The 47,484-nt window shown below is 62.4% G+C and carries 38 protein-coding genes and 11 tRNA genes (1 of these 49 only partly in view); 43 read left to right on the top strand and 6 right to left on the bottom strand.

Annotation, left to right across the window (positions count from 1 at the left end; all coding sequences use genetic code 11):
* The first annotated feature begins 405 nt into the window (after positions 1-405).
* The 5 genes from A0O30_RS01555 (at position 406) to A0O30_RS01535 (ending at position 3,871) form a co-directional block, all read left to right on the top strand.
* Positions 406-1,041 (top strand): TetR/AcrR family transcriptional regulator, encoded by a 636-nt coding sequence (locus A0O30_RS01555; protein ID WP_003260720.1) that lies wholly within the window; start codon positions 406-408, stop codon positions 1,039-1,041.
* 107 nt (positions 1,042-1,148) lie between these two features.
* Positions 1,149-2,117: a GTP 3',8-cyclase MoaA gene (locus A0O30_RS01550; protein WP_105945344.1), complete on the top strand. Its 969-nt coding sequence runs from the start codon at positions 1,149-1,151 to the stop codon at positions 2,115-2,117.
* A gap of 66 nt (positions 2,118-2,183) precedes the next feature.
* Positions 2,184-2,789, top strand: a complete 606-nt coding sequence (locus A0O30_RS01545) for a DUF4823 domain-containing protein (RefSeq protein WP_019098587.1) — start codon at positions 2,184-2,186, stop codon at positions 2,787-2,789.
* Positions 2,790-2,799: 10 nt separating this feature from the next.
* Positions 2,800-3,360, top strand: coding sequence for a DUF1285 domain-containing protein (locus A0O30_RS01540; protein ID WP_105945343.1), 561 nt, complete (start codon positions 2,800-2,802; stop codon positions 3,358-3,360).
* A gap of 109 nt (positions 3,361-3,469) precedes the next feature.
* Complete coding sequence (locus tag A0O30_RS01535; RefSeq protein ID WP_105945342.1) at positions 3,470-3,871, top strand: cupin domain-containing protein; 402 nt, start codon at positions 3,470-3,472, stop codon at positions 3,869-3,871.
* A gap of 57 nt (positions 3,872-3,928) precedes the next feature.
* Here the strand turns inward: A0O30_RS01535 and A0O30_RS01530 are convergent.
* Both A0O30_RS01530 and A0O30_RS01525 read right to left on the bottom strand, forming a co-directional pair.
* Positions 3,929-4,004: transfer RNA gene (locus tag A0O30_RS01530), tRNA-Asn, on the bottom strand.
* Positions 4,005-4,066: 62 nt separating this feature from the next.
* Positions 4,067-5,263, bottom strand: a complete 1,197-nt coding sequence (locus tag A0O30_RS01525; protein WP_016715151.1) for an amino acid aminotransferase — start codon at positions 5,261-5,263, stop codon at positions 4,067-4,069.
* 287 nt (positions 5,264-5,550) lie between these two features.
* Here A0O30_RS01525 and uvrB point away from each other — a divergent pair, with 287 nt between their 5' ends.
* The gene (uvrB, locus tag A0O30_RS01520) at positions 5,551-7,566 is read left to right on the top strand and encodes an excinuclease ABC subunit UvrB (RefSeq protein ID WP_105945341.1); all 2,016 of its coding nucleotides are present in this window, start codon (positions 5,551-5,553) and stop codon (positions 7,564-7,566) included.
* Positions 7,567-7,725: 159 nt separating this feature from the next.
* On the opposite strand, the gene A0O30_RS01515 is transcribed toward uvrB, so the two are convergent.
* Positions 7,726-9,216, bottom strand: a complete 1,491-nt coding sequence (locus A0O30_RS01515) for an MDR family MFS transporter (RefSeq protein ID WP_177410241.1) — start codon at positions 9,214-9,216, stop codon at positions 7,726-7,728.
* Positions 9,217-9,265: 49 nt separating this feature from the next.
* Positions 9,266-10,321, bottom strand: coding sequence for an HlyD family secretion protein (locus tag A0O30_RS01510; RefSeq protein WP_025754820.1), 1,056 nt, complete (start codon positions 10,319-10,321; stop codon positions 9,266-9,268).
* A 143-nt stretch (positions 10,322-10,464) separates the two neighbouring features.
* Here A0O30_RS01510 and gltX point away from each other — a divergent pair, with 143 nt between their 5' ends.
* The 12 genes from gltX to A0O30_RS01450 all read left to right on the top strand — a co-directional run bounded on the left by gltX (position 10,465) and on the right by A0O30_RS01450 (position 16,647).
* Positions 10,465-11,946 carry a glutamate--tRNA ligase gene (gene gltX, locus A0O30_RS01505; RefSeq protein ID WP_060498767.1) on the top strand — a complete coding sequence of 494 codons (1,482 nt, stop codon included), beginning with the start codon at positions 10,465-10,467 and terminating at the stop codon, positions 11,944-11,946.
* Positions 11,947-12,226: 280 nt separating this feature from the next.
* A tRNA-Ala gene (locus A0O30_RS01500) sits at positions 12,227-12,302 on the top strand.
* Between the two features lie 72 nt (positions 12,303-12,374).
* Positions 12,375-12,450: transfer RNA gene (locus A0O30_RS01495), tRNA-Glu, on the top strand.
* A 53-nt stretch (positions 12,451-12,503) separates the two neighbouring features.
* Positions 12,504-12,579: transfer RNA gene (locus A0O30_RS01490), tRNA-Ala, on the top strand.
* 42 nt (positions 12,580-12,621) lie between these two features.
* Positions 12,622-12,697 (top strand) — tRNA-Glu (locus tag A0O30_RS01485).
* 62 nt (positions 12,698-12,759) lie between these two features.
* A tRNA-Ala gene (locus tag A0O30_RS01480) sits at positions 12,760-12,835 on the top strand.
* A gap of 42 nt (positions 12,836-12,877) precedes the next feature.
* Positions 12,878-12,953: transfer RNA gene (locus A0O30_RS01475), tRNA-Glu, on the top strand.
* 172 nt (positions 12,954-13,125) lie between these two features.
* Positions 13,126-13,665: a TetR/AcrR family transcriptional regulator gene (locus A0O30_RS01470; protein WP_016715158.1), complete on the top strand. Its 540-nt coding sequence runs from the start codon at positions 13,126-13,128 to the stop codon at positions 13,663-13,665.
* Positions 13,666-13,680: 15 nt separating this feature from the next.
* Entirely contained in the window at positions 13,681-14,514 is an 834-nt protein-coding gene (locus tag A0O30_RS01465; protein ID WP_105945339.1) for an alpha/beta hydrolase, read from the top strand.
* Between the two features lie 69 nt (positions 14,515-14,583).
* Positions 14,584-15,018: a thioesterase family protein gene (locus A0O30_RS01460; protein ID WP_015269427.1), complete on the top strand. Its 435-nt coding sequence runs from the start codon at positions 14,584-14,586 to the stop codon at positions 15,016-15,018.
* 51 nt (positions 15,019-15,069) lie between these two features.
* A complete protein-coding gene (locus tag A0O30_RS01455) occupies positions 15,070-16,041 on the top strand; it encodes a tRNA-dihydrouridine synthase (protein WP_105945338.1) in 972 nt (323 codons plus the stop codon).
* A gap of 162 nt (positions 16,042-16,203) precedes the next feature.
* A complete protein-coding gene (locus A0O30_RS01450; RefSeq protein ID WP_051099848.1) occupies positions 16,204-16,647 on the top strand; it encodes an Hsp20 family protein in 444 nt (147 codons plus the stop codon).
* 57 nt (positions 16,648-16,704) lie between these two features.
* Here A0O30_RS01450 and A0O30_RS01445 read toward each other — a convergent pair whose 3' ends face one another.
* A complete protein-coding gene (locus A0O30_RS01445; RefSeq protein WP_105945337.1) occupies positions 16,705-20,001 on the bottom strand; it encodes a PAS domain S-box protein in 3,297 nt (1,098 codons plus the stop codon).
* Positions 20,002-20,063: 62 nt separating this feature from the next.
* On the bottom strand, positions 20,064-20,939 hold the full coding sequence (locus A0O30_RS01440) for a LysR family transcriptional regulator (protein WP_105945351.1): 876 nt from the start codon (positions 20,937-20,939) through the stop codon (positions 20,064-20,066).
* Between the two features lie 130 nt (positions 20,940-21,069).
* Between A0O30_RS01440 and leuC the strand changes: the two genes are divergently transcribed.
* From leuC to A0O30_RS01315, 25 genes are all read left to right on the top strand, one after another.
* Complete coding sequence (leuC, locus tag A0O30_RS01435) at positions 21,070-22,503, top strand: 3-isopropylmalate dehydratase large subunit (protein WP_105945336.1); 1,434 nt, start codon at positions 21,070-21,072, stop codon at positions 22,501-22,503.
* Positions 22,500-23,144, top strand: a complete 645-nt coding sequence (gene leuD / locus A0O30_RS01430) for a 3-isopropylmalate dehydratase small subunit (RefSeq protein ID WP_105945335.1) — start codon at positions 22,500-22,502, stop codon at positions 23,142-23,144. Before leuC ends, leuD begins: the two co-directional genes overlap by 4 nt.
* A 140-nt stretch (positions 23,145-23,284) precedes the next feature.
* The gene (locus A0O30_RS01425) at positions 23,285-24,049 is read left to right on the top strand and encodes a class I SAM-dependent methyltransferase (RefSeq protein WP_105945334.1); all 765 of its coding nucleotides are present in this window, start codon (positions 23,285-23,287) and stop codon (positions 24,047-24,049) included.
* 54 nt (positions 24,050-24,103) lie between these two features.
* Positions 24,104-25,186, top strand: a complete 1,083-nt coding sequence (gene leuB / locus A0O30_RS01420) for a 3-isopropylmalate dehydrogenase (protein ID WP_104835290.1) — start codon at positions 24,104-24,106, stop codon at positions 25,184-25,186.
* A gap of 63 nt (positions 25,187-25,249) precedes the next feature.
* Positions 25,250-26,362, top strand: coding sequence for an aspartate-semialdehyde dehydrogenase (gene asd, locus A0O30_RS01415; protein ID WP_016715168.1), 1,113 nt, complete (start codon positions 25,250-25,252; stop codon positions 26,360-26,362).
* A 178-nt stretch (positions 26,363-26,540) separates the two neighbouring features.
* On the top strand, positions 26,541-27,032 hold the full coding sequence (locus A0O30_RS01410; protein ID WP_105945333.1) for an RNA polymerase sigma factor: 492 nt from the start codon (positions 26,541-26,543) through the stop codon (positions 27,030-27,032).
* 65 nt (positions 27,033-27,097) lie between these two features.
* A complete protein-coding gene (locus tag A0O30_RS01405) occupies positions 27,098-28,096 on the top strand; it encodes a FecR domain-containing protein (RefSeq protein WP_256589576.1) in 999 nt (332 codons plus the stop codon).
* Between the two features lie 109 nt (positions 28,097-28,205).
* Positions 28,206-31,340 carry a TonB-dependent receptor domain-containing protein gene (locus A0O30_RS01400; RefSeq protein ID WP_105945332.1) on the top strand — a complete coding sequence of 1,045 codons (3,135 nt, stop codon included), beginning with the start codon at positions 28,206-28,208 and terminating at the stop codon, positions 31,338-31,340.
* A gap of 82 nt (positions 31,341-31,422) precedes the next feature.
* Positions 31,423-32,181, top strand: coding sequence for a Slam-dependent surface lipoprotein (locus A0O30_RS01395; protein ID WP_105945331.1), 759 nt, complete (start codon positions 31,423-31,425; stop codon positions 32,179-32,181).
* A gap of 92 nt (positions 32,182-32,273) precedes the next feature.
* Positions 32,274-33,746: a surface lipoprotein assembly modifier gene (locus A0O30_RS01390; protein WP_105945330.1), complete on the top strand. Its 1,473-nt coding sequence runs from the start codon at positions 32,274-32,276 to the stop codon at positions 33,744-33,746.
* Positions 33,747-33,829: 83 nt separating this feature from the next.
* Positions 33,830-34,834, top strand: coding sequence for an aspartate-semialdehyde dehydrogenase (locus A0O30_RS01385; RefSeq protein ID WP_105945329.1), 1,005 nt, complete (start codon positions 33,830-33,832; stop codon positions 34,832-34,834).
* A 71-nt stretch (positions 34,835-34,905) separates the two neighbouring features.
* On the top strand, positions 34,906-37,695 hold the full coding sequence (locus tag A0O30_RS01380; RefSeq protein WP_105945328.1) for a FimV/HubP family polar landmark protein: 2,790 nt from the start codon (positions 34,906-34,908) through the stop codon (positions 37,693-37,695).
* Between the two features lie 99 nt (positions 37,696-37,794).
* Positions 37,795-38,649, top strand: a complete 855-nt coding sequence (truA, locus tag A0O30_RS01375; protein WP_105945327.1) for a tRNA pseudouridine(38-40) synthase TruA — start codon at positions 37,795-37,797, stop codon at positions 38,647-38,649.
* Between the two features lie 61 nt (positions 38,650-38,710).
* The gene (locus A0O30_RS01370; RefSeq protein ID WP_105945326.1) at positions 38,711-39,331 is read left to right on the top strand and encodes a phosphoribosylanthranilate isomerase; all 621 of its coding nucleotides are present in this window, start codon (positions 38,711-38,713) and stop codon (positions 39,329-39,331) included.
* Positions 39,332-39,550: 219 nt separating this feature from the next.
* Complete coding sequence (accD, locus tag A0O30_RS01365) at positions 39,551-40,444, top strand: acetyl-CoA carboxylase, carboxyltransferase subunit beta (protein ID WP_105945325.1); 894 nt, start codon at positions 39,551-39,553, stop codon at positions 40,442-40,444.
* On the top strand, positions 40,444-41,751 hold the full coding sequence (gene folC, locus A0O30_RS01360; protein ID WP_105945324.1) for a bifunctional tetrahydrofolate synthase/dihydrofolate synthase: 1,308 nt from the start codon (positions 40,444-40,446) through the stop codon (positions 41,749-41,751). The genes accD and folC overlap by 1 nt, the downstream gene beginning before the upstream one ends.
* Entirely contained in the window at positions 41,735-42,400 is a 666-nt protein-coding gene (locus A0O30_RS01355) for an SPOR domain-containing protein (RefSeq protein ID WP_105945323.1), read from the top strand. Before folC ends, A0O30_RS01355 begins: the two co-directional genes overlap by 17 nt.
* A gap of 244 nt (positions 42,401-42,644) precedes the next feature.
* A complete protein-coding gene (locus A0O30_RS01350) occupies positions 42,645-43,202 on the top strand; it encodes a CvpA family protein (RefSeq protein ID WP_012271205.1) in 558 nt (185 codons plus the stop codon).
* 42 nt (positions 43,203-43,244) lie between these two features.
* Positions 43,245-44,750 carry an amidophosphoribosyltransferase gene (gene purF / locus A0O30_RS01345; RefSeq protein ID WP_016715903.1) on the top strand — a complete coding sequence of 502 codons (1,506 nt, stop codon included), beginning with the start codon at positions 43,245-43,247 and terminating at the stop codon, positions 44,748-44,750.
* 16 nt (positions 44,751-44,766) lie between these two features.
* On the top strand, positions 44,767-45,978 hold the full coding sequence (locus tag A0O30_RS01340) for an O-succinylhomoserine sulfhydrylase (RefSeq protein ID WP_060498788.1): 1,212 nt from the start codon (positions 44,767-44,769) through the stop codon (positions 45,976-45,978).
* The gene (locus A0O30_RS01335) at positions 45,975-46,748 is read left to right on the top strand and encodes an SDR family oxidoreductase (RefSeq protein WP_019096779.1); all 774 of its coding nucleotides are present in this window, start codon (positions 45,975-45,977) and stop codon (positions 46,746-46,748) included. The genes A0O30_RS01340 and A0O30_RS01335 overlap by 4 nt, the downstream gene beginning before the upstream one ends.
* Positions 46,749-46,895: 147 nt before the next feature.
* A tRNA-Val gene (locus A0O30_RS01330) sits at positions 46,896-46,971 on the top strand.
* 66 nt (positions 46,972-47,037) lie between these two features.
* A tRNA-Asp gene (locus A0O30_RS01325) sits at positions 47,038-47,114 on the top strand.
* 99 nt (positions 47,115-47,213) lie between these two features.
* Positions 47,214-47,290: transfer RNA gene (locus tag A0O30_RS01320), tRNA-Asp, on the top strand.
* Between the two features lie 140 nt (positions 47,291-47,430).
* Positions 47,431-47,484 (top strand) — tRNA-Asp (locus A0O30_RS01315) (it continues 23 nt past the right edge of the window).

Here is a 47,484-nt window from a genome sequence, read left to right as displayed (position 1 = left end):
AAAAGCCAGATCAAAAGCTAGATCAAAAGCTAGATCAAAAGCTAGATCAAAAGCTAGATCAAAAGCTAGATCAAAAGCATTGCGCAAAAAAAACCCGGGTTCTGGGGGGGGAATCCGGGTTAAGACCATTAGGAGTAAAACAAAGGTACGCGGTCCCTGAGCACCTTTATCGGCGCGCCACTTGGGGGGGATGCGCCGCGCCAACACTTCAAGTATTGGTCAGGTTTGGCGCAGTGCCAGTGCATATTGGTCGTTTTTTAAACAGATTTGGAATACGCCGAGGTTCCATTCCTCCCGCAGCGCATGGCCATATGCATCGTGAAACACAGACATGCTTGGATGATCCGTGCAATTTCCCGCAAGTTAGGCATAATAAACCGCTTCGATTGTCATCCAGTCCTTCCCATGCAGAAAGAACCTCGTAAGGTCCGTGAGTTTCGCCGTCGCGAACAGGAAATCCTCGACACCGCGCTCAAGCTGTTTCTCGAACAGGGTGAAGACAGCGTCACCGTCGAGATGATCGCCGACGCCGTGGGCATCGGCAAAGGCACGATCTACAAGCACTTCAAGTCCAAGGCGGAGATCTACCTGCGCCTGATGCTCGACTATGAGCGTGACCTGAACGCGCTGTTGCACTCGGCCGACGTCGACCGCGACAAGGAAGCCCTGTCGCGTGCCTACTTCGAGTTCCGCATGCGCGACCCGCAACGTTACCGGCTGTTCGACCGCCTGGAAGAAAAGGTGGTCAAGGGCAATCAGGTGCCGGAAATGGTCGAGCAACTGCACAGCATTCGGGCCTCCAACTTCGACCGCCTGACCCAGCTGATCAAAGGCCGCATCAGCGAAGGCAAGCTTGAAGACGTACCGCCCTATTTCCACTACTGCGCCGCCTGGGCACTGGTGCATGGCGCCGTGGCGCTGTACCACTCGCCGTTCTGGAGCAATGTGCTGGAGGACCAGGAGGGCTTCTTCCAGTTCCTGATGGACATTGGCGTGCGCATGGGTAACAAGCGCAAGCGCGACCCGGAACCCTCGAACTGAAGCGCAGCTTCGTTCGCTGCTGATACCCGGTATGAAGTGGGGGCTTGCAAAAACCTGATTTATGAGTCAGGTTTTGCCAGCCCTCATCATCCATGCCGGAGTCATTCATGATTGTCGATCGTCAAGGCAGGCGTTTTCGCAACCTGCGCGTCAGCCTGACGGCTGCCTGCAATTACGCCTGCACCTACTGCGTACCAGACGGCAAGCGTCTGGTGGCGGCGCATGACGAATTGTCGGCGGATGCCCTGGCCCGTGGCGTGGCCTACCTGATCGAAGCGGCCGGTATCGAGCGGCTGCGCATCACGGGCGGTGAGCCGCTGGTCAGCCCACGCCTGGATGCCTTTCTGGCCGCTGTGGCCAAACTAAGCCTCGATGATATTTCGTTGACCACCAATGGCCAGCTGTTGGCGCGCAAGTTGCCCCAGTTGCAGGTAGCTGGCATCCGCCGCCTGAATGTTTCACTCGACACCCTTGACCCTCAAGCCTTCCGCCGCATTGCGCGGGGTGGTGACCTGGCCAATGTGCTGGCAGGCATGGAGCAGGCCAGTGCGATGGGGATGCGCATCAAGGTGAACATGGTGCCGATGCGCGGGCAGAACCTCGACCAGGTAGTGCCGCTACTGGATTACTGCCTTGAACGCGGCTTTGAGCTTCGCTTCATAGAGCTCATGCGCATGGGCCACCTGGCGCGTGACCGCAATACCTTCCTGCAACAGTTCCTCGGCCTTGACCCACTGCTCACGCTGATTGGCAGCAGGCACACCTATGCCCAGGTCGATGCGCCAGTGGACGCCACGGCTTTGCGTTATGAAATACCTGGACGTGGGCACTTCGGCGTCATTGCCAACGAAAGCCAGCCGTTCTGCCGCACCTGCTCGCGTTTGCGCTTGTCCTCGACAGGCTGGTTGCATGGCTGCCTTTCGTCCAGCAATCGCCACTTCGTCGGCGATCTGCTGGATAAGCCACGCCATCAGGCATTGCCGGCCCTGCAGCGCTTGCTGGTCAAGGCCCTGGCTGACAAGCAAGAGCAAGCGTTTTCCGGGGATGTGATGGTGATGAAAGTGATCGGTGGCTGAAGCTGGCGCAAAAGCTGCATCCGCCGGCTATTCGCCGGTTTTTCGTCACCGGCCACTGGAGGAAAGATGCGTAGCCTGGTCTTGCTGCTGGCGCTGATGGCGCTGGGCGGTTGCATGAATGTCAGCGATATGGGCGAGGGCGTTCGTTATCACATGAGCGATGCCGGTCTGCTGGACCACAGTGATACCCGTCGCACCCTGTCGATCCGTCTGCAGCCCGATTCGTTCATCTTCATCGGCCAAGGCGCGTTCGTGCCACCAGGCAAGGGGCCAGTGCCTCGGCAGAACGTGGTGGCCGAGCAGGCCTTCAAGAGCTTTGTCGAATATTTCCCGCTGGTGCGCCGCGCCCAAGGCCCGCTGGGCCTGGAAGAAGCCGTTGCCCAGGCGCGTTCGGTAGGTGCGGACTACGTGTTGTACACCCGCTTCGCCCGTACCGACGACCGTATCGGCAATGGCGACGAATGGTATGACGAACAGGCGGTCGACCGCTTGGGTTGGGACAGTGGCGTGGTGCAGATGATGCTGATCGAAACCAATACCCGCTACCTGATCGATACCGCACGCATCAAGAGCCGTGGCGGTTTGTTGACGTTCCACGACAATACCCCCGAGGATTTGCTTGGCGCCCCGATGCGCGAGTACGCTCGTAGCCTTCTGGGCATGAGCGAATGAGGCAGGTGTGATGAGCGATTCCGGCAAGGCCAATGATCTTCTGGCGCAGATCCCCAAGGCCAAGGGGTTGCCGCCGGTGCATCTGTGGAACCCGGACTTCTGCGGCGACATCGACATGCGGATCGCTCGCGATGGCACCTGGTACTACCTGGGTACGCCGATCGGGCGCAAACCGATGGTGCGGCTGTTCTCCACCATCATCCGCCGCGATGGCGATGACTACTTCCTGGTTACCCCGGTAGAAAAGGTTGGCATCCGCGTGGATGACGCGCCGTTCGTGGCGGTGGCGCTGGAGGTGCTGGGGGAGGGCGAACAGCAGGTGCTGCGCTTTACCAGCAATGTCGAGGACCAGGTGGATGCCGGGCCGGACAGCCCGCTGCGTGTGGTGATCGACCCGGTGACGCAGGAACCGTCGCCCTATGTGCTGATGCGCAGCAACCTTGAAGCGCTGATTCATCGCAACGTGTTCTACCAGCTGGTGGAACTGGCGGTGCCGTGTGTGATCGAGGGCGAGGAGTGGCTTGGGGTGTGGAGCCAAGGGGCGTTTTACCCGATCGGCCGGAGTAGCTGAGATCGCCGGGGCTGCGAAGCGGCCCCCTGTTTTTCCTGCGGATTGGCCATTTCGCTTCCGTGGGCCTGGGCCTAACCTGCTGGCAACCGCCATCCAGGAGAAGCCCACCATGAAACCCTTAGCCTTCGTTCTTTTTGCGCTGTTCGCCGCCCAAGCCCCTGTCTGGGCGCACGGCAACGTTGCCGATCAGGTCAAGGTCCTGCAACAACAGCAGCCTTCAAATGCCCCCGGCAAAACCGCCGTCATGCTCACTGTGAGCTACGCGCCCGGCGAAGCATCACCCGCGCACCAGCACCCGGGCGCGGTAATGGCCTATGTGCTGGAAGGGAGCGTGGTATCGAAACTTAACAACGAGCAGGAAAAGACCTACAAGGCCGGCGACTACTGGTATGAGGCGCCTGGTACCGTGCACAGCGTGTCCCGCAATGCCAGCAAGACCCAGCCCGCCAAGCTGCTGGTCTGGAGCCTGGTGGACGAGGGCAAGCCGGTGACCGAGGTGCTGGGCCAATAAACCCGGCGCATAGAAAAAGCCCCCGGTTGCTTGCGCACCCGGGGGCTTTTCAGTGTTTGGCTCCGCGACCTGGACTCGAACCAGGGACCCAATGATTAACAGTCATTTGCTCTACCGACTGAGCTATCGCGGAATCTGCGCGTATCTTACTGATTGCCAAGAGGATGTCAAGCTACCCCTTGGCAAAACAATGAGTTACAGCACTTCCACGATGGCCTTGGTGACCACGTGGATGTTGCTCTGGTTCAGCGCGGCCACTGCGATGCGGCCGGTGTCCAGGGCGTAGATGCCAAAGTCGTTCTTCAGGCGGGCAACCTGTTCAACGGTCAGGCCCGAGTAGGAGAACATGCCAACCTGACGGCCAACGAAGCTGAAGTCGCGGTTGGCGCCATATTCGGCCAGCAGCGAAACCATCTGCTTGCGCATGCCGTGGATACGCTCGCGCATTTCGGCCAGTTCGGTTTCCCACATCTGGCGCAGTTCGGCACTGTTCAGCACGGTGGCCACGATGGTGGCGCCGTGGGTTGGCGGGTTGGAGTAGGTGGTGCGGATCACACGCTTGACCTGCGACAGCACGCGGGTGCTCTCGTCCTTGGACGCGGTGACGATCGACAGTGCACCCACGCGCTCGCCGTACAGCGAGAACGACTTGGAGAACGAGCTGGAAACGAAGAACTCCAGGCCCGACTCGGCGAACAGGCGCACGGCGAAGGCGTCTTCGGCGATGCCGTCACCAAAGCCCTGGTAGGCCATGTCGAGGAACGGTACGTGGCCTTTGGCCTTGACCACTTCCAGGACGTTTTTCCAGTCATCCAGGCTCAGGTCGACGCCGGTCGGGTTGTGGCAGCAGGCGTGCAGCACCACGATCGAGCCGGATGGCAGGTTGTTCAGGTCTTCGAGCATGCCGGCGCGGTTGACGTCGTGGGTCGGCGCGTCGTAATAGCGGTAGTTCTGCACCGGGAAGCCGGCCGATTCGAACAGGGCGCGGTGGTTTTCCCAGCTTGGGTCGCTGATGGCAACCACGGCGTTCGGCGAGATACGCTTGAGGAAGTCGGCGCCAATCTTCAGTGCGCCGGTACCGCCGACGGCCTGCACGGTAACCACGCGGCCAGCGGCCAGCAGTGGCGACTCGGCGCCGAAGATCAGTTTTTGCACAGCCTGGTCGTAGGTGGCGATACCGTCGATCGGCAGGTAGCCGCGCGAGGCGTGCTGGGCGGCACGCTGGGTCTCGGCTTCGATCACGGCGCGCAGCAGCGGAATGCGGCCTTCCTCATTGCAGTACACGCCTACGCCCAGGTTGACCTTGTCGGTACGTGGGTCGGCGTTGAATGCTTCGTTGAGGCCCAGAATAGGGTCGCGGGGTGCCAGCTCGACAGCGGAAAACAGGCTCATTGTTACCTTGGCTCTGATTGGAGAGTGATAGGACGTACACGCTCCAGCCGAATGCACTGAAGCGGTGCACAAACGGGGAGTCAGTATAGTGATACCGACCGGTCACTGCGACACTCTGGCACAGCTTTTCCGGCTATTTGCGCAAATATTTTTCGACCATTGGTCGAATTGCCGGGTCCACCGTTACACGCGCTCACAGCTACGCCTTGAAAGCGCCCCCGGGCGGGCGCATTTGGGTATAGACTACTGGCTAAATTTACAGTTGCTGCAGCACCGTGAGGTCCGTCATGTCCGAGTTCCAGCTCGTCACCCGTTTCCAGCCGGCCGGCGACCAGCCCGAGGCCATTCGCCAGATGGTCGAAGGCATCGAGGCGGGGCTGTCGCACCAGACGTTGCTCGGGGTGACCGGGTCGGGCAAGACCTTCAGCATTGCCAATGTCATCCAGCAAGTGCAGCGCCCGACCCTGGTGCTGGCGCCGAACAAGACCCTGGCCGCGCAGCTGTACGGCGAATTCAAGGCGTTTTTCCCCAACAATGCGGTGGAGTATTTCGTTTCCTACTACGACTACTACCAGCCGGAAGCCTACGTGCCGTCTTCGGACACCTTCATCGAGAAGGACGCCTCGATCAACGACCATATCGAGCAGATGCGCCTGTCGGCGACCAAGGCGCTGCTGGAGCGGCGCGATGCGATCATCGTCACCACCGTTTCGTGCATCTATGGTTTGGGTAGCCCCGAGTCCTACCTGAAAATGGTCCTGCATGTAGACCGTGGTGACAAGCTCGACCAGCGCGCATTGCTGCGCCGTCTGGCGGACCTGCAATACACCCGCAACGAAATGGACTTTGCCCGTGCCACGTTCCGCGTGCGCGGTGATGTGATCGACATTTTCCCGGCGGAATCGGACCTTGAAGCCATCCGCATCGAGCTGTTCGATGACGAGGTGGAAAATATCGCCGCCTTCGACCCGCTCACCGGCGAGGTCTTCCGCAAGCTGCCGCGTTTTACCTTCTACCCCAAGAGCCACTACGTGACGCCGCGGGAAACCCTGCTGGAGGCGGTGGAGGGTATCAAGGAAGAGTTGAAGGAGCGGCTGGAGTACCTGCACAAGGCCAACAAGCTGGTGGAGGCGCAGCGTCTGGAGCAGCGCACCCGCTTCGACCTGGAGATGATCCTGGAGCTGGGCTACTGCAATGGCATCGAGAACTACTCGCGCTACCTGTCTGGCCGCCCGGCCGGCGCACCGCCGCCCACCTTGTACGACTATCTGCCGCCGGATGCGTTACTGGTGATCGATGAATCCCACGTGAGTGTTCCGCAGGTCGGCGCCATGTACAAAGGCGACCGCTCGCGTAAGGAAACGCTGGTCGAATATGGCTTCCGCATGCCCTCGGCGCTGGACAACCGCCCCATGCGTTTCGATGAATGGGAGGACGTCAGCCCGCAAACCATCTTTGTGTCCGCTACCCCTGGCCCCTACGAGGCTGAGCACGCCGGGCGCGTGGTGGAGCAGGTGGTGCGCCCGACCGGCCTCGTCGACCCGCAGGTCGAGGTGCGCCCGGCACTGACCCAGGTGGACGACCTGTTGTCGGAAATCCGCAAGCGTGTGGCCCAGGGCGAGCGGGTGCTGGCCACCACGCTGACCAAGCGCATGGCCGAAGACCTGACCGACTACCTGGCCGACCATGACGTGCGGGTGCGCTACCTGCACTCGGACATCGACACCGTGGAGCGGGTGGAAATCATCCGCGACCTGCGGCTGGGTACCTTCGATGTGCTGGTCGGTATCAACCTGCTGCGTGAGGGCCTGGACATGCCGGAGGTGTCGCTGGTGGCGATCCTCGATGCCGACAAGGAAGGGTTCCTGCGTTCCGAGCGCTCACTGATCCAGACCATCGGGCGTGCTGCGCGAAACCTGAATGGCCGGGCAATCCTTTACGCTGATAACGTCACGGGCTCGATGCAGCGAGCGATAGACGAAACCGAGCGCCGCCGCGAGAAGCAGATCGCGTTCAACGAAGCCAACGGCATCGTGCCCAAGGGTGTGGTCAAGGACATTACCGACATCATGGAAGGTGCCACCGTCCCCGGCGCACGCAGCAAGAAACGCAAGGGCATGGCCAAGGCGGCGGAGGAGAGCGCCCGTTACGAGGCCGAACTGCGCACGCCGGGCGAGATCACCAAGCGTATCAAGCAACTGGAAGAGAAGATGATGCAGTTTGCCCGCGATCTGGAATTCGAGGCGGCGGCGCAGTTGCGTGATGAAATTGCCCAACTGCGCGAGCGGTTGATTACCAGCTGAAGCCTGCCGCCGGCTCTGTGGGAGCGGCCTTGTGTCGCGATTGGGCCGCGTAGCGGTCCCCGGATTTCAGCTTTAAAGCAAATAATGCCGGGGCCGCTGTGCGGCCCAATCGCGACACAAGGCCGCTCCCACTGGGGCTGCGCAGAACTTGAAAGTTGTTTAGTGGGCTTCCCCGGCTTTCAAGCCTTCCGGCAACTTCCGGGTCAGCAACACCGCCACCATGCTCACCGCCAACCCGATCCCGACGAAGTGGAAAGCATCGTTGTACGCCATGATCAACGCCTGCTGGTGGGTAATCTCGCTCAGCTTCCCCAACGCAGCATTGTCATTCCCCAGCCTTTCGGCCAGTTGCGCCAGCCGCTCCGCCACCTGCGGGTTGCTCGGCACCACTGCCTCCCGCAGGTAATCGAAGTAGACCTTGGTCCGCGCATCCAGCAGGGTGGCCAGCAAGGCAATACCAATCGCTCCGCCCAGATTACGCAGGATATTGAACAGGCTCGAAGCCGACCCGGCATCCTGCGGCTGGATATAGGCCGTGGCAATCAGCGAAATGGTCACCATGATCATCGGTTGGCCCAAGGCGCGGATGATCTGGATATGGTTGAACTGCGGCCCGGCAAAATCCGGGTTGAGCACCCCCGAGCCGAAACTGGCCGCACCGAACAGGCAGAACCCCAGCGCACACAGCACCTTGGGCGATATCACCTTCATCAATTGCGGCACCAGCGGTATCAGGAACAGCTGCGGAATCCCCATCCACATGATCACCTCGCCGATCTGCAAGGCGTTGTAACCCTGCACCTGCGCCAGGTACAGCGGTAACAGGTAGATCGACCCGTACAGCCCCACGCCCATGCCCAGGCTGGCAATGCTCGACAGGCCGAAATTGCGGTTGCCCAGGATGCGCAGGTTGATCAGCGGGTGTGGCTTGGAAAACTGCAGGATGACGAAGGTGATCAGGCTGACCAGGGCGATGCTGCCCAGGCCCACGATGAGGTGCGATTCCAGCCAGTCCTTGCGGTGGCCTTCCTCCAGAAACACCTGCAGGCAACCCAGCCCCAGGCCCAGGGTGACGATGCCGGCGTAATCGGTGCTTTTCAGCAGTTCCCAGTGCGCTTCCTTCTTTTCCAGCCCGTACAGTAGGCCGGCGATCATCACCAGCCCCGGCGGGATGTTGATGTAGAAGATGTACTCCCAGCCCCAGTTTTCAGTCAGCCAGCCACCCAGCGTGGGGCCGATGGACGGGGCGAAGGTGGCCGTCATGGCAAACATGGCCATGCCTTTGGCGCGGTGGTGCTCAGGCAGTTTGATCAGGGTGAGGGTGAAGGCCAGCGGGATCAGCGCGCCGCCAGTAAAGCCTTGCAGGGCCCGGAACAGGATCATGCTCTCCAGGTTCCAGGCCATCGAGCACAGCAGTGACGACAGCAGGAAGCCTGCCGATACCCACACCGCCAGGCGACGGGCGGACAATAGCTGCACCAGCCAGGCGGTTAGCGGGATCATGATGATTTCCGCTACCAGGTAGGAGGTGGAAATCCATGAACCTTCTTCCAGCGTGGCCGACAGTGCGCCCTGGATGTCCTTGAGCGACGAGTTGGTGATCTGGATGTCCAGCACCGCCATGAAGGCGCCGAGCATCACGCTCATCACTGCGATCCAGTCGCGTCGGGTGGGCTCGGCTGTAGGCCTGAGCAGTTGATCACCGGCCATCGTGGCCTTCGTTTTCGCTGCGCAGGTCGACGGTGGCGGTTACCGACATGCCGGGGCGGATGCGCCCGTGCAGCGGGTTGTCGGCGCGGAAGGTGAGTTTTACCGGGATGCGCTGCACCACCTTGGTGAAGTTGCCGGTGGCGTTGTCGGGCGGCAGCAGGCTGAATTGCGCGCCCGACGCGGCGAACAGGCTGTCGACCCGGCCTTCGATGGGCGTGTCGGGGTAGCTGTCGAACAGCAGTTCAGCGCGCTGGCCGGGCTGCATGTGGCCAATCTGCGTTTCCTTGAAGTTGGCCTGCACCCAGATGTCTTCGTCTGGCACGATCGACAGCAGGTAGGCGCCGGCCTGCACCACCTGGCCATTGCGCGCATTGCGCTGGCCGATGGTGCCGCTGATTGGTGCGCGGATCTCGCAGCGGGTCAGGTTCAGCTCAGCCTGGGCCAGGTCGGCGCGGGCATTGGCGATTTGCGCATCGAGGCGTTTGAGGTCGGCGTTCAGCGCGTTGACTTGCTGGCGCTGGCTTTGCAGGTCGGCGCGGGCCTTGTCGACCTGGGAGCCGGCGACGTGGCTGTCTGCCGACAGGGTGGTGACCCGTTCTTCGGATACAAAGCCAGGCTTGCGCAGCTTCTCGGCGCGGCTCAGGTCCAGCCGTGAGCGGTCGAAAGTGGCCTGGTTGGCCGCCACCTGGGCCTGGCCGGCAGCAATCAGGCTGCCTTGCTGGGTCAGGCGGCTTTGCGCCTGTGCGTACTCGGCTTCGCGGGTGGCGAGGGCGGCGTGGGCGCGCTCAACCGCCAGCTCGAAGTCGGCGGCTTCCAGGCGCACCAGCAGGTCGCCCTTGTTGACGTGCTGGTTGTCCTCGACCGGCACCGTGTCGATGCGGGCGCCCAGCTGGCTGGAAATGCGCGTGATTTCGCCCTGCACGTAGGCGTTGTCGGTGCTCTCGTAGAAGCGGCCTTTGAAGTACCAGTGGGCCAGGAAGGCGAGGGCGATGAGGGCCACGAGGGTGAAAAAGACCAGCAGGCGGCGTTTGAGTTGGGCGGGCATGGGGACTATCGTTCCAGAAATGTAAATAAATTTAACAGCGGCACAGGGCCTGTCGACAAGTGACGTTCGCGCCATTGCTGGAGCCCGGTGCCTGCCTCCTGCTAACATCCCGCCTTTGTTTCATCTTTCGTTCGAGACCTTCCATGACCACCGTACGCACGCGTATCGCGCCATCGCCTACCGGCGACCCCCATGTCGGCACTGCCTACATCGCCCTGTTCAACTACTGCTTTGCCAAGCAGCACGGCGGTGAGTTCATCCTGCGCATCGAAGACACCGACCAGCTGCGCTCCACGCGCGAGTCGGAACAGCAGATCTTCGACGCCCTGCGCTGGCTCGGCATCGAATGGAACGAAGGCCCGGACGTCGGCGGCCCGCACGGCCCTTACCGGCAGAGCGAGCGTGGCGAGATCTACGCCAAGTACGCCAAGGAACTGGTCGACGCCGGCCACGCCTTCTATTGCTTCTGCACCGCTGAAGAGCTGGACCAGATGCGTGCCGAGCAGCAAGCCCGTGGCGAGACCCCGCGCTACGACGGTCGCGCACTGCTGCTGAGCGCCGAGGAAGTAGAGCGCCGCCTGGCCGCTGGCGAGCCGCATGTGATCCGCATGAAGGTGCCGAGCGAAGGCATGTGCGTGGTCCCGGACATGCTGCGCGGCGATGTCGAAATCCCGTGGGACCGCATGGACATGCAGGTGCTGATGAAGAACGACGGCCTGCCGACGTACTTCCTGGCCAACGTGGTCGACGACCACCTGATGGGCATCACCCACGTACTGCGTGGCGAAGAGTGGCTGCCGTCGGCACCCAAGCTGATCAAGCTGTATGAGTACTTCGGCTGGGAACAGCCAAAGCTGTGCTACATGCCGCTGCTGCGTAACCCGGACAAATCCAAGCTGTCCAAGCGCAAGAACCCGACCTCGGTCACCTTCTACGAGCGCATGGGTTTCATGCCCGAGGCGATGCTCAACTACCTGGGCCGCATGGGCTGGTCGATGCCGGACGAGCGCGAGAAGTTCTCGCTGGCTGAAATGGTCGAACACTTCGACCTGTCGCGCATCTCGCTCGGCGGGCCGATCTTCGACATCGAGAAGCTGTCCTGGCTCAACGGCCAGTGGCTGCGCGAGCTGCCGGTCGAGGAATTTGCGGCACGCCTGCAGAAGTGGGCATTCAACAGCGACTACATGATGAAGATCGCCCCGCACGTGCAGGGCCGTGTGGAAACTTTCAGCCAGGTTGCCCCGCTGGGCGGGTTCTTCTTCGAAGGCGCGCTGAAGCTGGATGCCAAGCTGTTCGAAAGCAAGAAACTGTCGGCTGACCAGGTACGTCAGGTGATCCAGCTGATCCTGTGGAAGCTCGAAAGCCTGCGCCAGTGGGAAAAAGAGCGCATCACCGGCTGCATCCAGGCCGTGGTCGAGGCGCTGGAACTGAAGCTGCGTGACGCCATGCCGCTGATGTTCGCCGCCATCACTGGCCAGGCCAGTTCGGTGTCGGTACTGGACGCCATGGAAATCCTTGGCCCGGACCTGACCCGCTACCGCCTGCGCCAGGCCCTGGACTTGCTGGGTGGCGTGTCGAAGAAAGAAAACAAAGAGTGGGAAAAGCTGCTGGCCTCGATCGCCTGATTCAGCTTTACGCCTAACCTGTGGGAGCGGGCGTGCCCGCGAATGCGATGGTAAATTCAATACCGCATTCGCGGGCATGCCCGCTCCCACAGGTCCATGTAAGCCCCAAAAACCGGGGCAGGGCGGTAAGTTATTGTTATCTGTGAAAAAACTTTTGAATATTTTCGAAATTTCGTTTGACAGCCCGGCAATCCGATCTTAATATGCGCCCCGTCCACAGCGATGAACGAAAACGAAACGCCAGCCACCCAGCCAGCGATTCTGTTCAGAGCGACATTGTGGGGCTATAGCTCAGCTGGGAGAGCGCCTGCATGGCATGCAGGAGGTCAGCGGTTCGATCCCGCTTAGCTCCACCAAATTCCGCTTGGCAGCCAAGGCTGTCGAGCAAGACCGGGTCCAGCAACCGGGTCTTGAAGGTAAGAAGGTTCGTCCCCTTCGTCTAGTGGCCTAGGACACCGCCCTTTCACGGCGGTAACAGGGGTTCGAGTCCCCTAGGGGACGCCAGTTTTGCACAAGCGATGTTTCACGATGTCGCTGGGCCGCGAGGCTAAAAATCCGGGGCTATAGCTCAGCTGGGAGAGCGCCTGCATGGCATGCAGGAGGTCAGCGGTTCGATCCCGCTTAGCTCCACCAATTTTGCCGCGGTTCGCACAAGCGGATCGGCACGAAGGTTACGTCCCCTTCGTCTAGTGGCCTAGGACACCGCCCTTTCACGGCGGTAACAGGGGTTCGAGTCCCCTAGGGGACGCCACTTTTTCCTGCGTTTTGCAGGGCTTAAAAAGGCTCGTCGTTTATTGATGAGTCTTTTGTTTCGGGGCTATAGCTCAGCTGGGAGAGCGCCTGCATGGCATGCAGGAGGTCAGCGGTTCGATCCCGCTTAGCTCCACCATTTCTGCCAGGGTTCACGCAAGTGGATCTTCGCGAAGGTTACGTCCCCTTCGTCTAGTGGCCTAGGACACCGCCCTTTCACGGCGGTAACAGGGGTTCGAGTCCCCTAGGGGACGCCATTTTTACCCGCGTTTTGCGGGACCTTTAAGGCTCATTCGATTATTGAATGGGCCTTTTGTTTTTCTCCCTCCCGAAAAATTCGTAACCGACAGGCGGCGAGAAATTCTGCTTGCCAAAAAATATTATGAGAATAATATTTCGATCATCATATTTTGTCCGGCGAATGTTCAGATGAGCGACAAGAAGAGCAAAACCCGCGAACGCATTCTGGAAGCCGCACGCAGTGCGCTGATCCAGCACGGCCCGGCCGAGCCCAGCGTTAGCCAGGTAATGGGCGCCGCAGGCCTGACCGTCGGTGGTTTTTATGCCCACTTCGACAGTAAGGACGAGCTGATGCTAGAGGCGTTCCGCCAGCTGTTGGGTGAGCGCCGCGCCTTGCTCGCCCAGATCGACCCCAGTCTCGATGGTGCGGGGCGGCGTGCGCTGGCCAGTGCCTTCTACCTGTCGCGCAAACACCGGGATGCCGAAGTGCACGCCTGCCCGCTGCCTAATTCGCTGGGCGAGATGCAGCGCTTGCCGGAAGTCTTCCGTGAGGTGTTGGCCGAACACATCGAGCTGATGACCGCTGCCATGGTCGATCGCCCCGAGGATGCCGACAAAGCCTTGGCCGATCTGGCGTTGATGGTCGGTGGCCTGGCCCTGGCCCGCGCCCTGGGTACCAGCGAGTTGTCAGACCGCATTCTGCGCGCCGCCAAATCGGCGGTGCTTTAACCCTGGAGCATGGCAATGACTACCCTGAGCTGGATTCGTGGTGTCAATGGCACCCTGGGCCGCCTGGCCCCCGAGCATGTCGCGGGCAGGATGCGCCGTGCCTTCATGACGCCGCGCAACTTGCCGCCGCGGGATTGGGAGTTGCCCGTGTTGGCCAGTGCCGAGCGCATTACCCTGCGCTTCGGCTTGTCGGCCCTGCGCTGGGGTAATGGGCCGACCGTGCTGCTGATGCACGGTTGGGAAGGGCGCCCGACCCAGTTTGCTGCGTTGATCGAAACCTTGGTCCAGGCCGGGCACACGGTGGTGTCACTGGAGGGGCCGGGGCATGGGCGTTCGCCTGGCGAGCAGGCCAATGTGGTGCTGTTTGCCCGGGCCCTGCTGGAGGCCGCCGCCGAGCTGCCGCCGCTGCGTGCGGTCATTGGCCATTCCATGGGCGGTGCCAGTGTGTTGCTGGCCTTGCAGATGGGGCTGCGTACAGAGGCTGCGGTCAGCATTGCGGCCCCGGCGCGGCTGTTGGGTGTGTTGCGTGGTTTTGCTCATCGCCTGGGGCTTCCGGCACGGGCGCGGGCGGCGTTCATTCGGCAGATTGAGCGGGATGTGGGGATGCAGATAGCCCGGCTGGATGTGACCGGTTATCAGCTGGAGTTGCCGGGGCTGGTGGTGCATGCCGCTGATGACGCCTTGGTGGCCGCCGATGAGGCTCAGGTTATCCATAAAGCGTGGTTCGACAGCCGCCTGATGCTGCTGGAGGCGGGTGGGCATCAGCGTGTACTGTCCGACCCGCGGCTGGGTGAGGCAGTGCTCGAATTGCTCGCCCGCGCTGCTGCACCGGCGCGTCAAAGCGCCTGAGTGGCAGCAGGGCTGGACATTCCCTCACTCGTCACGGCTAAATTCACTTTTTCCGCCAAGGAAGCGAACATGAGCTGGGACCTGGCAACACCCTTCGTCATCGACCTGCGCGTCGGCAGCGAGGACATTGATGGCCTCGGCCACGCCAATAACGCGGTGTACGTCACCTGGCTGGAGCGCTGCGCCTGGCGCCACTCCCAGCGTCTGGGCCTGGACCTGGCCGAATACCGTCGGCTAGACCGCGCCATGGCGGTAGTGCGTCACGAAATCGACTACCTGGCCGCCGCCTACGAGGACGATGAACTGCAACTGGCCACCTGGATCATCGATTGGGACCAGCGCCTGCGCATGACCCGCCGTTTCCAGCTCAAGCGCCCGCGTGACGGCGTGACCCTGCTGCGTGCGCAAACCACCTTCGCCTGCATCGAGCTGTCCAGCGGTAAGCCCAAACGCATGCCGGCAGAATTCCTTGACGGTTACGGCCCGGCGCTGATCGGCGCCTGAAACCCCGGCAATTTTTGTTAGACTGCCAGCTTTTTCCGCCGAGACCCCGACATGCAAATTGCCCTGGCCCCCATGGAGGGGCTGGTCGACAACATCCTGCGCGACGTACTGACCCGCGTGGGCGGCATCGACTGGTGCGTCACCGAGTTCATTCGTGTGTGCGACCGCCTGCTGCCGCCTTCTTCGTTCGACAAGCTGGCGCCCGAGCTGCGCCAGGGCGCGCGCACGGCTGCCGGGGTGCCCATGCGTGTGCAGTTGCTGGGTTCGGACCCGGTATGTCTGGCGGAAAACGCCGCGCTGGCCTGCGAGCTGGGCGCGCCGGTGATCGACCTGAACTTTGGCTGCCCGGCCAAGACCGTGAACAAGTCGCGGGGTGGTGCCGTGCTGCTCAAGGAGCCGGAACTGCTGCACGCCATCGTGCGCGAAGTGCGCCGTGCCGTGCCGGCAGATATCCCGGTGACCTCGAAGATGCGCCTGGGCTTCGACAGCCCTGATGGTGCACTGGAGTGTGCCACGGCGCTGGCCGAAGGCGGCTCGGCGCACCTGGTGGTGCATGCACGGACCAAGGTCGAAGGCTACAAACCGCCGGCGCACTGGGAGTGGGTGGCGCGGGTGCAGGATGTGGTGAAGGTGCCGGTGTTCGCCAATGGCGAGATCTGGACTGTCGATGACTGGCGGCGTTGCCGTGAGGTCAGTGGGGCCGAAGACATCATGCTGGGCCGTGGGCTGGTATCGCGTCCCGACCTGGGTCTGCAGATTGCGGCCGCGCGTGACGGGCGCGATTATCAGCCGATGAGCTGGGACGATTTGCTGCCGTTGCTGCGCGAGTTCTGGCGTCAGGCGCAGCACAAGCTGTCGCCGCGCTATGCGCCGGGGCGGATGAAGCAGTGGTTGGCGATGCTGACGCGCAGTTACCCGGAGGCGGTGGTGCTGTTTGCCGAGTTGCGGCGGGAGGATGATTGCGCGCGGATCAGCCGGTTGCTGGGGGTTGAGGCTGCGTCCTTCGAGGCTTGCGTTGCCTGATTCGGCCCTTTCGCGGGCGTGCCCGCGAAAAGGGCGGCACTGATTTCAGATTTTTTCTACTTGCCCCTTGAAAGCATTTCCCCCGGCCATATCTCTTGAGTACGCGATGCCGAAGTCGGGTCGCGTAATGACTTACTTGCTGAATCTCAGGAGTTTATCACCATGACCACCGCTTTCTCTCTCGCACCCCTGTTCCGCCATTCCGTAGGTTTCGACCGTTTCAACGACCTGTTCGAATCTGCGGCACGTAACGAGGCCGGTAGCAGCTACCCGCCCTACAACGTGGAAAAGCATGGCGATGACCACTATCGCATCGTGGTTGCCGCAGCCGGTTTCCAGGAGCAGGACCTCGACCTGCAAGTCGAAAAAGGCGTCCTGACCGTGACCGGTGGCAAGCGCGACAATGGCGCCGCTGAAGTGACCTACCTGCACCAGGGTATCGCGCAACGCGCCTTCAAGCTGTCGTTCCGCCTGGCCGACCATATCGAAGTGAAGGCCGCCGGCCTGGCCAATGGCCTGCTCAGCATCGACCTGCTGCGCATCGTGCCTGAAGAAGCCAAGGCCAAGCGCATCCCGATCAATGGCGACAAGCCAGCGCTGAACTGATCGCGCTGCAGTGAAGAAGGGCACCCTCGGGTGCCCTTCTTGCGTTTGCAGGCCGGATCAGTAACCCGCCGGCGCCTCCAGCAACATCTGCCGAAACTCCGGCAACGGCAATGGCCGGCTGTGCAGGTAACCCTGGTACAAGTGGCAGCCCAGCCGTTCGAGGAATTCCAGCTGTTCGGTCAGTTCTACCCCCTCGGCAATCACGGCCAGGTCCAGGCTGCGGGCCATGGCAACGATGGCGCGCACGATTTCCGCGTCGTTGGGGTCGACCGGCGCGTCGCGCACGAAGGTCTGGTCGATCTTCAGCGCATCCACCGGCAGGCGCTTGAGGTAGGTGAGTGAGGAATAACCGGTGCCAAAGTCATCCATGGCAAAGCTCACCCCGAAGCGCTTGAGTTCGCGCATTTTGCTGATGGTGTCTTCCAGGTTCTGGATCACGATGCCTTCGGTGATTTCCAGCTTGAGCATGTGCCGAGGCAGGCGATAGTCGTCCAGGCTGCGCAGCACGCGCCCGACAAAGTCGTTCTGACGGAACTGCCGCGGGCTGATGTTCACGCACAGGCTGAAATCATCCGCGTCGATCAGCCCGTCGGTCAGCATGCGTGCGCAAGCATCGCACGCTTCATCGAGGATCCAGCTGCCAACTTCCAGAATCAGGCCGCTTTCCTCCAGCACCTGGATAAACTGCCCGGGTGGTTGCTGACCCAGTTGCGGGTGGTGCCAGCGCAGCAGCACTTCAGCCCCGACGATGCGGTTGTCGCGGGCATCCACCTGGGGCTGGAAGTGCAGGGCCAGTTCGCCACGGGCCAAGGCCAGGCGCAGGTCGTTTTCCATGCGCAAGCGCTCGCTGGCGGCCTTCTGCATGGTGGTGTGGAACAGCTGGGTGGTGTTACGCCCGGAGTCCTTGGCCCGGTACAGGGCAATGTCGGCACGCTTGAGCAAATCGGCCGGGGTAGCGCCGTGGTCAGGGATCAGCGCCACGCCGATACTGGGCGTTACCTGCAGCCGCTGGCCATCCAGCGACATCGGTTCGGCCAGCAGTTCGCGCAGGGTGTCGGCCAGTTCGCGCACTTTTTCCTCGACCAGTTCGCGGCTGCCTTCCAGGCCGCTGAGCAGTACCACGAACTCGTCGCCCCCCAGCCGCGCCACGGTGTCTTCCAGGCGCACGCTGGCCTCCAGGCGGGCGGTGATGATCTTCAGCACCGTGTCGCCCACCGGATGGCCCAGCGAGTCGTTGATGTGCTTGAAGTGGTCGAGGTCGAGGAACAGCAGGGCGCCGCGCAAGTTGTGGCGCTTGAGCAGGGCGATCTGCTGGCTCAGGCGGTCCATCAGCAGGGCGCGGTTGGGCAGGTTGGTCAGCGGGTCGTGGTAGGCCAGGTGGCGAATCTGCGCCTGGGCATTCTTCAGCTGGCTGACGTCACGGGCGGTCAGCAGCAGGCAGTCCACCTCGTTGAGGGTGATCGGCTCGACCGAGACTTCCACGGTAAGGATATCGCCGCGCTTGTTGCGCCCGAGCATTTCCCGGTGATGCACGCGGCCGCGCTCGCGTAACTCGGCCAGCAGCGCGCTGCGCTGCTTGTCGTCCGCCCAGATACCGATCTCGTACACCGTGTGGCCGACTACTTCGGCTGCGCTGTAACCCGTCAGGCGGCAGAAGCCATCGTTGATTTCCAGGTAGCGTCCGCTATGGCGTTCGGTGATGGTGATGGCGTCGGGGCTGGAGTGGAAGGCCTTGGCGAACTTCTCCTCGCTGGACTTCAGTGCGGCTTCGGCGCGTTGCTGCTGGGTAATGTCGCGCAGGGTGGTCACGCTGCACGGCTGGTCATCGACGGTGATCAGGCGGCTGGAAATCACGCACGTCAGGGGGGCGCCATTGCGGTGGTTGACCACCACGGCGACGTTGCTCAGGGCCTGTTCGCGGATCACCCGCTCGATGCGTTGCGCACGCTCGATGGACTCGGCCCACAGGCCGATTTCCTCTGCGGTGCGGCCAAGCACCTGCTCGCTGCCCCAGCCGAAGGTCTGGGTGAACGCCGGGTTGATCTCGATGAACTGGCCGGTGTCCTGGCGAGTGACGCAGATCGGGTCGGGGCTGACCTGGAACAGGCTGGCGAACTTCTCTTCCGAGGCGCTCAGGCGCTGTTCGCGCTCCACCTGGTCGGTGATGTCGAGCAGGGTGCCGGCCATGCGCAGCGGGTTGCCTTGTTCGTCGCGGTACAGGCGTGCGCGGCTTTCGATATAGCGCGAAATGCCGTTTTCCAGTTGCACCCGGTAAGTGATCTGGTAGTTGCCGGCGGGCCCTTCGCGCAGGCTGCGGTAGGCCTGGCGCATCGAGTTGCGCTCCTGCTCCGGTACCCCCTCGAAAAAGGCATCGAACGATTCATGAAAGGGGATGGGCGGTAGGCCGTGCAACTGCGCGGCCCGGGCAGAGCCGTAGAGCATGCCGCTGGGGATATGCCAGTCCCAGGTGCCCAGCTGCGCCGAATCCAGGGCCAGGTCCAGGCGCTCCTGGCTGTCCTTCAGGGCCTGCTCGGCGCGCTTGCGCTCGGTGGTGTCGACGAAGGTGCTGATCAGAAAGGTCACGCCTTCCAGTTCGATGCCCTGAGTGCAGAGGATGCCGTCATGCACCTTGCCGCTGGTGGCGCGGAACTGCACCTCCATGATCAATGGGCCGCCGTTGGCGCGGGTTGACTCCATCACCTGGTGGCGTTGTTCGGGGTTGACCCACAGGCCCAGCTCCAGGCTGGTCTTGCCGATCACCTGGCTGCCAGGCCAGCCGAACATGTCTTCGAAGTGCTGGTTGACCTCGAAAATCATGCCGTCGTGGCGGCGGGTGAGCAAAATGGCGTTGGGGCTGAGGTGGAACAGCGTGGCGAAGCGCTTTTCCGAATTGATCAGCGCGGTTTCCCGCTCGCGCTGGCGGGTGATTTCGCGGATTACCCCGATCATCTGCGGCCGGCCATGCGGGTCGTGGGTCAGGCTGCCGTTAATCTCCAGCCAGTGCAGGCTGCCGTCCGGCCAGCGGATGCGATGACGCATGGCCTGTTCCACCGGCTCGCCGTTGAACACCGCCTGGAACACCTGGCGCGTGCGGGCGCGGTCTTCTTCGGGCAGCAGGTCGAGGTAGTCGACATCGGCAGGCAGCGGGCGCTGCGGGTCGAAGCCGAACAGGGCCTGGGTGCCCCGTGACCAGCTGACACGGCCGCTTTCAATATCCCACAGCCATGCCCCCAACCGGGCGCCGTTCAGCGCGGCCAGCAGTTGTGGGGCGTTCTGCCAGGCCTGTTCGGACTCCTGGGGGTCGGCCGCAGGAATACGCGGCAGGCGCAAAAAGCGGTTTGCTGATTTGGGCATCGGTACCAGACCTTTGGCGTATGACGCGTCCTTGGATTCGGAAATACCTGGCTGACGGCCGGTCAGGCGGGCCCCGCGTGGCTGTCGAGCAGGGCCATGAATGCCCTGGCCGCGTTCGATAGCGTACGCTCCGTGTGCAAAATGTAGCCTAGCTGGCGCGACAGCTGTATGCCGGGCAAAGCGATGGGTGCAACCTGTTCGTCGAGCATGGTGCGCGGCAGCACGCTCCAGGCCAGGCCGATCGACACCATCATCTTGATGGTTTCCAGGTAGTTGGTGCTCATGGCGATGTTCGGCGTGAGGCCCTGGCTTTCGAACAGGCGCTGGACGATGTGGTGGGTAAAGGTGTTGCCGCCGGGGAAAACCGCCGGGTGACGGGCCACATCGGCCAGGCCGACCGCATTGTTGGCCAGCGGGTGCTCGGGGGCGGCGACAAAATCCAGGGCGTCGTCCCACACGGGCACTGCCTTGACCAGGTGATGCGGCTCGGGCGCCAGGGTGATCACGGCGATTTCGGCGCGGCCATGCAGAATCTCGTCGTAGGCCTGTTCTGAATCGAGAAACTGAATATCCAGCGCCACGGCCGGGTACTGGCGGGTGAACGCCCGTAATAGCGGGGGCAGGCGGTGCAGGCCGATGTGGTGGCTGGTGGCCAGGGTGAGGCGACCGCTCACTTCCCCCGACAAATTGGTCAGCGCACGTCGGGTATCATCAAGGACGTTGAGGATCTGGTAGGCCCGGGGCAGCAGGGCGCGTCCGGCCTCGGTCAGGGTGACCTCGCGGCCCAGGCGGTCGAACAGGCGCACATCCAGCTGCTGCTCCAGCCCGGCGATGCGCTTGCTGATGGCGGGCTGGGTCAGGAACAGGCGTTCAGCCGCCCCGGAGAAGCTGCCGGTTTCGGCAATGGCGATGAAGGCGCTGAGGTTGGCCAGGTCCAAGGGTTGCATTCCTCTTGGTTATCCAAAGGATAAAAATTATGAATTTGAGTTATTCAATCTAACCCCATAGCATCGTCCGTACAAGCCAAGGGGTCTTTGGCATAGAAAGACGCTGATGAGGAACAGTCTGATGGCTGGCAAAACGCTCTACGACAAACTCTGGGAAGCCCATGAGGTCAAGCGCCGTGATGACGGCTCGTCCTTGATCTACATCGACCGCCACATCATTCACGAAGTGACGTCGCCCCAGGCCTTCGAAGGCCTGCGCCTGGCCAACCGCAAACCGTGGCGCATCGACGCCAACATCGCCACGCCCGACCACAACGTGCCGACCACGCCAGAGCGCAAGGGCGGTATCGAGGCCATCGTCGACCAGGTGTCGCGCCTGCAGGTGCAGACCCTCGACGAAAACTGTGACGAATACGGCATCGTCGAATTCAAGATGAACGACGAGCGCCAGGGCATCGTTCACGTCATCAGCCCGGAGCAGGGTGCCACCTTGCCCGGCATGACTGTGGTCTGCGGCGACTCGCACACCTCCACCCACGGCGCCTTCGGTGCCCTGGCCCATGGCATCGGCACCTCTGAAGTCGAGCACGTGCTCGCCACCCAGTGCCTGGTCGCCAAGAAGATGAAGAACATGCTGGTGCGCGTGGAAGGCCAATTGCCGGCCGGCGTAACCGCCAAGGACATCGTGCTGGCCGTGATCGGCAAGATCGGCACCGCCGGTGGCAACGGCCACGCCATGGAATTCGCGGGTAGCGCCATTCGCGAGTTGTCGATGGAAGGCCGCATGACCATCTGCAACATGTCCATCGAAGCCGGTGCCCGTGTGGGCCTGGTGGCGACCGACGCCACCACCGTTGCCTATGTCGAAGGCCGCCCGTACGCGCCGAAGGGCGAGCAATGGAAGCAGGCAGTCGAATCGTGGAAAGACCTGGTGTCGGATGACGACGCCGTATTCGACACCGTGGTCGAGCTGGATGCCAGCCAGATCAAGCCGCAAGTCAGCTGGGGCACCTCGCCCGAGATGGTGTTGGCCGTAGACCAGCGTGTACCGGACCCGGCTGCCGAAGCCGACCTGGTCAAGCGTGGTTCGATCGAGCGCGCCTTGAAGTACATGGGCCTGACCGCCAACCAGGCGATCACCGACATCCAGCTGGACCGCGTGTTCATCGGTTCGTGCACCAACTCGCGTATCGAAGACCTGCGTGCCGCGGCGGAGATCGCCAAGGGCCGCAAGGTGGCCGCGACCGTCAAGCAAGCCATCGTCGTGCCGGGCTCGGGCCTGGTCAAGGCGCAGGCCGAGCGTGAAGGCCTGGACAAGATCTTCCTCGAAGCCGGTTTCGAATGGCGTGAACCAGGCTGCTCGATGTGCCTGGCGATGAACCCGGACCGCCTGGAGAGCGGCGAGCATTGCGCGTCCACCTCCAACCGCAACTTCGAAGGCCGTCAGGGCGCCGGTGGCCGTACCCACCTGGTCAGCCCGGCCATGGCCGCCGCCGCTGCGGTAGCCGGCCACTTCATCGATGTCCGCGAGTTGATCCAAGGGAGCGCAGCATGAAAGCCTTTACCCAGCACACTGGCCTCGTCGCGCCGTTGGACCGTGCCAACGTCGACACCGACCAGATCATCCCCAAGCAGTTTTTGAAGTCGATCAAGCGCACCGGCTTTGGCCCTAACCTGTTCGACGAATGGCGTTACCTGGACGTGGGCCAGCCCTACCAGGACAACAGCAAGCGCCCGGTGAACCAGGAGTTCGTGCTCAACCACGAACGCTACCAGGGTGCCAGCGTGCTGCTGGCGCGGGAGAACTTCGGTTGCGGCTCCAGCCGTGAGCACGCACCTTGGGCGCTGGACGAGTACGGTTTCCGCAGCATCATCGCGCCGAGCTTTGCCGACATCTTCTTCAACAACAGCTTTAAGAACGGCTTGCTGCCGATCATCCTCAGCGATGAAGAAGTGGACGAGTTGTTCAAGCAGGTCGAAGCCAACCCGGGCTACCAGCTGACCATCGACCTGCAAGCGCAGGCGGTGACCCGCCCGGACGGCAAGGTGCTGCAGTTCGAGATCGATGCGTTCCGCAAGCACTGCCTGCTCAACGGCCTGGACGACATCGGCCTGACCCTGCAGGACAGCGATGCGATCAAGGCCTTCGAAGGCAAGCACCGCGCCGGGCAGCCTTGGCTGTTCCGGGATGCCTGAGTGATATAGCCGGCATTTGCACTGCCAATGCCGGCCTCTTCGCGGCTAAAGCCGCTCCTACCTGGATACGCGCTCTTTGTAGGAGCGGCTTTAGCCGCGAAGAGGCCGGTACAGGCAGCAAAAAACATAAGGATTGAGACATGACCAGCACCCAGCACACCGATGTGGTCCAACGCCAGTTCGGCGAACAGGCCAGCGCCTACCTCAGCAGCGCCGTGCATGCCCAGGGCAGTGAATTTGCCCTGTTGCAGGCCGAGCTGGCAGGGCAGGGCAATGCCCGCGTGCTGGACCTGGGCTGCGGTGCCGGTCATGTCAGTTTCCACGTCGCCCCGCTGGTTGCCGAAGTGGTCGCCTACGACCTGTCGCAATCCATGCTCGACGTGGTCGCCAGTGCCGCCGCCGAGCGCGGCCTGGCCAATATCACCACCGAGCGCGGTGCCGCCGAACGCCTGCCGTTCGCCGATGCCTCGTTCGAATTCGTCTTCAGCCGCTACTCGGCCCACCACTGGAGCGACCTGGGCCTGGCCCTGCGCGAGGTGCGCCGGGTACTAAAGCCGGGTGGCGTGGCAGCGTTCATTGATGTGATGTCACCGGGCAGCCCGCTGCTCGATACCTACCTGCAAACCGTCGAAGTGCTGCGCGACACCAGCCATGTCCGTGACTACTCCGCCGCCGAATGGCAGCGTCAGGTCAGCGAGGCTGGCCTGCATGTGCGCAGTCACACCCGCCAGCCCTTGCGCCTGGAGTTCGGCAGCTGGGTGGAGCGCATGCGCACCCCCGAGCCAATGCGCGTGACCATCCGCCAATTGCAGCAAGCCATGGGCGAAGAAGTACGGCAGTATTACCAGATCGAGGCCGATGGCTCGTTCAGCACCGATGTGCTGGTGCTGTGGGCCGAGCGTTAAGCACTTTTCGGTGGGGCCCGTTTGGCCGCACCGCGTGAATGGATAGAGGAAAGCATGAGCAAGCAGATTCTGATTCTCCCAGGTGACGGTATCGGCCCGGAAATCATGGCCGAAGCGGTCAAGGTGCTGGAGCTGGCCAACGACAAGTTCCAGCTCGGCTTCAGCCTGGAGCACGACGTGATCGGTGGCGCCGCCATCGACAAACACGGCGTGCCGCTGGCCGACGAAACCCTGGAGCGTGCGCGCAAGGCTGATGCCGTGCTGCTGGGCGCCGTGGGCGGGCCGAAGTGGGACAAGATCGAGCGTGACATCCGCCCGGAGCGTGGCTTGCTGAAAATCCGTTCGCAGCTGGGCCTGTTCGCCAACCTGCGCCCGGCCATCCTCTACCCGCAACTGGCCGATGCCTCGTCGCTGAAGCCGGAAATCGTCTCGGGCCTGGACATCCTCATCGTCCGTGAGCTGACCGGCGGCATCTACTTCGGTGCCCCGCGTGGCCAGCGCGAGCTGGAAGGTGGCGAACGCCAGGCCTACGACACCCTGCCGTACAGCGAAAGCGAAGTGCGCCGCATTGCCCGTGTCGGCTTCGACATGGCCCGCGTGCGTGGCAAGAAGCTGTGCTCGGTAGACAAAGCCAACGTACTGGCTTCCAGCCAGCTGTGGCGTGAAGTGGTCGAAGACGTGGCCAAGGACTACCCGGATGTGGAACTGAGCCACATGTACGTCGACAACGCCGCCATGCAACTGGTGCGTGCACCCAAGCAGTTCGACGTAATGGTGACCGACAACATGTTTGGTGACATTCTGTCGGATGAAGCTTCCATGCTCACCGGTTCCATCGGCATGCTGCCTTCGGCGTCGCTGGATGCCGACAACAAGGGCATGTACGAGCCGTGCCACGGCTCGGCACCGGACATCGCAGGCCAGGGCATTGCCAACCCGCTGGCGACCATCCTGTCGGTGTCGATGATGCTGCGTTACAGCTTCAATCAGTCGGCTGCCGCCGAAGCGATCGAGAAGGCCGTGAGCCTGGTGCTGGACCAGGGCCTGCGCACCGGCGACATCTATTCGCAAGGCTGCCGCAAAGTTGGTACGCAGGAAATGGGCGACGCAGTAGTCGCAGCGCTGCGGAATCTGTAATCTCTCTGGCCCGCCACCCCAAATTCCCGGTGGCGGCCCACTTTTAGCAAAGGTGTAGTTGCGATGAAACGTGTAGGTCTGATCGGTTGGCGCGGTATGGTCGGTTCCGTGCTCATGCAGCGGATGCTGGAGGAGCAGGACTTCGACCTTATCGAGCCGGTGTTCTTCACTACCTCCAATGTTGGCGGCCAGGGCCCGAACGTGGGCAAGGATACAGCGCCGCTCAAGGACGCTTATTCGATTGAAGAACTCAAGACCCTCGACGTGATCCTGACCTGCCAGGGCGGCGACTACACCAACGAGGTCTTCCCCAAGCTGCGTGAAGCCGGCTGGCAGGGTTACTGGATCGACGCCGCTTCGTCCCTGCGCATGCAGGATGACGCGGTCATCATCCTCGACCCGGTCAACCGCAAGGTCATCGACCAGCAGCTGGACGCGGGCACCAAGAACTACATCGGCGGCAACTGCACCGTCAGCCTGATGCTGATGGGCCTGGGCGGCCTGTTCGAGGCCGGTTTGGTGGAATGGATGAGCGCCATGACCTACCAGGCAGCCTCCGGTGCCGGCGCGCAGAACATGCGCGAGCTGATCAAGCAGATGGGCGCCACCCACGCCGCCGTGGCTGATGACCTGGCCAACCCGGCCAGCGCCATCCTCGATATCGACCGCAAGGTTGCCGAGACCATGCGCGGTGATGCATTCCCGACCGAGAACTTCGGTGTGCCACTGGCGGGCAGCCTGATCCCGTGGATCGACAAGGAACTGCCGAACGGCCAGAGCCGCGAAGAGTGGAAGGCCCAGGCCGAAACCAACAAGATCCTCGGTCGCTTCAAGAGCCCGATCCCGGTCGACGGCATCTGCGTGCGCATCGGCGCCATGCGCTGCCACAGCCAGGCGCTGACCATCAAGCTGAACAAGGACGTGCCGCTGGCCGATATCGAAGGCATGATCAGCCAGCACAACCCTTGGGTGAAGCTGGTGCCGAACCAGCGTGAAATCAGCATGCAGGAACTGACCCCGACCAAGGTCACCGGCACCCTGAACATCCCGGTTGGCCGCCTGCGCAAGCTGAACATGGGTTCGCAGTACCTGGGCGCGTTCACCGTGGGTGACCAGCTGCTGTGGGGCGCGGCAGAACCGCTGCGCCGCATGCTGCGGATTCTGCTGGAGCGTTGATCGTTCTGCTGTAATTAAAAACCCGCGCTGGCGACAGCGCGGGTTTTTTTATGGGTGTAATTACGGATCAGCCTTTTTGTAACAGCGCCAGGAACAGTGGCAAATTGCCTAGATTAACGAGAAATATTCTCATTATAATCGGGTTCCCCAGTTTGCCTGAGCATAGGAAAGTGCTGACGTGCTGGAACAACTCTTCAACGAACACGCCTCCGCCTTGCACCGCTACCTGCTGCGCAAGAACTGCACGCCAACCCTGGCGTCGGACATCGTCCAGGAAACCTTCCTGCGGCTGGCGCAGATGGACGGGGTAGAGCGGCTGCTCGCCACCCCGGCCTATCTGTTCCGCGTTGCCCACAACCTGATGATCGACCATCATCGGCGTTATGGCAGCAAGCGCTACGAGGCCGAACCGGCCAGTATCTTTGATGGCCTGATCGATGAAGCCAGTTCGCCAGAAGACCAGGCCTTGGGGGCTCTGGAGCTTGAGCGCCTGCACGCAACCCTGGAGCTGCTGCCCGAGCGCACCCGCGACGTGTTCCTGCTGTGTCGGGTGGAGGGCATGACGCACAAAGAGGCCGCCCAGTATTTACGGATTTCCACCAGCTCTGTACAAAAACACCTGGCCAGTGCGCTGGCCAGGATCGGCCGAGGGCTTGAACCTGACCAGTAGACCAGGCGCAAGCGCTGACCTGGCCGGGCTACCAGAAAAACACCAACAGGCAGCAACACCGTACCGTGAACCCCTCAGAACCTGTTGACCCGATCGAGCGCAAAGCCGCCGATTGGGTCATGAAACACCGTCAAGGTCGCCTCGGCCCCGCCGAGCAAGCGGCCTATCGGCGTTGGCTCGAAGCCGACCCCCGGCACGCTGCCGTCGCCCAGCGCCTCGACCGCGCCTGGCAGGCCAGTGCGGCGCTGCGCCAAGGGTATGTGCGGCCGCCACGGCCGGCCCGTGCTGCTGGGCCGTTGGGTTGGCTACAGGCTGCATGGCAACGGCCGTGGGCCAGTGGTGGTGCGCTCAGCGGGTTGGCCATGGCCTGTTGGCTGTGGCTGGCGCCGCCGTTCTGGGTGCAAGGCCTTGGCGCCGACTACCAGACCGGCTATGGCGAGGTACGCCATGTCACGCTGAATGACGGCAGCCAGGTCGAGCTCGGCAGCCGCAGCATTCTCAGCATCGCCTATGACGGGCAACGACGGACTGTGCACCTGAAACGCGGCGAGGCGGTGTTCAGCCCGTCACCGGTAGGTGAGGCGGAGCCACGGCCATTCACGGTCAGCACGCCAGGCGCAACCGTGACTGCGCGCGGGACCCGCTACCTGGTCGCGGTCGATCAGGACGAACGCTCCGGCTGGGTGGGCGTGCTGCAGCACAGTGTCGAGATCAACCTGATATCCCATGGGCTGAACGATGTATCGGCTTCTGCCGTATTGCAGGAAGGCGACAGCCTGTACTTCGGCCCGCATGCCGGGTTGAAGCCACTCGAGCAATCCCCTGAGGAGTTGGCCAGCTGGCAGGAGGGCAGGCTAGTACTGCGCCAGAAAACCCTGGCTCAGGCGGCCGAGCAGTTGGGCCGTTATCGCGCGGGCCTGACGGTGGTGCGCGGCGAAGCGCTGCGGCGCTTGCCGGTGAGTGCCGTGGCACGGATCGACCACGTCGATGACGCCCTCAGGCAACTGGCCAGCCAGGCGCACGCCCGGGTACTGGAGCTTCCAGGTGTGCTGCTGATTTACTGATCTAAAAAATATATTTAATAGATCATATCGCTCTACTGTGTTTTCCAGCTTCGCACGTTACTGAATGCAAATAACTCTTATTTGTCTTTAGCTAGGGTGCTTGGAAACGATGTCAAAGGGAGCTTCAGGGCGTTTCGCCCCTCAACGTGGCAAGCTGAGCCTGGGAATTCAGCTGGCACTGTTGGCCTGCTGCGGTGCCACGGCGGCACTGCCTGCCATGGCCGCCACCGACTCGGCTGCCGCCGCGCGCAGCCAGCCTGGCCAGTACCATCAGTTCGATGTGAAGGGCGGGGCGCTTGAAGGTGCCATGTTGCAGCTGGCGCGCCAGGCGGGCGCCGAGCTGTACCTGACCGGCGATGCCTTCAACGGCCTGTACGCCAACCCGGTGCAAGGCCGTTACTCCCTGGAAGGTGCGCTGCAACAATTGCTGAGCGGCCTGCCGGTCAGCTTCAGCCTGAGCGGCGGGCCCGACCGCCCGGTGATCCACCTGCAATCGGCTACCAGTGCCGGCAGCGATGACCTGCACCCAACGTACGTATACGGCCAGCGTGATGGCCGTTCGCGGGACGAGAAGGGCTACAGCGACATCTACGACCAGGACATTTCCACCGTTTACGCCGGCAAGGAGCAGATCGAGCGCTACAAGGGCGCCGCCCCTGCCGACGTGTTCAAGGGCATGCTCAACGTCTACAGCGGCGACGCCCGCAACAGCGGTGCACTGGACCCGAACGTACGCGGCATTCAGGGCCCTGGCCGGGTGCCGCTGACCATCGACGGCACCGAACAGGCACTGACCGTTTATCGCGGCTACATGGGCGCCAACAACCGCAACTACATCGACCCCAACCTGATCGGTTCGATCAAGGTCATCAAGGGGCCGAACCTGGAGCGCAATGTCTACAGCGGCGTGGGTGGTGCGGTGGTGGCCAATACGCTGAGCGTCGATGACATCCTCAAGGAAGGCGAGGAATTCGGCGGCGAGTTCAAGATCGAGGGCAGCAACAATTCGGTTTCGCCGAAGCTGCCGACCTTGTTGACCGGGCAGATGCCCGGCGCGGATTACCAGTACATCCCGATCAACTCCTACTACGACCCGTCGCTGTACAAGCACCCGCGCACCAGTAGCAGCAACGACCTTTTGTCGAGCGACGACAAGGCTTACCGGTTGGCGCTGGGGACGCGTCAGGAGCATTTCGACCTGATGGGTGCATATGCCTATCGGGAAAAGGGCAACCATTACGCGGGCAAGAACAAGAGCAGTTATTACTCCAGTGGCGAACTGGTGGACGGCAAGTGGGACTATGTGCCCAACCTGGCGCGTATCTACAAACCGGGCGATGAAGTGCCCAACAGCTCCAGCAAGATGGAATCGTGGCTGGCCAAGGCCACCTGGAAAATTGACGAAGGGCAGAGCCTGGAGTTCGGCTACCGCGCTACCGACTCGTTGTATGGCGAAATCCTGCCTTCGCGTATTTCATTCTTCACGCCGGGTAGCACCTATGATGCCGCGACCTACGGCGTGCCGCAGTGGCCGCTGAGCCATGTGGACAGCAAGGCCTATAACGTCGAGTACAAGCTCAATCCCGAAGACAATCGTTGGGTCGATTTCTACTCGAACCTGTGGATGACCCGGACTGTCAGCGATACCTACAGTTCGGGTGGCGTGCCCAACGAAACCACGGCGCAGAACCGCGAGTTTCGTAATACCGCTGTGGCCAACGCCAAGCATGACCGGGCAGGCCTGACCGTCAGCAACAAGCTGAAGTTGCTGGACAGTCTCGACCTGACGCTGGGGGGCAGCTACCAGCATGAAAAACTGAGTTCGGGTGACGGCATGTTAGACCCGAGCACGTTTGGGGCAACGCGACTTTTTCCAAGGGCAGGGCGTCGCGAGGAGCAGGAATACAACTTCAACTTTGATTGGCAGCCGGTTTCCTTTGCACGCTTTACTGCGGGCGGGCGCTATTCCTCGTACTGGTCGTTCGATGACTTTCTCAAGGAGCGGCAACAAGAAACAGGCGTGACGACACAGAGCATACAAACAGGCAAAGAGGTGACGTACTACACGCGCAAGCAATTGTCGCAGGACGAGTGGCGCGAGGCTGTGAACGCCAACATAGAATCACAAAAGATATTCTGGGAATTGTTCGGGTACACCGAGGCCGAGAAACAGGAGTCCATAGCGCTGGTAGAGCGTGAGACGCCGCGAGAAATCGAGACTCAGCACATCGCTGACTGGAAGCACGATGGCAAGGGCCGATACCAGCGTAGTAACAATCCTTGCATCGCCGCAGCGGCGGCAGGGGAGGTATACAATTGCTCTGCCACTTTCTACGACGGTTCACCGGGGTACGTTGACAGCGACGGTAATCTGGTTAATCAAACCGTCGACACGTCGGCAAAGCATCGCAAGGACCAGGGCTGGGTCCCCAATCTTTCCGCTACGTTCTTTACCTCGGAAAACGGCCGGTTCTACTTGCGTTACAGCGAGGCAATCCGTTATCCGAGTATGTTTGAAAGCACCATTGGTTTTTCCGCTTCGCTGACGCCTTGGCAGTTGGAGCCAGAGCACGCTCATAACTATGAAGTTGCGTATATCCATAACCTGAGCGGCTGGCTGGGCAGTGAACAGGCAGATGTAAAGCTTACCTACTATCACAACACCACGGATAACGTGATCGAGCGCAGTCCGCAGTTGGTGTTCACCAATGTGGACAAGCAGACAACGGCAGGTATCGAACTGCAAGGTCGCTACGACAACGGTGGTTTCTTCACCGACCTGAGTGTTGCGCATGTGCTCAAGAATAAAGTGTGCGATGAAAACTCAGCCATGCAACTGGATGCCAGCGGCGGTATCGCCAACTGCGTTGATGACGGTTTTATCGGTGGCTATCTGGTGGGCATGGCGATGCCCGAATGGTCCGCCAATCTGGGGCTGGGGGCGCGCTTCTTTGATCGTCGTCTGGAAGTGGGTGGGCGTGTTGTTTATTACAAAGGGCATGATAGCAAGTTCCACAGTAATTACAGTGGCAACCCAATGGTTACCTATTACCTGAACACCCCGTTGTCTTGGGATGACATCGTAACCTATGACGCCTATGTCAATTACAAGTTTACCAAGGACGTGAGTGTCGAGTTGGTGGGTACGAACCTTTCCAATCTTTATTACCTGGATCCCCTGACACGTTCGGCAATGCCTGCGCCAGGGCGAACTTTGAAAATCGGTCTGACTGCAAATTTTTAAGGGGTATAACCATGAACGGGTGAGTGCATCGCGGTTGGCTGTATGTGCTGGATATATTCTCAATTTATCAAAGGATCATGAAATGAAAGTGTTGAATGTTTCGGTAGTCGCAGTAGCTCTTCTGGGTCTTGCCGGTGTTGCTCAAGCTGCCAGTGATTCCGGGCTAAGCTATGATAATGCCATCAAGGTGGGTGGTTCGCTTGGGAGCACCCCCAACCATACCGGTGAAGCGGGTACTCCATCCGTTGGTGTGGTTGCATTCTATGGCGGCACCAAGGTGGGCTTCAGCAACCTCAAAAGCATGGTTCCGACCGATGGCAATGGTGTGACCACCATCACGCCCGCAATGATGCCTGCCTCCCACGCCGCCTTGGGCAACTTTGATTTCAAACAGGTATCGACCCAGCAAGTGTATTTCGGCGAATGGTCGCAGAACGGTACCAACAATGATCCAACCCGAGCTGTCTACTATTCCGGCGACACTACTGGCCGCGTACTGCCGACCACGAATGTTTCCTATGCTGTCCAAGGCATCAGCAATTACTCCGGTGCCAACCTGTTGTCGGGTAACCTGACCGCTACCTTCGGTGCGGCCACTCCAACTCTTACCGGCAACCTGGCCAACGGCGCGCTGAAAGTCCAACTGGCGGCGAATATCGACAAATCGACAGCGGCCTTCTCGGGCGCGGCGGCAGCGTTCAACCCGACCACCAACGCACAGCTTTCGACTGGTACCACCCAAGGTAGCTTCTTCGGCGCCGGCGCTACCGCCTCTGTGGCCGGCATCGCCAAGTTCGCCAATCGCAACTACGACACCGCTTTCGGCGGTGTGAAGCAGTAAGCCGGCCTGCTTGATGCTGGTCAGTTAAGTGCAAGCAGGGTTGCCACGCAGCCCTGCTTGCAGCTATTTCAAGGCACCCCGAGAGCCGAGCAATGCCCCAGCCTTCACGCCTGCATTACCTGTTGCTGCTTTACCTCCCGTTTACCTTCCCCTCCATTACCCAGGCCGACCAGGACACCAACCTGCGCCTGAACCAGAGCATCGAATACCGCGCCAACCGCCAGGAACGCGAACTGCTCAAGGACGAAATGGCCGGTACCACGCTGGTCATCGATGGCCAGGCGTACCGGGTGGAGAACAACCTCAACGACCTGGGCCGCGCCCTGTATGTCTCGGTACAGCGTCAGCAATGGGCCGATGTAACCGCGTTCCGCGCCCGCTACGTTGCACTGCCGGGTCACGATCCGATGCTGTTGGCCTACGCCGATGGCGCACTGGCCCGCTCCCGCGGCGATCTGGATCAGGCTGAGGCTCATTACCGACAGTTGCTGACGCTACAGGGCGACTTCCTGCCCGGCCAACTGGAACTGGCCCGGGTATTGTTCGAAAACCGCAAGGACCGCGAATCTACCGAAGCCTTCCGCCAGATCAGCCAAAGCCTCGGCCCGGCCGATGCGCGCAACCAGGGCCTGGCCAACACCGTCGACAGCTTCGTCGAGGCGCTGGACCACCGCGAAAGCTGGCAAGGCTCGCTGGCCGTCGGCCCGACCTGGAACGACAACCTCAACCAGTCCTCGGAAAGCACCACCCATTACCGCCTGGAAACCAGCGACGGGGTGTACCTGGTCGAGCGCAAGATGCCCAAGGCCGTATCGGCACAGGGCATCGACTACGAAGCCACATTGAACAAGCGCGTTGCGCTGTCCGGCCATCATGGTGTGTTCGGACGGGCGCTGGCCTATGGGCAGGCTTACGACAAAGAATCGAAGTACAACGAAGACACCTTCATCGGCAACGCCGGTTACAGCTACCAGGACGGGCGCAACCAGTACAGCCTGGGCCCGCAGTTCGAATACAACCGCATTGGCAGCGACCCGATGTACTCGGCCTGGGGCCTGCGCGGTGAATGGATGCACACCCTCTCGGCCACGCGCATGCTCAAGCTGGAAGGCGAATACAAGGACATGGCCTACCGCCGCCAGGCCGCCGACACCTATGACGGCAGCGCCGCCTCCGTGTACGCCACCCTGTGGCAAGCCCTGCCACAGCAGTGGGTGCTGTTCGGCGGTTTCGACCTCACCGACCGCAACACCCGCGACACCACCGAAGCCTACTTCCAGCGGGGCCTGCGCCTGGGCGTCGCCAAGGACTTCGACATCGGGCTGAGCACCGTGCTGTTCGCGTCCTGGCGCACCCGCCAGTACAACGCCTACAGCGCCTTGCTCGATGACCGGCGCCATGAGGAAGAGCAGGGCTATACCTTTATCGTGCGCGCACCCGGCCTGGCCTTCCACGACCTGGTGCCCAGCCTTACCTTCAAATACAACAAGGTGAACAGCAACGTCGACTGGCTATACAGCTGGGAACGCAACAGCGTCAGCCTCAAGCTGGAGAAGCAGTTCTGAAGGGCGGCACATCGGCGGCGTTGGCCTCGCCCGGGCAATGCGAGTAAAGTGCCGCTCCCGTTTCGCCAGAGGCAGCCTGCAGCATGAACCCTACATTCGATATCGCCGTCGTCGGCGCCACCGGCAGCGTCGGTGAAACCCTGGTACAGGTGCTCGAAGAACTGGCGTTCCCGGTCGGCACCTTGCACCTGCTGGCCAGCATGGAGTCGGCGGGCAGCAGCGTGATGTTCGCCGGCAAGAAGCTCAAGGTGCGCGAGGTGGACAGCTTCGACTTCGCCCAGGTCAAGCTGGCCTTCTTCGCCACAGGTGCCGCAGTCAGCCGCAGCTTTGCCGGCAAGGCACTGCAAGCAGGCTGCACCGTCATTGACCTGTCCGGTGGCCTGGACGATGCCCTGGCCCTGGTACCTGAAGCCAACGCCGAACGCCTGGCTGGCCTGGCGCTGCCGGCACGCATTGTCAGTCCGTGCTCTGCCGCCGTTGCCGTGGCTGTCGCGCTGGCACCGCTCAAAGGCCTGCTGGACATCGAGCGGGTTCAGGTAATGGCATCGCTGGCGGTGTCTGCACAAGGCCGTGAGGCGGTCAGCGAGCTGGCCCGTCAAACGGCAGAGCTGCTCAATGCCCGGCCGCTGGAGCCGCGCTTCTTCGACCGCCAGGTGGCTTTCAACCTGCTGGCCCAGGTTGGCGCGACCGACGAACAGGGCCACACGGCGCTGGAGCGCCGGCTGGTCAACGAGTTGCGCGTGCTGCTGGGCATGCCTGAGCTGAAGATTTCCGTGAGCTGCGTTCAAGTCCCGGTGTTTTTCGGCGATAGCTTCAGTGTGGCCGTGCAGAGCCGTCGCCCGGTCGACCTTGAAGCGGTCAACCAAGCCCTGGAGGCAGCCGAAAGCGTCGAGCTGGTAGAACGTGACGATTATCCGACGCCGGTTGGTGACGCAGTGGGCCAAGACGTGGTCTATGTTGGTCGTGTACGTCACGGTGTTGATGAAGACCAGCAGCTCAATCTCTGGCTGACCACCGACAACGTGCGCAAAGGCGCCGCGCTCAATGCCGTGCAAGTGGCGCAATTGTTGATTAAACACATGCCGTAAAAGATACTGGCGAGCACTTTTGTCCTGCTCCGCATGCAGGTTTCGGGACGATTCATACAAGGGAAGAGGTCATGCTTCGAATTCGCAAACTGGTTCTGGCCATGGCTGCAGCATCGGCGCTGTCGTCTGGCATGGCGAATGCGCTGGGCCTGGGGGAGCTGACCCTGAAGTCGGCACAGAATCAGCCGCTGGACGCCGAGATCGAATTGCTCGATGTGCGCGACCTCAAAGCCGCCGAAGTGGCGCCTAGCCTGGCGCCACCGGAAGAGTTCAGCAAGGCCGGGGTGGCGTTTCCGACCTACCTCGAAGACCTGACCTTCACACCGGTGATCAACCCCAACGGTAAAAGCGTGCTGCGGGTTACCTCCAGCCAGCCGCTGCCGGGGCCGGTGGTCAAGTTCCTGGTTCAGGTGATGTGGCCGCAAGGCCGCCTGCTGCGCGACTACAGCGTGCTGCTTGACCAGGCCAAGGCCCAGGGCGACAAGCCGGCTGCAGGCAATGTGACACCGGCCACAACCGGTGCCAGCAGCTACACCACCCAGCGCCGTGACACCTTGTGGCAGATTGCCGCGCGCAACACGCAGGGTGGCTCGATCCAGCAGACCATGATCGCAATCCAGGCGCTGAACCCGGATGCCTTCATCGGCAACAACATCAACCAGCTGAAGGTGGGCCAGGTACTGCGCCTGCCCGACCAGCAGCAGATCCAGAACATTCCGCAGGGCGAGGCCAACAGCGAAGTGGCCGAGCAGTATGCCGCCTGGCGTGAAGGCCGGCGCCTGGGCCCGCGTGCCCGCCAGCTTGACGCTACCCGCCGTGGTGCCGCCGAGGCTGCGCCGGCGCGCATCGCCCAGGGCGACAACTTGCGCCTGGTCAGCCCGGGCAACCAGGCCGGCCAGACCAAGGCGTTGAATGACAAGCTGGCGGTGGCCCAGGAAAGCCTGGATACCAGCCGGCGCGACAACGAAGAACTGAAAAGCCGCATGTCCGACCTGCAGAGCCAGTTGGACAAGCTGCAGCGTCTGATCGAGCTGAAGAATGACCAGTTGGCCCGCCTTCAGGCCCAGGGTGTGGCAGCGCCGGCTACGGCTGCCGCTGCCGCCAAACCGGCTCAGCCGGCGGCAACTGCCCAGCCGGCGGCCAAACCCGCACCGGCTGCCGTCGATACCGCGCCCAAGCCGGTGCCGGCAGCCAAGCCTGCGCCTGTCGGCCAGCCGAATGGCGCGCTCGACCAGATCCTGGGCAACCCATGGCTGATCGGCATAATTGCCGGCTCCAGCCTGCTGGTGCTGGCACTGCTGTTATGGCTGCTGGCGCGCAAGCGTAAAGCCCAGCAAGAAGCTGAAAAGCACCTGCGCATGGCGCGGGCGCTGGAGGAAGAGCAGGGCACAGGCTTCGACACCGATACCGAGAGCCTCGATGGCGTCGAAGTTTCGGAGCCGAGCGTTACCCTGTCGCCAGCCGTGGTCGCCGCTTCAGCCGCCGCTGCCGTTGCTGCGGAAAAAGTGGCTGAGCCTTCTGCCGAGTCGGCGCCGGAAGCTGAACCGCAAGCCGACCCGCATGCCGCGCTGCTGGCGGAAGTTGACCAATGCCTGGCCGAAGGCCGCCTGAACCGCGCCACTGACCTGCTGGAGCCCGCCGTGGCTGGCGCGCCGGAACGTGACGACCTGCGCCTGAAGCTGATGGACGTGTACGCCCGCCAGGGTGACCAGAGCGCGTTCGCCGAGCAGGAGCGCAAGCTGCCGGCCAGCGAGCAGAACATTGCCGAAGTCGCCGGGTTGAAAGAACGTTACCCCGCCATGCTCGGCCTGGCCGCTGCCGGCCTGGGCGCGGCGGCGCTGGCTGCCGAAATGGATGAGCAGTACGTGCAGGAGTTGCTGCACGATGAGGCCGAGGCGCCAGTGGTTGCCGACGTGGTGCCTGAAGAAGTGCCTGAATTCGAGCCGCAAGTGGAGGCTGAGCCAGAGGTCGTCGCGCAAGCGGAGCCTGAAGCCGTGTTCGAGCCAGAAACCGAGCTGGATGCCTTCGATGATGTACCGACCCTTGATGTATCGGGCCTGGAAGCGCATGGCCTCGATGAGCAGGATCTGGACAGCGCCTTCGACTTGAGCCTGGGTGAAGACCTGCCCGAAGAAGACCCGCTGGCCGCGCCGCTGCTGGACGAGCCTGTACAGCAGGAGCCTGTACCTGACGAGTTGGTCATTGCCGAGCCTGTGCTGGATGAGCCTGCGTTTGAAGAGGCTCAGCCAGAAGAACCGCCGTTTGCCGTGGATGCCGAACTGCAAGCCGACGCTGACGCCGATTTCGAGGCCATGCTGGACCAGGCTGAGCCGCAGCCAGCCGTGGACCTGTCTGACTTCGACCTTGATGTCAGTGAGCCGGTCGCCCCGGCCGCTCCAGATGCCGTTGAAGAGGCCCCGGTGGATGTTGCCGCCGAACTGGCTGCTTTCGACAGCGAGCCGGCATTCGACCCGGCCTCCGACTTCGACATGCCGTCGGACTTCGACTTGTCCCTTTCGCTGGAAGACGATTCGCCGGCAGCCAAGAGCTTTGCCTCGGAGCTCGACGACGTGAACGCCGAGTTGGACAAGCTGTCGCAGAGCCTGGAATCGCCCTCTCTGGAGCCGCATTTCACTGCAGAAGACGCGGTTGCGCAGCCGGATCCCGAGCCGCCACTGGACGACCTGGACTTCGACTTCTTCTCCGGCAGTGACGAAGTGGCCACCAAGCTCGACCTGGCCCGCGCCTACATCGACATGGGCGACAGCCAGGGTGCGCGCGACATCCTTGATGAAGTGGTCAAGGACGGCGACGACGGTCAGCGCCAGGAAGCCGAGGACATGCTCTCTCGCCTGGTTTGACATAGCCCTCAAATGAAGCGCACATCAACGGCAGCCCTACACGGCTGCCGTTGTCGTTATAATCCCCGCCATTCCGTACACCCCACAGGTTTCAAACGCTTGGACATCATCGACACCGCCACCACCGAATCCGCGGCCGAAGGCTACTCCCGCATCGCCCTGGGCGTGGAATACAAAGGCGCGCGCTACCGCGGCTGGCAGCGCCAGGCCAGCGGCGTGCCAAGTGTCCAGCAGGCCCTGGAGCAAGCATTGTCCAAAGTCGCGAACGAGCCGATTTCGGTGATCTGCGCCGGGCGTACCGACGCTGGTGTCCACGGCTGCGGGCAGATCGTGCACTTCGACACCCGCGCTGTGCGCGATGAGCGCGCCTGGACCATGGGCACCAACTTCAACCTGCCGCACGACATCAGTGTGGCCTGGTCGCGGCCGATGCCGGCCGATTTCCATGCACGCTTCAAGGCTTGTGCCCGGCGTTATCGCTACGTCATCTACAACGACCCGATCCGCCCGGCGCACCTGGCCGAGGAAGTCACCTGGAACCACCGCCCGCTGGATGTCGAGCGTATGGCCGAGGCTGCGCAGTTCCTGCTCGGCACTCACGACTTCAGTGCCTTCCGCGCCAGCCAGTGCCAGGCCAAGTCGCCGGTCAAGCACATCTACCACCTGCGCGTTACCCGCCATGGCCAGATGATCGTGCTGGACGTGCGCGCCACTGCTTTCCTGCACCACATGGTGCGCAATATTGCCGGTGTGCTGATGGCCATCGGTGCCGGCGAGCGCCCTGTTACCTGGGCGCGTGAAGTGCTGGAAGGGCGCGACCGCCGTGAAGCCGGGGTCACGGCCCATCCATACGGGCTGTACCTGGTGCAGGTCGAGTACCCCGAGGAATATGCACTGCCCCAGCGTTACATCGGCCCACACTTTTTGACCGGCTATGAGGCGTTGGCAGACTGACGGGCGAAAAGTCATTTGCTAACATCCGGCCTTTCACCGGAATAACCAAGGTTCGCTGTCCATGAGCAATGTTCGCAGCAAGATCTGTGGGATCACCCGTATCGAAGACGCACTGGCCGCTGCCGAAGCGGGTGCCGATGCCATCGGTTTCGTCTTCTATGCCAAGAGCCCTCGCGCCGTGGACGTGCGCCAGGCGCGTGCGATCATTGCCGAACTGCCGCCGTTTGTGACCACGGTCGGGCTGTTCGTCAACGCCTCGCGTTGCGAGCTGAACGAGATCCTCGAAGTGGTTCCGCTGGACCTGCTACAGTTCCACGGCGACGAAACGCCACAGGACTGCGAAGGCTACCACCGCCCCTGGATCAAGGCCCTGCGTGTTCGTCCGGGTGACGACCTGGAGGCGGCGTGCCAGCGGTACTCGGGGGCGCGCGGTATTTTGCTGGATACCTACGTGGCGGGTGTGCCGGGGGGAACCGGAGAGGCGTTCGACTGGTCTCTGGTGCCGGAGCGCCTGAGCAAACCGATCATCCTGGCGGGCGGGCTGTCGGCCGATAACGTCGGCCAGGCCATTGCCCAGGTGCGGCCTTACGCGGTGGATGTCAGCGGTGGCGTCGAGCAGGCCAAGGGCATCAAGGATGCCGCGAAGATCGAGGCGTTCATGCGGGCCGTTAAACAGGCGTGATGGCAGATGTGACGGCTGGCTGCGCGCCATCGTCCATAGCTTTCGCAGCCCTGCTGGGCAGCTGCCTGCACAGGTGGCAGAACAACACATTAGCGGTGGAGCGGTGCGCTGGAAGCCCCGGCGGCCGGTCCACCATCGTTTGATAAAAGATTTTGAGCTCAAGGGCAGGGCAGGGCCGGCGACACCGGCCCCCGCCTGCCAATACTGGAGAAAGAAAGCATGAGCAACTGGTTAGTCGACAAACTGATCCCTTCGATCATGCGTTCCGAGGTGAAGAAGAGCTCGGTGCCTGAAGGCCTGTGGCACAAGTGCCCGGCTTGCGAGGCCGTGCTGTATCGTCCGGAGCTGGAAAAGACCCTGGATGTCTGCCCCAAGTGCAACCACCACATGCGCATCGGCGCACGTGCGCGCATCGACATCTTCCTCGACGCCGAAGGCCGTGCCGAACTGGGTGCCGAGCTGGAGCCGGTCGACCGCCTGAAGTTCCGTGACGGCAAGAAGTACAAGGACCGCCTGGTCGGCGCCCAGAAGCAAACCGGCGAAAAAGACGCCCTGATCTCCATGAGCGGCACCCTGATGGGCATGCCGATCGTGGTCAGCGCCTTCGAGTTCTCGTTCATGGGCGGTTCCATGGGTGCCATCGTCGGCGAACGCTTCGTGCGTGCGGCCAACTACGCCCTGGAGCACCGCTGCCCGATGGTCTGCTTCTCCGCTTCGGGCGGTGCACGTATGCAAGAAGCGCTGATCTCGCTGATGCAGATGGCCAAGACCTCGGCCGTGCTGGCGCGCCTGCGCGAAGAAGGCATCCCGTTCATCTCGGTACTGACCGACCCGGTGTACGGCGGCGTTTCCGCCAGCCTTGCGATGCTCGGCGACGTCATTGTCGGTGAGCCAAAAGCCCTGATCGGCTTCGCCGGCCCACGCGTGATTGAGCAGACCGTACGCGAAAAGCTGCCAGAAGGCTTCCAGCGCAGCGAGTTCCTGCTGGAGCACGGTGCCATCGACCTGATCATCTCCCGTGGCGAACTGCGCCCGCGTCTGGCCCGCCTGCTGGCGCAGATGACCGGCCAGGAAACCCCGGAGCAAGCGCGTGAGGCGGCAGCCGTCGCGTGATGAAACAACGATCCCTGGGCGAGTGGCTCGCCTACCTTGAGCAGTTGCACCCCTCGGCCATCGACATGGGCCTGGAGCGGTCGCAGAAGGTGCTTGCCCGGCTGGCGCTGGGCAAGCTGGCGCCACGCGTGGTGACGGTAACCGGCACTAACGGCAAGGGCTCCACCTGCGCCTTCGTGGCCTCGCTGCTGCGTGCCCAGGGGCTCAAGGTCGGCGTGTACAGCTCGCCGCACCTGTTGCGTTACAACGAGCGGGTGCTGATCGATGGTCAAGAGGCCAGCGATGAGCGCCTGTGTGACGCCTTCGCCGCCGTCGAGGCGGCGCGGGGCGATATTTCCCTGACCTACTTCGAGATGGGCACGCTGGCTGCGTTCTGGTTGTTCTACCAGTCGCAACTGGATGCCGTGGTGCTGGAAGTGGGCCTTGGTGGCCGCCTGGACACCGTGAACGTGGTGGATGCCGACCTGGCCCTGGTGACCAGCATCGGTGTCGACCATGTCGACTACCTGGGTGATACCCGTGAGTTGGTGGCTTTCGAAAAGGCCGGCATCTTCCGCCCGTGCAAGCCGGCTCTGTGCGGCGACCTGGATCCGCCACAGCCGTTGCTGGACAAGGCCGCCGAATTGGCTGCGCCCCTGTTCCTGCGCGGTCGTGATTTCGACCTGGCCACTACCGATAGCGCGTGGAGCTGGCGGGGTACCGCAGCAGATGGCGCGCAGGTAGAGTTGCGTGACTTGCCATTGCTCGATCTGCCCATGGAGAACGCCACGCTGGCCCTGCAGGCCTACCTGCTGATGGGCCTGCCCTGGGATGCAGGGCAGGTGCGCCAGGCGTTGCTGGCGACCCGCATCACCGGCCGTCTCGACCGTCGTGTGCTGCAGTGGCAGGGCAAGTCGGTAGAACTGCTGCTGGATGTGGGTCATAACCCCCATGCAGCGGAGTATCTGGCCCGTCGGCTGGCGGCTCGCCCGCTCAAGGGGCGCCGTCTGGCAGTGTTCGGCCTGCTCGCCGACAAGGACCTGGGCGGCGTTGTCGCGCCGCTGAAGGGCTTGGTCGATGACTGGGCCGTGGCGCCGTTGGATACCCCACGTAGCCGCCCGGCTGCAGAACTGGCCACGGCCTTGACGAACCTCGGCGCTGCGGTGAAGTCTTATGCCAGCGTCGACGCGGCCCTTGAGGGGCAATGCGCGCAGGCGACGGCGGATGACCAGATCCTGCTGTTCGGTTCGTTTTTCTGTGTCGCCCAGGCGCTGGAATGGCTGCAGCGGCACACCCAGGAGGGTGAAGTAGATGGCAGTGCTGGATAAAGGGATGAAACAGCGCATGGTGGGTGCGCTGGTGCTGGTGGCGTTGGCGGTGATTTTCCTGCCGATGCTGTTCACCCGCGAGGACGAGATGCGCCAGGTGCATGTCGAAGCCCCGCAGGCGCCGGCGATGCCCAGCCTGCCCGAGGTGAAGGTGGAGCCGGTTGCCGTGCCGGAGCCACAGGCCATCCCGGAAGAGCCTCAGCACCCCCCCGTGGTGGTTGACGAGTCCACGGCACCCGCGAGCACGCCCAGCCAGCCGATCACGCCATCGCCGCAGACCCAGGCGCAGGTTCAGCCGGCCAAGCCGCAGGCGCCAGCGCCCAAGGTCGAGCCGAAACCTGTGGCTACGCCTGCGCCGACCGCAGCTGTGGCAAAACCGGCTGCGCCCTCGAAGATCGACGTCAATGGCCTGCCGGTCAGTTGGTCGATCCAGTTGGCCAGCCTGTCCAACCGCGCTGGCGCTGAAAAGTTGCAGCAAACCCTGCGTAGCCAGGGCTACAACGCCTACATCCGCTCGGCAGGTGGGATGAACCGGGTATACGTGGGGCCGTTGATCGAGCGGGCCGAAGCCGAGCGCACGCGTGATGCCATCAACCGCCAGAACAGCCTCAAGGGTTTTGTGGTGCGCTTCCAGCCTGAGCGCAGCTGATAAAGCCGGGGCGGCTTTGCCGCCCATCGCCGGCAAGCCAGCTCCCACCTTTATCGCATCAACTTTGATTCATGTGCAGTCCTGTGAAGGCAACTGTCATGTGCAAAGCTTCAAAGCGTGTGCGATCCCTGTGGGAGCTGGCTTGCCGGCGATGAATCCAACACCAATCCACCTGACATTCCGCTTACCCAACCCCCCGCTGCTCTGGTAAAATGCGCCGCCTCAAACGTCTGCAGGCAGCACCGTGGCATTTACCTTGGTTGATTGGGCGATCATCGCGATCATCGCCGTCTCCACACTGATCAGTCTCAAGCGCGGCTTCGTCAAGGAAGCCTTGTCCTTGCTCATCTGGATCATTGCCGGTGCGGTTGCCTGGATGTTCGGCGGTTCGCTCTCGGTGTATCTTGAAAGTTATATCCAGACGCCCTCCATGCGCGTCATCGCGGGCTGCGCCATTCTTTTCGTCGCCACCTTGCTGGTGGGGGCCATGGTCAACTTCCTGGTCGGCGAGCTGATCCGTGTAACCGGGCTGTCCGGCACCGATCGTTTCCTGGGCATGGCCTTTGGTGCCGCGCGCGGGGCCTTGCTGGTAGTGGTGGCCATAGGCCTGATCAGCCTGGGGCCGGTTCAACAAGACACCTGGTGGCAGGAATCACGCCTGATACCACAATTTCTCTTGGTCGCCGACTGGTCGAAAAACCTGATTCTGGGTTTCACCGGCCAGTGGTCGCCCAGTGGGTTGATCAGCGCTCCGGCTGATCTTCCGTTCAAGGAACAGTTGCTCGGGCCGTCCAAGCCCTGAGCGCTATTCACTCAAGTTTCGTCAAAGTAGGGGTTGCGTCGCATGTGTGGCATCGTCGGTATCGTCGGTAAGTCGAACGTCAATCAGGCGCTGTATGACGCGCTTACGGTCCTCCAGCACCGCGGCCAGGACGCTGCCGGTATCGTGACCAGCCATGACGGCCGGTTGTTCCTGCGCAAGGATAATGGCCTGGTGCGCGATGTGTTCCAGCAGCGCCACATGCAGCGCCTGGTGGGCAGCATAGGCATTGGCCACGTGCGCTACCCGACAGCGGGCAGCTCGACCTCGGCCGAGGCCCAGCCGTTCTACGTCAACTCGCCGTACGGCATCACCCTGGCACACAACGGCAACCTGACCAACGTCGAGCAGCTGGCCAAGGAGATCTACGAGTCTGACCTGCGCCACGTCAACACCAACTCCGACTCGGAAGTGCTGCTGAACGTCTTCGCCCATGAGCTGGCGGTACGCGGCAAGCTGCAACCGACCGAAGAAGACGTGTTTGCTGCGGTTTCCCACGTGCACAGCCGCTGTGTCGGCGGTTATGCCGTGGTGGCGATGATCACCGGCTACGGTATCGTCGGCTTCCGCGACCCCCATGGCATCCGCCCGGTGGTATTCGGCCAGCGTCACACCGACGAAGGCGTGGAATACATGATCGCCTCGGAAAGCGTGGCCCTGGACGTGCTCGGCTTTACCCTGATCCGCGACCTGGCACCGGGCGAAGCGGTGTACATCACCGAAGGCGGCCAGCTGTTCACCAAGCAGTGCGCCGAAGCGCCGACCCTGCAGCCGTGCATCTTCGAACATGTCTACCTGGCCCGCCCGGATTCGATCATCGACGGTATCTCGGTGTACAAGGCCCGTCTGCGCATGGGTGAAAAGCTGGCCGACAAGATCATGCGTGAGCGCCCTGAGCACGATATCGACGTGGTCATCCCGATTCCGGACACCAGCCGCACCGCCGCGCTGGAGCTTGCCAACCGTCTGGGCGTCAAGTTCCGCGAAGGTTTCGTCAAGAACCGTTACATCGGCCGTACCTTCATCATGCCTGGCCAGGCTGCGCGCAAGAAGTCGGTGCGCCAGAAGCTCAACGCCATCGAGCTGGAATTCCGCGGCAAGAACGTGATGCTGGTGGACGACTCGATCGTGCGCGGCACCACCTGCAAGCAGATCATCCAGATGGCCCGCGAAGCCGGTGCCAAGAATGTCTACTTCTGCTCTGCAGCCCCTGCAGTGCGCTACCCCAACGTCTACGGCATCGACATGCCGAGTGTTCACGAGCTGATCGCCCACAACCGTACCACCGAACAAGTGGCCGAGTTGATTGGCGCCGACTGGCTGGTCTACCAGGACCTGCCTGACCTGATCGATTCGGTCGGTGGCGGCAAGATCAAGATCGATCACTTCGATTGCGCGGTATTCAACGGTGAATACGTCACCGGCGATATCGACGCGGCCTACCTCGACCGCATCGAGCAGGCCCGTAATGACCTGGCCAAGGTCAAGAACCAGGCCGTCAGCGCGATCATCGACCTCTACAACAACTGATTCAGGGAGCGACGGCATGACGGATCAATGGGATGCCGGGCGACTGGACAGCGACCTCGAGGGTGTCGGTTTCGACACCCTGGCGGTGCGCGCCGGTCAACACCGTACACCCGAGGGCGAGCACAGCGAAGCGCTGTTCCTGACCTCCAGCTACGTGTTCCGCACGGCGGCCGATGCTGCTGCGCGCTTTGCCGGCGAAACGCCGGGTAACGTTTACTCGCGCTACACCAACCCGTCGGTACGTGCCTTCGAGGAGCGCCTGGCGGCGATGGAAGGTGCCGAGCAGGCCGTGGGCACGTCCACCGGCATGGCGGCGATCCTGGCCGTGGTGATGTCGCTGTGCAGCGCCGGTGACCATGTGCTGGTGTCGCAGAGCGTATTCGGCTCGACCATCAGCCTGTTCGAGAAGTACTTCAAGCGCTTTGGTGTGCAGGTGGACTACGTGCCACTGGTCGACCTTGCTGGCTGGGAAAAGGCCATCAAGGCCAACACCAAGCTGCTGATCGTCGAGTCGCCGTCCAACCCGCTGGCCGAGCTGGTCGACATCACCGCGCTTAGCGAAATCGCCCATGCCCACGGTGCCATGCTGGTGGTGGACAACTGCTTCAGCACCCCCGCGCTGCAGCAGCCGCTGAAGCTGGGTGCCGACATCGTGTTCCACTCGGCCACCAAGTTCATCGACGGCCAGGGCCGTTGCATGGGCGGCGTGGTTGCCGGCCGTGCCGAGCAGATGAAGGAAGTGGTGGGCTTCCTGCGGACCGCAGGCCCGACCCTCAGCCCGTTCAACGCCTGGATCTTCACCAAGGGCCTGGAAACGCTGCGCCTGCGTATGCGTGCGCACTGTGAAAGCGCCCAGGCCCTGGCCGAATGGCTGGAGCAGCAGGATGGCGTGGAGAAGGTGCATTACGCCGGCCTGCCTAGCCACCCGCAGCACGCACTGGCCAAGCGTCAGATGAGTGGCTTTGGTGCGGTGGTCAGCTTCGAGGTCAAGGGCGGCAAAGAGGGCGCCTGGCGCTTCATCGATGCGACCCGGGTGATTTCCATCACCACCAACCTGGGGGACAGCAAGACCACCATCGCCCATCCGGCCACCACCTCCCACGGCCGCCTGTCGCCGCAGGAGCGCGAAGCTGCAGGCATCCGCGACAGCCTGATCCGCGTTGCCGTGGGCCTGGAAGACGTGGCCGACCTGCAGGCAGACTTGGCACGCGGGCTGGCGGCACTGTGATCGAAATCGGCGGCAGTGTGCCAGGCCACAACGGCCGGGTAGCCCTGGTAACCGGTGCCGCGCGCGGCATCGGCCTGGGCATTGCCGCCTGGCTGATCTGCGAAGGTTGGCAGGTGGTACTCAGCGACCTTGACCGCCAGCGCGGTGCAAAGGTGGCCAAGGCCCTGGGTGACAACGCCTGGTTCATCACCATGGACGTTGCCGACGAGGCTCAGGTCAGTGCCGGAGTGTCCGAGGTGTTAGGGCAGTTTGGTCGGCTGGACGCGTTGGTGTGCAATGCGGCGATTGCCAATCCGCACAACCAGACGCTGGAAAGCCTGAGCCTGGCGCAGTGGAATCGGGTACTGGCGGTCAACCTCAACGGGCCGATGCTGCTGGCCAAGCATTGCGCGCCGTACTTGCGTGCGCACAATGGGGCAATCGTCAACCTCACCTCTACCCGGGCGCGGCAGTCCGAGCCCGATACCGAGGCCTACGCCGCGAGCAAGGGTGGCCTGGTGGCCTTGACCCATGCCCTGGCGATGAGCCTGGGCCCGGAGATTCGCGTCAATGCGGTGAGCCCGGGCTGGATCGATGCCCGCGACCCGTCGCAGCGCCGTGCCGAACCGCTGACCGAAGCCGACCATGCCCAGCACCCGACGGGCAGGGTAGGGACGGTGGAAGATGTGGCAGCCATGGTTGCCTGGCTGCTGTCGCGCCAGGCGGCGTTCGTGACTGGCCAGGAGTTTGTGGTCGATGGCGGCATGACCCGCAAGATGATCTACACCTGAGACCGGCGTTATAGGAACGGGGACCGAAAGGTCCCTTTTCTGTTTTTACCTTTTTTGAAAAAAATTCAATGGGGCTATTGACTTAGCTTCGCCACCTGCGTAAATTTCGCGGCCTCAGCGAAGCAAACGCAACAAGCAACATCGCGAGGGTGATTAGCTCAGCCGGGAGAGCATCTGCCTTACAAGCAGAGGGTCGGCGGTTCGATCCCGTCATCACCCACCACTTCCTGAGATGTTCCTGACGCTTCAGGTTTCGCAAGAAACCGAGAGCCAGAGAGGAACGCACTGCGCAGCGGTAGTTCAGTCGGTTAGAATACCGGCCTGTCACGCCGGGGGTCGCGGGTTCGAGTCCCGTCCGCTGCGCCATTTTTCAGTAACAGATGGGTGCCTGGCACCGGTCTGAAGTCACAAGGCAAAAACCTTGGGCTGATCCCAGTTTCAATCAGGCGCAAGCCTGAACGATACGCAGCGGTAGTTCAGTCGGTTAGAATACCGGCCTGTCACGCCGGGGGTCGCGGGTTCGAGTCCCGTCCGCTGCGCCATCTTCGCTTCAAGGTCCCTAGAACACCTTGAAGCAACACAAGAGAAGCGATCATGTTATCGCTTTTTTTGTGCCTGTCCTGAGGCCAATGCGCCGGAAGGGTAGACCCAGGTTTCAATCGGGCGCAAGCCTGAATGATACGCAGCGGTAGTTCAGTCGGTTAGAATACCGGCCTGTCACGCCGGGGGTCGCGGG

The organism is Pseudomonas sp. LLC-1 (assembly GCF_002992185.1).
Taxonomy (GTDB): domain Bacteria; phylum Pseudomonadota; class Gammaproteobacteria; order Pseudomonadales; family Pseudomonadaceae; genus Aquipseudomonas; species Aquipseudomonas monteilii.
This window is presented reverse-complemented; position numbering and strand designations above follow the sequence as displayed.

What these genes read in the sequence shown, in the direction of transcription:
- A0O30_RS01555 (WP_003260720.1), top strand. Translation starts at nt 406, where the DNA reads ATGCAGAAAGAACCTCGTAAGGTCCGTGAGTTTCGCCGTCGCGAACAG.
- A0O30_RS01550 (WP_105945344.1), top strand. Translation starts at nt 1,149, where the DNA reads ATGATTGTCGATCGTCAAGGCAGGCGTTTTCGCAACCTGCGCGTCAGC.
- A0O30_RS01545 (WP_019098587.1), top strand. Translation starts at nt 2,184, where the DNA reads ATGCGTAGCCTGGTCTTGCTGCTGGCGCTGATGGCGCTGGGCGGTTGC.
- A0O30_RS01540 (WP_105945343.1), top strand. Translation starts at nt 2,800, where the DNA reads ATGAGCGATTCCGGCAAGGCCAATGATCTTCTGGCGCAGATCCCCAAG.
- A0O30_RS01535 (WP_105945342.1), top strand. Translation starts at nt 3,470, where the DNA reads ATGAAACCCTTAGCCTTCGTTCTTTTTGCGCTGTTCGCCGCCCAAGCC.
- A0O30_RS01525 (WP_016715151.1), bottom strand. Translation starts at nt 5,263, where the DNA reads ATGAGCCTGTTTTCCGCTGTCGAGCTGGCACCCCGCGACCCTATTCTG.
- uvrB (WP_105945341.1), top strand. Translation starts at nt 5,551, where the DNA reads ATGTCCGAGTTCCAGCTCGTCACCCGTTTCCAGCCGGCCGGCGACCAG.
- A0O30_RS01510 (WP_025754820.1), bottom strand. Translation starts at nt 10,321, where the DNA reads ATGCCCGCCCAACTCAAACGCCGCCTGCTGGTCTTTTTCACCCTCGTG.
- gltX (WP_060498767.1), top strand. Translation starts at nt 10,465, where the DNA reads ATGACCACCGTACGCACGCGTATCGCGCCATCGCCTACCGGCGACCCC.
- A0O30_RS01470 (WP_016715158.1), top strand. Translation starts at nt 13,126, where the DNA reads ATGAGCGACAAGAAGAGCAAAACCCGCGAACGCATTCTGGAAGCCGCA.
- A0O30_RS01465 (WP_105945339.1), top strand. Translation starts at nt 13,681, where the DNA reads ATGACTACCCTGAGCTGGATTCGTGGTGTCAATGGCACCCTGGGCCGC.
- A0O30_RS01460 (WP_015269427.1), top strand. Translation starts at nt 14,584, where the DNA reads ATGAGCTGGGACCTGGCAACACCCTTCGTCATCGACCTGCGCGTCGGC.
- A0O30_RS01455 (WP_105945338.1), top strand. Translation starts at nt 15,070, where the DNA reads ATGCAAATTGCCCTGGCCCCCATGGAGGGGCTGGTCGACAACATCCTG.
- A0O30_RS01450 (WP_051099848.1), top strand. Translation starts at nt 16,204, where the DNA reads ATGACCACCGCTTTCTCTCTCGCACCCCTGTTCCGCCATTCCGTAGGT.
- A0O30_RS01445 (WP_105945337.1), bottom strand. Translation starts at nt 20,001, where the DNA reads ATGCCCAAATCAGCAAACCGCTTTTTGCGCCTGCCGCGTATTCCTGCG.
- leuC (WP_105945336.1), top strand. Translation starts at nt 21,070, where the DNA reads ATGGCTGGCAAAACGCTCTACGACAAACTCTGGGAAGCCCATGAGGTC.
- leuD (WP_105945335.1), top strand. Translation starts at nt 22,500, where the DNA reads ATGAAAGCCTTTACCCAGCACACTGGCCTCGTCGCGCCGTTGGACCGT.
- A0O30_RS01425 (WP_105945334.1), top strand. Translation starts at nt 23,285, where the DNA reads ATGACCAGCACCCAGCACACCGATGTGGTCCAACGCCAGTTCGGCGAA.
- leuB (WP_104835290.1), top strand. Translation starts at nt 24,104, where the DNA reads ATGAGCAAGCAGATTCTGATTCTCCCAGGTGACGGTATCGGCCCGGAA.
- asd (WP_016715168.1), top strand. Translation starts at nt 25,250, where the DNA reads ATGAAACGTGTAGGTCTGATCGGTTGGCGCGGTATGGTCGGTTCCGTG.
- A0O30_RS01400 (WP_105945332.1), top strand. Translation starts at nt 28,206, where the DNA reads ATGTCAAAGGGAGCTTCAGGGCGTTTCGCCCCTCAACGTGGCAAGCTG.
- A0O30_RS01395 (WP_105945331.1), top strand. Translation starts at nt 31,423, where the DNA reads ATGAAAGTGTTGAATGTTTCGGTAGTCGCAGTAGCTCTTCTGGGTCTT.
- A0O30_RS01390 (WP_105945330.1), top strand. Translation starts at nt 32,274, where the DNA reads ATGCCCCAGCCTTCACGCCTGCATTACCTGTTGCTGCTTTACCTCCCG.
- A0O30_RS01385 (WP_105945329.1), top strand. Translation starts at nt 33,830, where the DNA reads ATGAACCCTACATTCGATATCGCCGTCGTCGGCGCCACCGGCAGCGTC.
- A0O30_RS01380 (WP_105945328.1), top strand. Translation starts at nt 34,906, where the DNA reads ATGCTTCGAATTCGCAAACTGGTTCTGGCCATGGCTGCAGCATCGGCG.
- A0O30_RS01370 (WP_105945326.1), top strand. Translation starts at nt 38,711, where the DNA reads ATGAGCAATGTTCGCAGCAAGATCTGTGGGATCACCCGTATCGAAGAC.
- accD (WP_105945325.1), top strand. Translation starts at nt 39,551, where the DNA reads ATGAGCAACTGGTTAGTCGACAAACTGATCCCTTCGATCATGCGTTCC.
- folC (WP_105945324.1), top strand. Translation starts at nt 40,444, where the DNA reads ATGAAACAACGATCCCTGGGCGAGTGGCTCGCCTACCTTGAGCAGTTG.
- A0O30_RS01355 (WP_105945323.1), top strand. Translation starts at nt 41,735, where the DNA reads ATGGCAGTGCTGGATAAAGGGATGAAACAGCGCATGGTGGGTGCGCTG.
- purF (WP_016715903.1), top strand. Translation starts at nt 43,245, where the DNA reads ATGTGTGGCATCGTCGGTATCGTCGGTAAGTCGAACGTCAATCAGGCG.
- A0O30_RS01340 (WP_060498788.1), top strand. Translation starts at nt 44,767, where the DNA reads ATGACGGATCAATGGGATGCCGGGCGACTGGACAGCGACCTCGAGGGT.